51 protein-coding genes, 2 tRNA genes and 3 pseudogenes (2 of these 56 only partly in view) are annotated in these 56149 nt (G+C 63.2%); 21 read left to right on the top strand and 35 right to left on the bottom strand.

All coding sequences use genetic code 11. From position 1 onward, the window contains the following. The 3 genes from DNJ95_RS07040 to DNJ95_RS07030 form a co-directional block, all read left to right on the top strand. Positions 1-1068: the 3' portion of an efflux transporter outer membrane subunit gene (locus DNJ95_RS07040; protein ID WP_131184010.1), read on the top strand. 315 nt of this gene lie to the left of the window's left edge; only the last 1068 of its 1383 coding nucleotides appear in the window; the start codon falls outside the window, past its left edge; the stop codon is at positions 1066-1068. Positions 1069-1780: 712 nt separating this feature from the next. Next, on the top strand, positions 1781-2458 hold the full coding sequence (locus DNJ95_RS07035) for a heavy metal response regulator transcription factor (RefSeq protein WP_131184009.1): 678 nt from the start codon (positions 1781-1783) through the stop codon (positions 2456-2458). A 1-nt stretch (position 2459) separates the two neighbouring features. Beyond that, a complete protein-coding gene (locus tag DNJ95_RS07030; protein WP_131184008.1) occupies positions 2460-3830 on the top strand; it encodes a heavy metal sensor histidine kinase in 1371 nt (456 codons plus the stop codon). Between the two features lie 87 nt (positions 3831-3917). Here the strand turns inward: DNJ95_RS07030 and DNJ95_RS07025 are convergent, their stop codons facing one another. The 5 genes and pseudogenes from DNJ95_RS07025 to DNJ95_RS07005 all read right to left on the bottom strand — a co-directional run. Continuing rightward, on the bottom strand, positions 3918-4520 hold the full coding sequence (locus DNJ95_RS07025; RefSeq protein WP_131184007.1) for an SPOR domain-containing protein: 603 nt from the start codon (positions 4518-4520) through the stop codon (positions 3918-3920). A 22-nt stretch (positions 4521-4542) separates the two neighbouring features. Further along, positions 4543-5823 (bottom strand): bifunctional tetrahydrofolate synthase/dihydrofolate synthase, encoded by a 1281-nt coding sequence (gene folC, locus DNJ95_RS07020; protein ID WP_131184006.1) that lies wholly within the window; start codon positions 5821-5823, stop codon positions 4543-4545. Beyond that, entirely contained in the window at positions 5820-6689 is an 870-nt protein-coding gene (accD, locus tag DNJ95_RS07015) for an acetyl-CoA carboxylase, carboxyltransferase subunit beta (RefSeq protein ID WP_131184005.1), read from the bottom strand. Before accD ends, folC begins: the two co-directional genes overlap by 4 nt. A gap of 175 nt (positions 6690-6864) precedes the next feature. Continuing rightward, entirely contained in the window at positions 6865-7488 is a 624-nt protein-coding gene (locus tag DNJ95_RS07010; RefSeq protein WP_131184004.1) for a phosphoribosylanthranilate isomerase, read from the bottom strand. A 66-nt stretch (positions 7489-7554) separates the two neighbouring features. Then, positions 7555-8001: pseudogene (locus DNJ95_RS07005) on the bottom strand (ATP-binding protein); the annotation flags it as partial. Between the two features lie 46 nt (positions 8002-8047). On the opposite strand from DNJ95_RS07005, the pseudogene DNJ95_RS07000 reads away from it, so the two are divergent. Together DNJ95_RS07000 and DNJ95_RS06995 are read left to right on the top strand one after the other, a co-directional pair. Continuing rightward, positions 8048-8356: pseudogene (locus DNJ95_RS07000) on the top strand (tripartite tricarboxylate transporter permease); the annotation flags it as partial. Positions 8357-8744: 388 nt separating this feature from the next. Further along, positions 8745-9304: pseudogene (locus tag DNJ95_RS06995) on the top strand (IS5 family transposase); the annotation flags it as partial. 252 nt (positions 9305-9556) lie between these two features. Here the strand turns inward: DNJ95_RS06995 and truA are convergent. The 7 genes from truA to leuC form a co-directional block, all read right to left on the bottom strand. After that, complete coding sequence (truA, locus tag DNJ95_RS06990) at positions 9557-10438, bottom strand: tRNA pseudouridine(38-40) synthase TruA (RefSeq protein WP_131184003.1); 882 nt, start codon at positions 10436-10438, stop codon at positions 9557-9559. A 2-nt stretch (positions 10439-10440) separates the two neighbouring features. Then, the gene (locus DNJ95_RS06985) at positions 10441-12762 is read right to left on the bottom strand and encodes a motility hub landmark protein FimV (protein ID WP_131184002.1); all 2322 of its coding nucleotides are present in this window, start codon (positions 12760-12762) and stop codon (positions 10441-10443) included. Between the two features lie 97 nt (positions 12763-12859). Continuing rightward, complete coding sequence (locus tag DNJ95_RS06980; RefSeq protein ID WP_131184001.1) at positions 12860-13819, bottom strand: aspartate-semialdehyde dehydrogenase; 960 nt, start codon at positions 13817-13819, stop codon at positions 12860-12862. Between the two features lie 127 nt (positions 13820-13946). Continuing rightward, entirely contained in the window at positions 13947-15059 is a 1113-nt protein-coding gene (gene asd / locus DNJ95_RS06975; RefSeq protein ID WP_131184000.1) for an aspartate-semialdehyde dehydrogenase, read from the bottom strand. Between the two features lie 54 nt (positions 15060-15113). Continuing rightward, positions 15114-16196, bottom strand: a complete 1083-nt coding sequence (gene leuB, locus DNJ95_RS06970) for a 3-isopropylmalate dehydrogenase (protein WP_131183999.1) — start codon at positions 16194-16196, stop codon at positions 15114-15116. 96 nt (positions 16197-16292) lie between these two features. Further along, positions 16293-16940: a 3-isopropylmalate dehydratase small subunit gene (leuD, locus tag DNJ95_RS06965; RefSeq protein ID WP_131183998.1), complete on the bottom strand. Its 648-nt coding sequence runs from the start codon at positions 16938-16940 to the stop codon at positions 16293-16295. A 10-nt stretch (positions 16941-16950) separates the two neighbouring features. Further along, entirely contained in the window at positions 16951-18378 is a 1428-nt protein-coding gene (gene leuC / locus DNJ95_RS06960; RefSeq protein WP_131183997.1) for a 3-isopropylmalate dehydratase large subunit, read from the bottom strand. Positions 18379-18855: 477 nt separating this feature from the next. Between leuC and DNJ95_RS06955 the strand changes: the two genes are divergently transcribed. From DNJ95_RS06955 to DNJ95_RS06935, 5 genes are read left to right on the top strand one after another with little or no spacing between them, the layout of a single operon-like run. Next, positions 18856-19803 carry a metal ABC transporter substrate-binding protein gene (locus tag DNJ95_RS06955; RefSeq protein WP_276330880.1) on the top strand — a complete coding sequence of 316 codons (948 nt, stop codon included), beginning with the start codon at positions 18856-18858 and terminating at the stop codon, positions 19801-19803. Then, positions 19800-20717, top strand: a complete 918-nt coding sequence (locus DNJ95_RS06950; protein WP_276330879.1) for a manganese/iron ABC transporter ATP-binding protein — start codon at positions 19800-19802, stop codon at positions 20715-20717. Before DNJ95_RS06955 ends, DNJ95_RS06950 begins: the two co-directional genes overlap by 4 nt. Beyond that, positions 20714-21577, top strand: a complete 864-nt coding sequence (locus DNJ95_RS06945) for a metal ABC transporter permease (protein ID WP_131183996.1) — start codon at positions 20714-20716, stop codon at positions 21575-21577. Before DNJ95_RS06950 ends, DNJ95_RS06945 begins: the two co-directional genes overlap by 4 nt. A 41-nt stretch (positions 21578-21618) precedes the next feature. Next, positions 21619-22428, top strand: a complete 810-nt coding sequence (locus tag DNJ95_RS06940) for a metal ABC transporter permease (protein ID WP_131183995.1) — start codon at positions 21619-21621, stop codon at positions 22426-22428. A 55-nt stretch (positions 22429-22483) separates the two neighbouring features. Next, positions 22484-23371, top strand: coding sequence for a LysR family transcriptional regulator (locus DNJ95_RS06935; protein ID WP_131183994.1), 888 nt, complete (start codon positions 22484-22486; stop codon positions 23369-23371). A gap of 71 nt (positions 23372-23442) precedes the next feature. Here DNJ95_RS06935 and DNJ95_RS06930 read toward each other — a convergent pair whose 3' ends face one another. Next, positions 23443-24387, bottom strand: a complete 945-nt coding sequence (locus DNJ95_RS06930; protein ID WP_131183993.1) for a tRNA dihydrouridine synthase — start codon at positions 24385-24387, stop codon at positions 23443-23445. A 146-nt stretch (positions 24388-24533) separates the two neighbouring features. Between DNJ95_RS06930 and DNJ95_RS06925 the strand changes: the two genes are divergently transcribed. Beyond that, a tRNA-Met gene (locus DNJ95_RS06925) sits at positions 24534-24610 on the top strand. 156 nt (positions 24611-24766) lie between these two features. On the opposite strand, the gene DNJ95_RS06920 is transcribed toward DNJ95_RS06925, so the two are convergent. The 15 genes from DNJ95_RS06920 to DNJ95_RS06850 form a co-directional block, all read right to left on the bottom strand. Further along, the gene (locus tag DNJ95_RS06920) at positions 24767-25657 is read right to left on the bottom strand and encodes a transporter substrate-binding domain-containing protein (RefSeq protein ID WP_131183992.1); all 891 of its coding nucleotides are present in this window, start codon (positions 25655-25657) and stop codon (positions 24767-24769) included. Beyond that, positions 25654-26415 (bottom strand): amino acid ABC transporter ATP-binding protein, encoded by a 762-nt coding sequence (locus tag DNJ95_RS06915; RefSeq protein ID WP_131183991.1) that lies wholly within the window; start codon positions 26413-26415, stop codon positions 25654-25656. The genes DNJ95_RS06920 and DNJ95_RS06915 overlap by 4 nt, the downstream gene beginning before the upstream one ends. Next, positions 26412-27083 carry an amino acid ABC transporter permease gene (locus tag DNJ95_RS06910; RefSeq protein ID WP_131183990.1) on the bottom strand — a complete coding sequence of 224 codons (672 nt, stop codon included), beginning with the start codon at positions 27081-27083 and terminating at the stop codon, positions 26412-26414. Before DNJ95_RS06910 ends, DNJ95_RS06915 begins: the two co-directional genes overlap by 4 nt. Then, the gene (locus DNJ95_RS06905) at positions 27064-27729 is read right to left on the bottom strand and encodes an amino acid ABC transporter permease (protein ID WP_131183989.1); all 666 of its coding nucleotides are present in this window, start codon (positions 27727-27729) and stop codon (positions 27064-27066) included. The genes DNJ95_RS06910 and DNJ95_RS06905 overlap by 20 nt, the downstream gene beginning before the upstream one ends. Beyond that, positions 27726-28943 (bottom strand): threonine synthase, encoded by a 1218-nt coding sequence (locus tag DNJ95_RS06900; RefSeq protein ID WP_131183988.1) that lies wholly within the window; start codon positions 28941-28943, stop codon positions 27726-27728. The genes DNJ95_RS06905 and DNJ95_RS06900 overlap by 4 nt, the downstream gene beginning before the upstream one ends. A gap of 146 nt (positions 28944-29089) precedes the next feature. Further along, the gene (locus DNJ95_RS06895) at positions 29090-29956 is read right to left on the bottom strand and encodes an ABC transporter permease (protein ID WP_131183987.1); all 867 of its coding nucleotides are present in this window, start codon (positions 29954-29956) and stop codon (positions 29090-29092) included. A gap of 13 nt (positions 29957-29969) precedes the next feature. Continuing rightward, positions 29970-30839: an ABC transporter ATP-binding protein gene (locus tag DNJ95_RS06890; RefSeq protein WP_131183986.1), complete on the bottom strand. Its 870-nt coding sequence runs from the start codon at positions 30837-30839 to the stop codon at positions 29970-29972. A 4-nt stretch (positions 30840-30843) separates the two neighbouring features. Continuing rightward, positions 30844-31887, bottom strand: coding sequence for an ABC transporter substrate-binding protein (locus DNJ95_RS06885; RefSeq protein ID WP_131183985.1), 1044 nt, complete (start codon positions 31885-31887; stop codon positions 30844-30846). 68 nt (positions 31888-31955) lie between these two features. Beyond that, positions 31956-32849 (bottom strand): TauD/TfdA dioxygenase family protein, encoded by an 894-nt coding sequence (locus DNJ95_RS06880; RefSeq protein ID WP_131183984.1) that lies wholly within the window; start codon positions 32847-32849, stop codon positions 31956-31958. A gap of 273 nt (positions 32850-33122) precedes the next feature. Then, positions 33123-33884 (bottom strand): hypothetical protein, encoded by a 762-nt coding sequence (locus DNJ95_RS06875; RefSeq protein WP_131183983.1) that lies wholly within the window; start codon positions 33882-33884, stop codon positions 33123-33125. Between the two features lie 137 nt (positions 33885-34021). After that, a complete protein-coding gene (locus tag DNJ95_RS06870) occupies positions 34022-34225 on the bottom strand; it encodes a hypothetical protein (RefSeq protein WP_131183982.1) in 204 nt (67 codons plus the stop codon). 230 nt (positions 34226-34455) lie between these two features. Next, positions 34456-34532: transfer RNA gene (locus DNJ95_RS06865), tRNA-Asp, on the bottom strand. Between the two features lie 130 nt (positions 34533-34662). After that, the gene (locus tag DNJ95_RS06860; protein WP_131183981.1) at positions 34663-35874 is read right to left on the bottom strand and encodes an O-succinylhomoserine sulfhydrylase; all 1212 of its coding nucleotides are present in this window, start codon (positions 35872-35874) and stop codon (positions 34663-34665) included. 27 nt (positions 35875-35901) lie between these two features. Beyond that, on the bottom strand, positions 35902-37416 hold the full coding sequence (gene purF, locus DNJ95_RS06855; protein ID WP_131183980.1) for an amidophosphoribosyltransferase: 1515 nt from the start codon (positions 37414-37416) through the stop codon (positions 35902-35904). A gap of 68 nt (positions 37417-37484) precedes the next feature. Beyond that, on the bottom strand, positions 37485-37997 hold the full coding sequence (locus tag DNJ95_RS06850) for a CvpA family protein (RefSeq protein WP_131183979.1): 513 nt from the start codon (positions 37995-37997) through the stop codon (positions 37485-37487). A 705-nt stretch (positions 37998-38702) separates the two neighbouring features. On the opposite strand from DNJ95_RS06850, the gene dusA reads away from it, so the two are divergent. From dusA to tal, 3 genes are all read left to right on the top strand, one after another. Next, positions 38703-39713 carry a tRNA dihydrouridine(20/20a) synthase DusA gene (dusA, locus tag DNJ95_RS06845; protein WP_276330878.1) on the top strand — a complete coding sequence of 337 codons (1011 nt, stop codon included), beginning with the start codon at positions 38703-38705 and terminating at the stop codon, positions 39711-39713. Between the two features lie 432 nt (positions 39714-40145). Further along, complete coding sequence (locus DNJ95_RS19655) at positions 40146-40268, top strand: hypothetical protein (protein ID WP_276330877.1); 123 nt, start codon at positions 40146-40148, stop codon at positions 40266-40268. Between the two features lie 53 nt (positions 40269-40321). Further along, a complete protein-coding gene (tal, locus tag DNJ95_RS06840; protein WP_131183977.1) occupies positions 40322-41242 on the top strand; it encodes a transaldolase in 921 nt (306 codons plus the stop codon). A gap of 74 nt (positions 41243-41316) precedes the next feature. On the opposite strand, the gene rssC is transcribed toward tal, so the two are convergent. After that, complete coding sequence (rssC, locus tag DNJ95_RS06835; protein ID WP_131183976.1) at positions 41317-41799, bottom strand: anti-sigma factor antagonist RssC; 483 nt, start codon at positions 41797-41799, stop codon at positions 41317-41319. Then, a complete protein-coding gene (gene rssB / locus DNJ95_RS06830; protein ID WP_131183975.1) occupies positions 41796-42980 on the bottom strand; it encodes a two-component system response regulator RssB in 1185 nt (394 codons plus the stop codon). The genes rssC and rssB overlap by 4 nt, the downstream gene beginning before the upstream one ends. Before the next feature lie 376 nt (positions 42981-43356). Here rssB and DNJ95_RS06825 point away from each other — a divergent pair, with 376 nt between their 5' ends. Both DNJ95_RS06825 and ppnP read left to right on the top strand, forming a co-directional pair. Beyond that, entirely contained in the window at positions 43357-43656 is a 300-nt protein-coding gene (locus tag DNJ95_RS06825; RefSeq protein WP_131183974.1) for a PilZ domain-containing protein, read from the top strand. 125 nt (positions 43657-43781) lie between these two features. After that, positions 43782-44063 carry a pyrimidine/purine nucleoside phosphorylase gene (gene ppnP, locus DNJ95_RS06820; protein ID WP_131183973.1) on the top strand — a complete coding sequence of 94 codons (282 nt, stop codon included), beginning with the start codon at positions 43782-43784 and terminating at the stop codon, positions 44061-44063. Positions 44064-44087: 24 nt separating this feature from the next. Here the strand turns inward: ppnP and fliS are convergent, their stop codons facing one another. The 3 genes from fliS to DNJ95_RS06805 are packed head-to-tail and all read right to left on the bottom strand — an operon-like array spanning position 44088 to position 45506. Continuing rightward, entirely contained in the window at positions 44088-44468 is a 381-nt protein-coding gene (gene fliS, locus DNJ95_RS06815) for a flagellar export chaperone FliS (protein ID WP_131183972.1), read from the bottom strand. Positions 44469-44527: 59 nt separating this feature from the next. Further along, the gene (locus tag DNJ95_RS06810) at positions 44528-45091 is read right to left on the bottom strand and encodes a nitroreductase family protein (protein ID WP_131183971.1); all 564 of its coding nucleotides are present in this window, start codon (positions 45089-45091) and stop codon (positions 44528-44530) included. Between the two features lie 43 nt (positions 45092-45134). Beyond that, the gene (locus DNJ95_RS06805; RefSeq protein ID WP_131183970.1) at positions 45135-45506 is read right to left on the bottom strand and encodes a YkgJ family cysteine cluster protein; all 372 of its coding nucleotides are present in this window, start codon (positions 45504-45506) and stop codon (positions 45135-45137) included. A 167-nt stretch (positions 45507-45673) separates the two neighbouring features. On the opposite strand from DNJ95_RS06805, the gene DNJ95_RS06800 reads away from it, so the two are divergent. The 3 genes from DNJ95_RS06800 to DNJ95_RS06790 all read left to right on the top strand — a co-directional run bounded on the left by DNJ95_RS06800 (position 45674) and on the right by DNJ95_RS06790 (position 50066). Beyond that, the gene (locus DNJ95_RS06800; RefSeq protein ID WP_131183969.1) at positions 45674-46711 is read left to right on the top strand and encodes an asparaginase; all 1038 of its coding nucleotides are present in this window, start codon (positions 45674-45676) and stop codon (positions 46709-46711) included. Between the two features lie 253 nt (positions 46712-46964). Continuing rightward, positions 46965-48416, top strand: a complete 1452-nt coding sequence (locus tag DNJ95_RS06795) for a TrkH family potassium uptake protein (RefSeq protein ID WP_131183968.1) — start codon at positions 46965-46967, stop codon at positions 48414-48416. Between the two features lie 273 nt (positions 48417-48689). Further along, positions 48690-50066 carry an adenylate/guanylate cyclase domain-containing protein gene (locus DNJ95_RS06790; protein WP_131183967.1) on the top strand — a complete coding sequence of 459 codons (1377 nt, stop codon included), beginning with the start codon at positions 48690-48692 and terminating at the stop codon, positions 50064-50066. 8 nt (positions 50067-50074) lie between these two features. Here the strand turns inward: DNJ95_RS06790 and DNJ95_RS06785 are convergent, their stop codons facing one another. After that, positions 50075-51988, bottom strand: a complete 1914-nt coding sequence (locus tag DNJ95_RS06785; RefSeq protein WP_131183966.1) for an ATP-binding cassette domain-containing protein — start codon at positions 51986-51988, stop codon at positions 50075-50077. Positions 51989-52287: 299 nt separating this feature from the next. On the opposite strand from DNJ95_RS06785, the gene rimO reads away from it, so the two are divergent. Together rimO and DNJ95_RS06775 are read left to right on the top strand one after the other, a co-directional pair. Beyond that, positions 52288-53625, top strand: coding sequence for a 30S ribosomal protein S12 methylthiotransferase RimO (rimO, locus tag DNJ95_RS06780; protein WP_131183965.1), 1338 nt, complete (start codon positions 52288-52290; stop codon positions 53623-53625). A gap of 194 nt (positions 53626-53819) precedes the next feature. After that, the gene (locus tag DNJ95_RS06775) at positions 53820-55109 is read left to right on the top strand and encodes an OprD family porin (RefSeq protein WP_131183964.1); all 1290 of its coding nucleotides are present in this window, start codon (positions 53820-53822) and stop codon (positions 55107-55109) included. A 232-nt stretch (positions 55110-55341) separates the two neighbouring features. Here the strand turns inward: DNJ95_RS06775 and DNJ95_RS06770 are convergent, their stop codons facing one another. Beyond that, a protein-coding gene (locus DNJ95_RS06770) for a SurA N-terminal domain-containing protein (protein WP_131184026.1) crosses the window boundary here: on the bottom strand, positions 55342-56149 show its end. The gene runs 1040 nt beyond the window's last position; only the last 808 of its 1848 coding nucleotides appear in the window; its start codon lies beyond the right edge, outside the window; the stop codon is at positions 55342-55344.

Genomic DNA, 56149 nt, shown 5'->3' with positions numbered 1-56149 from the left:
GGCAAGGGCCGGCAACCACCGGCCAGCGAACAGCGTATCCGCCAGGAACGCTATGACCTCGGCCTGGATACGGCCTGGGAGCTGGACCTGTTCGGCCGTATCCAGCGCCGGTTGGAGGCCAGCGAAGCCCGTATGGACGTGGCCGAAGCCGACTACTACCAGTTGCAGGTCAGTCTGATCGCCGAACTGGTCGACGCCTATGGCACCCTGCGCGGTGCGCAACTGCGCGAACGCATTGCCCGCGACAACCTGCAGAACCAGCAGGCCTCGCGCGACATCACCGAACAGTTACGCGACGCCGGCGTCGGCAGCGAACTGGACGTACTGCGCGCCGATGCCCGCCTGGCCGCCACCGAAGCCAGCCTGCCACAGTTGCAGGCGCAGCAGGTGCGTGCACGCAACCGTATCGCCACCCTGCTCGGCCAGCGCCCCGAGCGTCTGGACCTGGACCTGTCCGCCAGGCCGCTGCCGGCCATCGCCAAGGCCCTGCCGATTGGCGATCCCAGCGAATTGCTGCGTCGCCGTCCCGATATACAGGCCGCCGAACGACACCTGGCCGCAGCCACGGCGGAGATCGGTGTGGCCACGGCGGAGCTGTTCCCACGGGTCAGCCTGTCCGGCTTCCTCGGTTTCACCGCCGGGCGCGGTTCGCAACTGGGCGCATCGGCTGCCCGCGCCTGGAGTGTGACGCCGGGCATCAGTTGGGCGGCCTTCGACCTCGGCAGCGTACGAGCCCGCCTGCGTGGCGCGGAAGCCGACGCCGACGGTGCCCTGGCGCAGTACGAGCAACAGGTGCTGCTGGCCCTGGAGGAAGCGGCGAACACCTTCAGCGACTACGCCAAGCGCCAGCAGCGCCTGCTCTCGCTGGTGCGCCAGGCCGAGGCCAGCCGGGCCGCCGCGAGCCAGGCGACGATCCGTTACCGCGAAGGCACGGTGGACTTCCTGGTGCTGCTGGATGCCGAGCGCGAACGCCTGGCAGCCGAGGACGCCCAGGCCTCGGCCGAGGTCGAGCAGTACAGCGCCATCGTCGCCCTCTACAAGGCCCTCGGTGGCGGCTGGCAACCTTAGAAATACGCGAGCGGGCTCGCCTGCGTCCGCTCCCGGACAGGTCTATATCCTTCAGGGGACAAGACAGCGCGACCGGGTTGGCGGTCAAGTCCGCGATTAGCCGTAGACCGCTGCCGGTGTTCGCCTGTCCGTGGTGTCGCGAACCCGGCCAACCCCGCGACGAAACACGCATGAACCCGTCGCTCATGGAGAAGGGGGCGCTCTTTATCGGCGTCCCTGCCGACGAAGGTTTCGTAATGGAGCTGGCAGGGCTCGCGGTAAATACCGAGGTGGCTATGGAAAGAGCCGCCAGTGCAGTGCCGAGTCATTCGTAGGGTTTGCGGTTTCGTCGGCTCTTTCCCACAGGCAGCGCCGAGAGTGGCTGTGCGGATGCCTGGTGGTGGGACGGGGCCTTCGCCGCCAGGGATGGCGGCGAAGAGCTACAGGGAGGTATTCACGCGTGCCCCGTCCCACCACCCGGCATTCGCACAGGGACGATGTCCTTCAGGTAACGCAGTACATAGCCAGCCAGACACACGATTGCCAATCCGCTGCCACGAGGCCGCGCACGATTATCCGGCCTCGACGCAGAAGACGCTCCTGTGGGATGAGCATGCTCCTGATCGCGCAAGCGTGCCGCAGACGGCGTTGGAAATCACCGACAGGACTCGAACGGCGAGCCCACTTCTCGTACTCTTGGCGGTCTGATTCCCCCGCCTGGACGAGCCGCCCGATGAAATTGCTGGTAGCCGAAGACGAACCCAAGACCGGGGCCTACCTGCAACAGGGGTTGAGCGAGGCCGGCTTCACGGTTGAGCGGGTCATGAACGGCAGCGAAGCGCTGCAACGGGCACTGGATGAAGCCTACGACCTGCTGATCCTCGATGTGATGATGCCGGGCCTGGACGGCTGGTCGGTGCTGCGCGCAGTGCGCGCCGCCGGGCGGCAGGTGCCGGTATTGTTCCTGACGGCGCGCGACGGTATCGAGGAGCGGGTCAAGGGGCTGGAGCTGGGAGCGGACGATTACCTGGTCAAGCCCTTCGCATTCGCCGAACTGCTGGCAAGGGTGCGGACGTTACTGCGGCGCGGCAACACTGTGGCGCTGCAAACCACGTTGCAGGTGGCCGACCTCCAGGTGGACTTGCTCAAGCGCCGCGCCTCGCGGGCGGGCCGGCGCATCGAACTGACCGCCAAGGAGTTCGCCCTGCTCGAACTGCTGATGCGCCGACGCGGCGAAGTCCTGCCCAAATCCCTGATCGCCTCCCAGGTCTGGGACATGAACTTCGACAGCGATACCAATGTGATCGAGGTGGCGATCCGCCGCCTGCGCGCGAAAATCGACGACGACTTCCAGCCCAAGCTGATCCATACCGCCCGCGGCATGGGCTACACCCTGGAGCGCCGGGACTGACATGGCCCGCCTCTCGCTGACCACCCGCATGAGCCTGATGTTCATGCTGGCGGTGACTGTCGTGCTGGCCCTGGCCGGGCTGAGCTTCAATGCGCTCAGCCAGCACCACTTCCGCGCGCTCGACCAGCAGGTGCTGGAGGAAAAGCTCGCCTCCATCGGAAACGTCATCAGGCTCTCCGACAGCCTCGCGGAGCCGGAGCGCATACGCCTGCAACTGCAAGCGCTGCTGCAGTCGCACCAGGACCTTTCCGCCCTGCTGCTGGCGGCGGACGGCACGCTGTTCTTCGGCAACCCGCAAGATACCCTAGCCCCCCGCCATCTGCGCCCGCTCGCGGCGTGGCGGATGTGGGAATGGCAGGCCGGCGGCCACCTGTACCGGGGGATGCGTGCGGATATCGCGCTGCCAGGGCAGGATGCACCGCTCCAGGCGCTGTTGGCGCTGGACATCACCAACCACACGCACTTCTTCGAAATACTGCAGCGCTGGTTCTGGCTCGGCCTGATCGCCAGCGCCGGCCTCAGCGCCCTCCTCGGCTGGATCGTCGCCCGCCGCGGGCTTGCGCCGCTGCGCCAGGTCACCAGGGTGACGGCCTCGATCTCGGCGAAATCCCTGCAGGAGCGCATCCCCCTGGAAGCGGTGCCGGCGGAGCTGAAACAGTTGGTGGAGTCCTTCAACGCCATGCTGGCACGCCTGGAGGATGCCTTCGCCAGGCTGTCCAATTTCTCGGCGGATATCGCCCATGAACTGCGCACGCCGCTGAGCAACCTGACCACCCATACCGAGGTGGTGCTTTCCAGGGCGCGCAGCCTCGACGACTATCGGGAAAACCTCTATTCGAACCTGGAGGAACTGACGCGCATGTCACGCATCATCGACGACATGCTGTTCCTGGCCAAGGCGGACAACGGCTTGATCGTTCCACAGCGCGAACGCACGCAACTGGCCGAGGTGCTCGACAAGCTGTTCGACTACTACCAGCTACTGGCGGATGAACGGGGCATACGGCTGTGTCAGCGAGGCGCGGGCGAGGTTGCCGGTGATCGGCTGATGCTGGAGCGGGCCTTGTCGAACCTGCTGGACAACGCCCTGCGGCATACACCGGCCAATAGGGAAATCAGTGTCGATATCCGCCAATCCGCCGGGCAGGTGAGCCTTTGCGTGGAGAATCCGGGAGCGGCGATCCCGGCGGGGCACCTGGAGAGGCTGTTCGACCGCTTCTACCGCATCGACCCCGCGCGCCGCGAAGGCAGCCCCGGCAATGCCGGCCTGGGGCTGGCCATCACCCGCTCGATCATCGAGGCCCATGGCGGCAGGATTCGCTGCACGTCCACGGACAGGGCTACGGCTTTCCATATCGAACTGCCCCGATAGCATCGTTTCAGCGAATGGACGACAAAGCGCTGGCGGCCGGACGAGAACAGGTCGTCCAGCCCGCCAGCGCTCTTTGCAGCATCTGCGTCAGCGCTTTTCCGGCTCGAAACGCACGACGAAACCATCCAGCTTGTGTTGCCGTTGCAATTGGTCACGCAGGCGATTGGCTTCGGCACGCTCGATCAGCGGGCCAACGAAGACCCGGTTCATATTGCCCGAGGTGCGGATATAGGCGTTGTAGCCCTGTGCCCGCAAGGTCTTCTGCAGGTTCTCCGCACTGGCGCGGTTCGACAGGCTGGCCAGTTGCACCGACCAGCTCACCGGCAGGTTGCTGGCGTCCAGGCGCGGCTCGGCGGGTTTTTCCGGGGCGGCAGCGGCTTTCGGCTGCTCGCTCGGCGCCACCACTGGCTCGGTAACCGTCGCCGGCGTTTCGGTGCTCTCCTGCACTGGAGCGCTCGCCGGTGCTTCGTCGATGATTTCGTAGCTTTCGGCGACCGGCTCGGGCACCTCGACCGCCTGCATCTCGATCTCGGGTGCGGTCGATGCCGTCGGCATCGGCGGTGCCTCGACCGGGATAGGCCGTGACTCATCCTCACGGTTGAACAGCATCGGCACGAAAATCACCGCCAGTGCCACCAACACCAGGGCACCGACGATTCGCTGTATCAAGCCTCTATCCAGCAATGCCATAACCCTCTCCTTCTTGGATGGATCAGTTCAACCACTCCAGTGCCTCGGATACACAATAGAAGGATCCGAACAGCACGATCTCGTCCCCGGCCTGCAACCCATCGCACACCGCATCCAGTGCCTCGGCGATACTGCCATGGACGCTGACCGGCGCGCCATGGACCAGCAGCGCCTCACGCAACTGCTCGGCCGGGCGCGAACGCGGCGTCGGCAGAGGCGCCACCGACCAACTGGCGAACAACGGCAGCAACGGCCCGATGACACCCTCCAGGTCCTTGTCGGCCAGCAGGCCGAACACCGCATGGCGGCGCCCACTGCATGGGCACTGGGCCAGTCGCGCGGCCAGGTAGGCAGCCGCATGGGGATTGTGCCCGACATCCATGACCAGTGAAACGGGACGACCGCCAGCGGTTATTTCACGTCGATCGAAACGCCCCACTACCCGGGTGTCGGCCAGTGCTGCGGCCAGTGCCGCGGCCTCCCAGGGCAACCCCAGCAATGCGTAGGCCTGCAGCGCCAGCGCCGCATTCTCCAGCGGCAGGTTCAGCATTGGCAGCGCCTCCAGCAGCAACGGCTGGCCCTGGTTATCGACACCGCGCCACTGCCAGTGGTTCGCTGCAGCGTTCGGGGAAATGCTCAGGGAGTAATCGCGGCCACGCAAAAACAGCGGGCTGGCCAGTTGCCGAGCCTGCTCCAGCAGCGGTTGCGGTGGATCGGTATCGCCGCAGAGCGCGGGTTTGCCCGGGCGAAAAATACCGGCCTTTTCATAAGCGACGCTTTCCCGACTGTCGCCCAGCCAGTCGGCATGGTCCAGGCCGACATTGGTCACCAGCGCCAGGTCGCTGTCCACCAGGTTGACCGCGTCCAGGCGCCCGCCCAGGCCGACCTCGAGCACCGCGAGGTCCAGTTGGCTGCGCTCGAACAGCCAGAGCGCGGCCAGGGTGCCGACTTCGAAATAGGTCAGGGAAATCTCGCCACGCGCCTGCTCGACCACGGCGAAGGCGGCACAGAGCTCGCTGTCGTCGGCCTCACGGCCATCCAGCAGCACCCGTTCGTTGTAACGCAGCAGGTGCGGCGAGCTGTAGACACCGACCCGCAGGCCCTGGGTGCGAGCCATGGTGGCGATGAAGGCGCAGGTGGAACCCTTGCCATTGGTACCGGTGACGGTCACCACCTGCCTGGCCGGGCGCGCCAGCCCCATGCGCTGCGCAACCTCGCGTACACGCTCCAATCCGAGGTCGATCGCATTCGGATGCAGCCCCTCGAGATAGCTCAGCCACTCGGCCAGGCTGCGTTCACTCATGCCGAGATAGCCGGCAGGCCTTGCAGTTGCGCCAACAGGCGCGACAGGCGCGGGCGCAGTTCCTCGCGCGGGATGATCAGGTCGATGGCGCCATGTTCGAGCAGGAATTCGCTGCGCTGGAAGCCTTCCGGCAGTTTCTCGCGCACGGTCTGCTCGATCACACGCGGGCCGGCAAAGCCGATCAGCGCCTTCGGCTCGGCGACGATCACATCGCCCAGGGTGGCCAGGCTCGCGGAAACGCCGCCATATACCGGATCGGTCAGCACCGAAATGAACGGCAGGCCTTCTTCGCGCATACGCGCCAGCACCGCGGAAGTCTTGGCCATCTGCATCAGGGAAATCAGCGCTTCCTGCATGCGTGCGCCCCCCGAGGCCGAGAAGCACACCAGCGGGCTGCGCTGTTCCAGGGCCACATTGGCCGCGCGCACGAAGCGCTCGCCGACGACAGCGCCCATGGAGCCGCCCATGAAGGCGAACTCGAAGGCACAGGCCACCACCGGCACCTTGTACAGGGTGCCACGCATGGCGATCAGCGCATCCTTTTCGCCGGTCTGCTTCTGCGCGGCGGACAGGCGATCCTTGTACTTCTTGCTGTCGCGGAATTTCAGGCGGTCGACCGGCTCGAGATCGGCGCCGATTTCCTCACGACCTTCGGCGTCGAGGAAGATATCCAGGCGGGTGCGAGCGTTGATGCGCATGTGGTGCTGGCACTTGGGGCAGACATCCAGGGTCTTTTCCAGCTCCGGCTTGTACAGGACGGCATCGCATGAGGGGCATTTGTGCCACAACCCCTCGGGAACCGTGCTCTTCTGGGCTTCGGAACGCATTATCGAGGGAATCAGCTTGTCGACCAACCAGTTGCTCATGCTCTTGTTCTCCACAATATGTCATCCCCGGATATGCCCTGCCCGGGGATATTCATTATTCATGGCGCAGGCCGTTCGGCCCCCGCTCACCTGAGCGACGCGCAACGCGGCGCATCGCGAAATTCCAGCAGTTTCTGCCGCACCAGCCTACTGGACGGCAGGCACCACGCTTGCGTCACATGCAGGCGCGCACGCGGGCGATGAAATCGCGGACCTTGCCCGCGTCCTTGATGCCCTTTTCCCGTTCCACGCCACCACTGACATCCACCGCGTAGGGCCTGACCCGGGCGATGGCTTCCTGCACGTTGAGGGCATCGAGCCCTCCAGCGAGGATCAGTGGCTTGGACAGATCCCGGGGTATCAGGCTCCAGTCGAACACCGCTCCGGTACCCCCGGGGATGCCCGGCACATAGGTGTCGAGCAGGATGGCGCTGGCCCGCTGGTAGTGCTGTATCTCTTCGTGCAGCCCCCCGCCGTCGCGCACGCGCAAGGCCTTGTACCAGGGACGCTGGAAGCCATCGCAGTATTGCGGTGATTCATCGCCATGGAACTGCAACCTGTCGAGGGCGACCGCATCGAGGATTTCCTCGACTTCGCCACGGCTGGCATCGACGAACAGGCCGACCGTCGTGACGAACGGCGGCAACGCGGCAACGATACGCCGGGCCTGCTGCACATCGACCGCCCGCGGGCTCGCCGGGTAGAACACCAGCCCGATGGCATCGGCGCCGGCTTCGGCGGCGATCAGGGCATCTTCCACACGGGTGATGCCACAGATTTTGCTTCGAACGACTGGCAAGGAGCGCTACCTGTTGCAAGGGACAGGGGATGTTAACAAAAGGCCGCGGGAAATGAGGTGTTTTCTTCACGCCCGGGCGAACTCCACCCTGACCCGCAACCCATTCGGCAGCGCCTGGTGCAAGCTGACCCGGGCCTGGTGTGCGCGGCAGATTTCGCCGACGATGGCCAGCCCCAGGCCGCTACCGCCAGCCTGCGGGTTGCGCTGGTAGAAACGCTCGAACACCCGCTCGTAGTCTTCCGGCGGTATGCCGGGGCCGTCATCCTCCACCTCGAGGATGGCCGGAGCCATGGTCCTCAGCACCTGGTTGCCGCCCCGTGGCGTATGGGCCAGGGCATTGTCCAGCAGGTTGCTGAGCAGTTCGTTGAGCAATCTCGGATCGCCATCGACCCACACCGGCTGTGCGGCTTCCAGGGCCAGGGCCACGCCCCGCGCATGCGCCAGCGGCGCCATGGCCATGCCCAGCTCGCGGGCCAGCAGGGAAAGCTCGATGCGCTGCGCGCCCCCCCTCGACGTACCCCTGCCGCTTGGCATCCTTTCGACCCTGGAGAACTGAACCATGGACACTCTCGGCTATCTCGGCCAGGGCTTCGGTATCGCCCTGACGCCTTACAACCCGGGCACGGCACTGTGTGGCACGCTAATCGGCACCATCATCGGGCTGCTGCCGGGGCTTGGCCCGATCAATGGCGTGGCCCTGCTGATCCCGGTGGCCTTCGCCCTCGGCCTGCCTCCGGAAAGCGCGCTGATCCTGCTGGCAGCCGTCTATCTCGGTTGCGAATACGGTGGCCGCATCTCTTCGATCCTGCTGAACATCCCCGGCGAAGCCTCGGCGGTCATGACTACCCTCGATGGCTACCCGCTCTCGGCCATCCTGCTCGGCTTTATCCTCGGCGGCCTGATGGAACAGAACCTGCGCCGGGCGCTGTCGATTTCCAATGGCGACATCGGCATCCTGTTCGCCAGCCCCGTCACCTGGCCCGCCTGGGCGCTGATCCTGGTGATGATCGCACTGCCGTTCTGGCGCGCCTGGAGGAAGCGGTAACCGCAGCGTTTGCACAAAATCGCGATAGGAGCCACCCACAGGTTTTCGCCGCGACACTGCCTCGCGGCAAGAACGCCGGGAGCGTTTTTGCGCGCAGTCGCCCAAAGAGGTGAAACGCATGGATGCGCCGAACAGACTTCGCATCTCGCGTTTCGCCTCGGGTAAACATTGGCTCCTGCGCGGTCGCGACGAAACGTCAACAGACCACCACAATGCCTGGTCTGCTTGCGGTAAGTGGCTCAGGATCTTCAAGGCGCTTGTGGTTGAACCCGACCTGGAGTGGGCTTTCATTGATGGCAGCTATGCCAAAGCCCACCAGCACAGTGCCGGCGCTGCCAGCGGGGATGATGAGGGCATAGGAAAAAGTCGGGCCGGCAACACCAGCAAGATTCACTTAGCCGTGAATGCACATGGCCTGCCCATCGAGTTTGAAATCACGGGAGGCCAGATCAACGATTGCACACAGGCAACCTCCTTGATTGCCAAGCTTCCCACGGCGCAAGCCATCGTCGCCGATAAGGGCTATGACAGCGAGGCGATACGCGAGCAGATAGAGGAACAAGGTGCCAAGGCTGTAATTCCAAGAAAGCGCACCTCTGTGAAAGGCAACGCTGATCTGGACAGAGGGCTTTACCGCAACCGGCACTTGGTGGAAACGCCTTCGCCCGGTTGAAACATTACCGGGCAGTGGCGTCGCGCTTCGACAAGCTCAAACGAAATTACGAGAGCGTGGTGGCCATGGCATGTGCCTTCCTTTGGCTACCCATGTGAAACGTCAACAGACCCTAGGGGCTGTTGACGTTTCGGCATGGATGGCCGGATCGAGGCACAAACGGACAGCCGAAAAGCGCTCGAGGCTGAACGACCGGCACACGGCGCCAGCTTTTCGTCCAGCGTTCAGCCATCAGCGCTTTTAATCGAAAGCCGAAGGCCGCTTGGGCCTCGAAAAAGCCCGTTCGGAGGGCTGGACTGGAAATATATTTCCATCCGAATCAATGAGTTAAAGCGTCATGTCAACAGCCCCTAAGCAGGGGGATTCGCCCGGGTTTCCCGGCAGTCCGGCAACGCGGAAAGGAAATGCGGCCCGAGGTAGCGCTTCGGCAGCTCGAATTCCTCGGGGTAGTCGACTTCGACCAGGTACAGGCCATAGGGATGGGCGGTCACGCCACCGGTGCGGCGCACGCGGGTTTCCAGCACTTCCCTGGCCCATTCCGTTGGGCGCTCGCCGGCGCCGATGGTCATCAGCACACCGGCGATGTTGCGCACCATATGGTGCAGGAAGGCGTTGGCGCGCACGTCGAGGACGATCAGGCGGCCATGCTCGACGAGTTCGAGATGGTGGATGGTCTTGATCGGTGACTTGGCCTGGCACTGCCGGGCGCGGAAGGCACTGAAGTCATGGGTGCCGAGAAAACAGCGGGCGGCTTCGCGCATGCGCTGGATATCCAGCGGGCGATGATTCCAGGTGACCTCCTCGGCCATATGCGCCGGGCGGATCGGATCGTTGTAGATCACATAGCGGTAACGGCGGGCCATGGCACTGAAGCGCGCATCGAAATGACGCGGCATTTCCCTGGCCCAGGTGACGCTGATATCGCCCGGCAGGTTCATGTTCGCGCCCATCACCCAGGAATGCATGCTGCGCACCACCGGCGTATCGAAATGCACCACCTGCCCGCAAGCATGCACCAGGGCATCGGTACGGCCAGCGCAACTGAGCGTGACACGCTGGCCGCCCGCGACTTTGCCCAACGCCTTCTCGAGGCATTCCTGTATGGACGGCACGCCGGCGCGCTGGCGCTGGAAGCCGCGATAGCGGGAGCCCTTGTACTCGACACCGAGGGCGATTCTGAAGGTCGTCGCCGCGGATTCGTCGATCGCTGCCTGGGTAAGCGTTTCAAGCATGCTCAGGACAGACCGCCGAGCATGTCCCGCGCTTCCTGCTGCTGGGCGGGATTACCCTCGGCGATCACCTCCTCGAGGATATCGCGGGCGCCATCGGCGTCGTCCATGTCGATATAGGCGCGGGCCAGATCGAGCTTGGTGGTGATTTCATCGGTATCCGCAAGGAAATCGAACTCTTCCGACAAGTCATCGGCTGCCGGTGCCGCCGTGTCGGCAATCAGCTCCTGCAGGTCGGCATCGACCTCGCCCAGGCTGGCGGTCAGGCTGCTCGGATCGATATCGCCCGGGGCGCCATCGGTATCGCTTTCCAACGACAGGTCGAAGGCCTCAGGCAAGTCGGCGCTATCCACCTCTTCCAGGTTGAACGCATCCTCATCGTTCTCCGGCTCATCCACTGGCTCCTCGGCCGGGGCCGGCGTGGAGGCGGAGTCGGCGCTTGGGCCTGCCGCTTGCGCAACACTGTCAGCGGACAGGGCATCGTCCAGGTCGAAGTCGGCATCGGCAGGCGCGTCATCGAGCGCGAGATCGTCTTCCTCCCCTGCTTCCTCTGCCTCGGGCAGCGGCTCGGACGACGCGTTGTCGTCGGGCTGCAACTCATCGTCAAGCTGCAATTCATCCATGCTCAGGTCGAATGCATCATCGAGCGAATCGATATCGAGATCATCCTCCGCTCCGGACTCCCGCGTCTCCGCCACGGCGCCATAGGCCGCCGTCGCCGCTGCGCTCGCCGCGGCGAAGGAGCTCATGGACGGGTAGCGTTCTTTCAGCCGCTCGACCTGCTCGGCGGTGCCGGGGGCCTTGTCCAGTTCCGCCTCTTCCTGGGCGAAACCCTCGCGATCCTCCAGCTCCGCATGCACTTCCATCAGTTTGAGGCGCAGGTCCGTGCGTTGTGGTTCGTCCTTCAGCGCGCTCTGCAACAGCTCGGCAGCCTGGTTGAAACGACCGTAGGCGATATAGATATCCGCCTGCGCCAGCGCATCGGAGGCCATTACCGCGCCCTTGAGCGGGTCTTCCGTGGTGCCATCCTGCGGCCTGCTCGGGGTCACCTCGACCACTTCGGCAGGTTCGAGGCGGATCACTTCCTTGCTCGCGCGGCTGCGCCGGGCCCAGGCGAACAGGACCAGCAACAGCAGCAACAGAGCGCTGCCGCCCAGTCCGATCAACCACCAGGCATTGGACAGGATATTACCCAGCGGACCAGCACCAGCCTTGCTGGAGGCAACCGCCCCGGACTCCAGTTGCGCCTGCAGGGCAGCCAACTGTTCGTCCTTGAGTTGCATCAGGCGCTGCAGCTTGTCCAGTTGCCCCTGCAGGTCGTCCAGGCGCTCGCCCAGTTCCGTATTCTCGCGCTGGGTGGAGTCGAGGCGTTCCTGGGTGGTTGCCAGGCGATCACGCAGCCCCTGCAGGCTATCGTCGGCGCCCGACTCTCCGGCACCGGCGGCCTTGCCGGCATCGGCCGCGACCAGTCGCAGGTTATCCCCGGTGGCGACCCGCGCGGGCGCCTCCGAGGCTTTGCTGCGGGCGGTCGCATCGAGTTGCCGGGCACCGCGGCCCTGCTTCCAGCTGGCATTCTGTTCGGCGACACGGGCTATCGCCTGCGGCTGCGGCAAGCTGGTGATCTGCTCGGCGCTGGGCAGGCGCAATACCTCACCGGCCTTGAGCAGGTTGATATTGCCGTTGATGAAGGCGCCCGGGTTGAGCGCCTGGATAGCCAGCATGGCCTGCTGCACACTACCGCCCTGGCGATTGCGCGCGGCGATCTGCCACAGGGTATCCCTGGGTACGGTACGGTATTGCCCCTGGCTGGCGGCGGGCTCGGGCTCGGGCCGCTCCGGTTCGACAGCGCGGGCGCTCGGCGCGCTGCCCAGCGGCGTGCTCGCAACCGGCAACTGCGGTGCGAGCGTCGCCGCGGCCTGTTGCTGGTACAGCGGCGGGTCGAGCAACAGGGTGTATTCGCGCAACAGGCGGCCGCTGGGCCAGAGCACTTCAACCAGGAAGCTCACATAAGGCTCGCGGACTGGTCTGCTCGAAGACACCTGGATGACACTCTTGCCATCCTCGCGCAGCACCGGCGTGAAGCTCAACCCGGCAAGGAAGCCCTGGCGCTCGACGCCGGCTTTCTGGAAATCCTCGACCGAGGCCAGCTTAGACACCACCTGCTCCGCGGAAAGCCCCTGCACATCCAGTAGTTCGATTTCGGCAGCCAATGGCTGGTTGAGGGCCGACTTCAACTCGACATTCCCCAACCCGAGGGCGAAGGTCGTTTGCGAAGTCAATGCAGTCGCCGCTGCAATTGCCAGCACCAGATTGCGAACCCTAGCCATCGTTTGACTCCTTGTTTTTCCCGCCGGAGCCACGGCACAGGCGACACCTTTGCCGAAACCCGCTAGAACGGTTCTTCGAATAGTCCGCAAGTATCTTTTACAGATAGTGTTTTATCAACAACTCAGCCGAATCCAGGGCATTGGAAACCGTACCTTTCTTCAGGTCATCGGCAACCAGCCACAAATCGAGCGAACAGGGGTCGTGCTCGACCGCCCTTGGCCGGCCCATGCAGATACGCTCCTGGCCGACCGCATCATCAACCACCCCGGGGCTGTTCGCCGCGCTGGCCAGGTCGATATGCCCGGCAGCGTCGAGACTGGCTTCTATCGCCCCCATATCGAGGGGCCGCGCGCCGACCAGCGACAGGCTCAGGCTCTCGCCGAAGAACACCGGTACCTGGATGCAGGTCACGGAAACCGGCAGATCGGGCTGCCCGAACAGTACCGTCAACTCCGACAGGATGCGCCGCTCAATCGCGCGGTCATCGCTGGCGAATATGTTGAAGGCGACCTGGCGTGCGAACAGGCGCGGCTCCAGCGGGCGTCCGTTCAACAGCTCGGCGGTCTGCCGCGCCAGTTCCCGGACACCGGCATTGCCATGGGCCGACGCTGGCAGGCATACCGAAACGACGATACGTTGCAATTCGATCAGATGGCGTATCGGCGCCAAGCCGCCGAGCAGTGCCACCACCGCCGAAGCCGGGCTGGCGACCTGCCTGGCCGGCACTGCGGAAGGATTCCAACCAGGCACCAGCGCGGGCAGCCGCTGCTGCCCGGACAGATCGATCAACAGGCAATCCGAATCCCGCAGGCGCTGGAACAGCGCTTGCGGCCCTTGCAGGAAAAAGACCAGCGTGACCTGCTCGAAGTCGAAACGCTCGAGTTCGCGGACGCGGATATTGTGCCCGCGGAATGCCAGCGAATGTCCGAGCGCCTCGTCGCTGCCCAGCAGGAACAGCTCCCGCACCGGCAATTCACGTTCGCCCAACTGTTCCACCAGCGCTTCCCCGAGCAGTCCGGAAGCTCCCACGATGGCAATATCAACGGGCTGTGACATGTTTTCTTCCTCGGTGCTGGAAATGGAAAAAGCGCCACGACAGAGCGGGCGCTTGAAAGTGCGGCGTTAGCTTGTGATGCGCACCGTGGATGGCGCCGAGACACGGCACCCTCCGCGGCGGCTGGCCTCAGCGTTCGAGCAGGATACGCAGCATGCGCCGCAACGGCTCGGCGGCGCCCCAGAGCAACTGGTCGCCTACCGTGAACGCGCCAAGGAAGTGCGAGCCCATATTGAGCTTGCGCAAGCGCCCGACCGGAACGCTCAGGGTGCCGGTGACCGCCGCCGGGCTGAGATCGCGCATGCTGTCCTCGCGGTGGTTGGGCACCATTTTGACCCAGGGATTGTGCTGGCTGATCAGCCCTTCGATCTCGGCGATCGGCACGTCCTTGTTCAGCTTGATGGTCAGCGCCTGGCTGTGGCAGCGCATGGCGCCGACCCGTACGCAGATGCCATCGACCGGGATCGGGCTCTTGAAGCGACCGAGGATCTTGTTGGTCTCGGCTTGGGCCTTCCATTCCTCGCGGCTCTGGCCGTTGGGCAGCTCCTTGTCGATATAGGGGATCAGGCTGCCGGCCAGCGGCACGCCGAAGTTGTCGACCGGGAACGACTCGTCGCGCTGGGTCTGGGCGACCTTGCGGTCGATATCCAGGATGGCGCTGGCCGGATTGGCCAGGTCGTCGGCGACCGACTGGTGGATGCTGCCCATCTGGCGGATCAGCTCGCGCATGTTCTGCGCCCCGGCGCCCGAGGCGGCCTGGTAGGTCATGGCGCTCATCCAGTCCACCAGCCCGGCCTCGAACAACCCGCCAAGGCCCATCAGCATCAGGCTGACGGTGCAGTTGCCGCCGATATAGTTGCGGGTGCCGGCATCCAGTTGCTGGTCGATGACCTTGCGGTTCACCGGGTCGAGCACGATCACCGCATCGTCTTCCATGCGCAGGCTGGAGGCGGCGTCGATCCAGTAGCCGGTCCAGCCGGCCTCGCGCAGCTTGGGGAAGACCTCGTTGGTGTAGTCGCCGCCCTGGCAGGTCAGGATCACATCCAGGCCTTTCAGCTCGTCGATGCTGTAGGCGTCTTTCAGAGCGGCCGTTTCCTTGCCAATGTCCGGGCCTTGACCGCCTACGTTGGAAGTGGTGAAAAACACCGGCTCGATCAGGTCGAAGTCCCGCTCTTCCAGCATCCGCTGCATGAGCACCGAACCGACCATGCCGCGCCAACCGATCAGACCTACACGTTTCATCGCAACTACACCTATATGCAAGTGACCCGCCGAGTGAAATGACGGGCCAAGAGATTACAACTTCGCGAGCGCTTCGACCACCGCGTCGCCCATCTGCGTGGTGCCGACCCGCGTCTGGCCCTCGGACCAGATATCGCCGGTGCGCAGGCCCTGGTCCAGCACATCGCTGACGGCGCGCTCGATGGCATCCGCCGCGGCGACCTGGGCGAAGCTGTAGCGCAGCATCATCGACACCGAGAGGATGGTCGCCAGCGGGTTGGCGATGCCCTGCCCGGCAATATCCGGTGCGGACCCGTGGCAGGGCTCGTACATACCCTTGTTGTCACTGTCCAGCGAGGCCGACGGCAGCATGCCGATGGAGCCGGTCAGCATGGAGGCCTCATCCGACAGTATGTCGCCGAACATGTTGTCGGTGACGATCACGTCGAACTGCTTGGGCGCACGCACCAGTTGCATGGCCGCGTTATCCACGTACATGTGCGACAGCTCGACATCCGGGTAGTCCTTGCCGACCTCTTCCACCACCGCGCGCCACAACTGGCTGGAAGCCAGCACGTTGGCCTTGTCCACCGAGCACAGTTTGCTGCCGCGCACCCGCGCCATGTCGAAACCGACCTTGGCGATACGGCGGATTTCTCTCTCGCTGTACGGCAGCGTGTCATAGGCCATGCGCTCGCCGTTCTCCAGCCGCTTGCTCTCGCGCGGCTGGCCGAAGTAGATGCCGCCGGTCAGCTCGCGCACGATCAGGATGTCCAGGCCGGCGACCACTTCCGGTTTGAGGCTGGAGGCGCTGGCCAGTTGCGGGTAGAGAATGGCCGGACGCAGGTTGCCGAACAGCCCCAGTTGCGAACGGATCTTCAGCAGGCCACGCTCCGGACGGATAGCCGGGTCGATACCATCCCACTTCGGCCCGCCGACCGCGCCCAGCAACACGGCATCGGCGGCGCGGGCACGGTCCAGGGTTTCGTCGGCCAGCGGCACGCCATAGCGGTCGATGGCGGCTCCACCCAGGTCATCGAAGCTCAATTCGAAATCCAGCTCGAACTTGTCGTTGGCCAGCTTCAATACCTTGACCGCCTCGGCGACGATTTCCGGGCCGATACCGTCGCCGGGGAGAATCAGAATCTGTTTGGACATGGGAGTTTCCTTCGGAAATAGCTGCCAGCTTCAAGCGGCAAGCTACAAGTAAAAGCTGCTCTTATGCAGCTTGAAGCTTGTGGCTTGCCGCTGCAGTCATTTGATTGCGCCGAACAGCCAGGGCTGGTTGCGGCGATGGGTTTCTTCGAATGCCTTGATCTGTTCGCCGACCTGCAGGGTCAGGCCGATGTCGTCGAGGCCGTTGAGCAGGCAGTGCTTGCGGAACTCGTCCACCTCGAAGGCGTATTGCTTGCCGTCCGGGCGCGTGACCGTCTGTGCCTGCAGGTCGACAGTCAACTGGTAGCCCTCTTCGGCCTCTGCCTGCTGGAACAGTTCGTCGACTTCCTCATCCTTGAGGGTGATCGGCAACAGGCCGTTCTTGAAGCTGTTGTTGAAGAATATATCGGCGAAACTCGGCGCGATGACGGTACGGAAGCCGTACTCGTCCAGTGCCCAGGGCGCATGCTCGCGGCTGGAGCCGCAGCCGAAGTTCTCGCGCGCCAGCAACACGCTGGCGCCTTTGTAGCGTGGGAAGTTCAGTACGAAGTCGGGGTTGATCGGGCGCTTCGAGTTGTCCTGGTTCGGCTGGCCGACATCCAGGTAGCGCCACTCGTCGAACAGGTTGGGGCCGAAGCCGCTGCGCTTGATCGACTTGAGGAATTGCTTGGGAATGATCTGGTCGGTATCGACATTGGCACGGTCGAGGGGGCAGACCAGGCCGGTGTGTTGGGTAAAGGCTTTCATGCTGTATTCCTCAGGCCTGGGTCAGTTCGCGCACGTCGATGAAATGGCCGGTCACCGCCGCCGCCGCCGCCATCGCCGGGCTGACCAGGTGGGTGCGCCCGCCGGCACCCTGGCGCCCTTCGAAGTTGCGGTTCGAGGTGGAGGCGCAGTGTTCGCCGTTGCCCAGTTTGTCCGGGTTCATCGCCAGGCACATGGAGCAGCCCGGCTCACGCCATTCGAAACCGGCCTCGATGAAGATCTTGTCCAGCCCCTCGCTTTCCGCCTGGGCCTTGACCAGGCCGGAGCCCGGTACCACCAGCGCCTGCTTGACAGTCGGCGCGACCTTGCGGCCCTTGGCCACTTCGGCTGCCGCACGCAGGTCTTCGATACGCGAGTTGGTGCAGGAACCGATGAACACACGATCCAGGCGAATATCGGTGATCGGCTGGTTGGCCGTCAGGCCCATGTATTTCAAGGCACGGACGATGGAGTCGCGCTTGACCGGATCGGCCTCGCGCGCGGGATCGGGCACGGTCTGGTCGACCGCCAGCACCATTTCCGGCGAAGTGCCCCAACTGACCTGGGGCTTGATGTCCTCGGCGCGCAGCTCGACCACGGTATCGAAGACCGCGTCTTCATCGGACACCAGGCCCTGCCAGAGCGCCACGGCCTGCTCCCAGTCGGCGCCTTTCGGCGCATAGGGGCGGTCCTTGACATAGGCGATGGTCTTGTCGTCCACCGCCACCAGGCCGACCCGCGCCCCGGCCTCGATGGACATGTTGCAGATGGTCATGCGCCCTTCCAGCGACAGGTCGCGGATCGCGCTGCCGGCGAACTCCAGCGCATGGCCGTTGCCGCCAGCGGTACCGATCTCGCCGATCACCGCCAGCACGATGTCCTTGGCGGTGACACCGAGGGGCAGCTTGCCTTCGACGCGCACCACCATGTTCTTCATCTTCTTCGCCACCAGGCACTGGGTCGCCAGCACATGCTCCACTTCGGAGGTGCCGATACCGTGGGCCAGCGCGCCGAAGGCACCATGGGTGGAGGTATGCGAATCGCCGCAGACCACCGTCATACCCGGCAGTGTGGCGCCCTGCTCCGGGCCGACCACATGCACGATGCCCTGGCGGCGATCGTTCATCTTGAATTCGAGAATGCCGAAATCGTCGCAGTTCTCGTCCAGGGTCTTCACCTGGATACGGGAAACCTCGTCGGCGATCGCATCCAGGCCGCCCAGCCGCTCGACACGAGTGGTCGGCACGTTGTGGTCGGGCGTGGCGATATTGGCGTCGATGCGCCAGGGCTTGCGCCCGGCCAGGCGCAGGCCTTCGAAGGCCTGGGGCGAAGTCACTTCATGCAGGATATGGCGGTCGATGTAGATCAGTGACGAGCCATCATCGCGGCGCGTGACTTCATGCATCTCCCAGAGCTTGTCATAGAGTGTTTTGCCAGCCATCTATCGGTCCTCATCAGGCGTTTCTATGCACGGGGCACATGGCCCCTCTGCTTATGAGGACAATGCTAGGGGCTTATATCGAATTACTCAAATTCATATTTTTTATCCGAAGGATTCCTTTGGGGAATTCCAGGGGAATGTTCTTCCAGCAAGTCTCGACATGGTGGTATCCCCTGCTAGGTTTGCAGAAATGGCATTGTTCGATGAAAACTGGCCAAGGGGGTGCCGTCGAAGGGGAAGACTTCAGTATGATGGGAGCGTCTCGCAAATATAAATGCGAACCAATATTCAGCCAGGGTGATCGTGCCATGCCCTATTCACGGGCGAGGTGCTTCGATAAAGCCGCTGGAGGCCGCAACGCTGGGCGAAAAACACGGTCTTTCGTTCAGCCTCCAGTTTTCCAGCGCTCTTTTCGGCTTTTGCAGTGCAGAGCGCGATCTACCCCGAGTATTCACAATGCTTTGCGGAGTTTCCCCCATGCCGATGACAACAAGCAGTGTTTCCCACCAGGGCAAGAATCGCTTGCCGCGCTGGCTGGCGGCGGCCCTGGCGGCATTCGGCCTCGCCCTGGCCTGTGCCCAGGCCGCTGCCGGGGAGACTCCGGCAGCGAAATTCAAGGTCGTCACCACCTTCACCGTAATTGCCGATATCGCCCGCAACGTCGCCGGGGACGCCGCCATCGTCGAGTCGATCACCAAGCCGGGGGCGGAAATCCACGAGTACCAACCCACGCCGGGCGACCTGGTCAAGGGCCAGGGCGCACAACTGATACTGTGGAACGGCATGGGCCTGGAGTTATGGTTCGAGAAATTCTTCCAGCGCATGAAGAACGTGCCCAGCGCAGTGGTCAGCGCAGGCATCGACCCCATCGGCATCGCCGAAGGCCCCTACAGCGGCAAACCCAACCCCCATGCCTGGATGTCGCCGACCTCGGCGCTGATCTACGTGGACAATATCCGCGATGCGCTGGCCAGGCACGACCCGGGCAATGCCGCCACCTACGAAGCCAATGCGCAAGCCTACAAGGCGCGCATCAGCGCCAGCATCGAACCCATCAGGACAGCGCTCTCGCAACTGCCGGAAGAAAAGCGCTGGCTGCTCACCAGCGAAGGCGCCTTCAGCTACCTGGCCCGCGACTTCGGCCTGAAGGAGCTCTACCTGTGGCCGATCAATGCCGACCAGCAGGGCAGCCCGCAGCAGGTACGCAGGGTCATCGACGCGGTACGCGCCAATGGCATCCCGGCCATCTTCAGTGAAAGCACCATATCCCCCGCGGCGGCCATGCAGGTTGCCCGCGAGGCGGGCATCCACTACGCGGGGGTGCTCTACGTGGATTCCCTGAGCGAGCCATCCGGCCCCGTCCCCAGCTACCTGGAGCTGCTCACCGTGACCTCGCGCACCATTGTCGAGGGGCTGTCCCGGTGAACGACAGCATCCATTCCGAACCCGAACAGGCGGCGCCGGACTCAGGCAGCGGCCTGAGCGTCGAGCATGTCAGCGTGACCTACCGCAATGGACTGACGGCGCTGCATGACGCCAGCTTCGCCATCCCGACCGGTACCATCACCGCACTGGTCGGTGTCAATGGCAGCGGCAAGTCCACGCTGTTCAAGGCCGTCATGGGCTTTCTGCGCCTGGCGCAGGGGCGCATCAGCGTACTCGGGCAACCGGTGCGCACGGCGATGCGGCAGAACCTGATCGCCTATGTCCCGCAAAGCGAGGAAGTGGACTGGAACTTTCCCGTACTGGTACGCGACGTGGTGATGATGGGCCGTTATGGCCACATGGGCTTCCTGCGCCGCCCACGTGCCAGCGACCACCAGGCCGTAGCCGCCGCCCTGAGCCGCGTGGGCATGCAGGGCTACGAAAAGCGCCAGATCGGCGAACTGTCCGGCGGCCAGAAGAAACGTGTGTTCCTCGCCCGCGCCCTGGCCCAGGATGCCCAGGTGATCCTGCTCGACGAACCGTTCACCGGGGTCGACGTCACCACCGAGGAAGCCATCATCGCGCTGCTCAAGGAACTGCGCGACGAAGACCGGGTGATGCTGGTGTCCACCCACAACCTGGGCAGCGTGCCGGAATTCTGCGACCGCACCGTGCTGATCAGGAATACCGTGCTGGCCCACGGCGCCACCCAGCGCATATTCACCCGCGAGAACCTGGAAAGGACCTTCGGCGGCGTGCTGCGGCACTTCGACCTGCCACGCCAACCCAACGACAACGCCAACTCGGTGGTCGGCATCATGAGCGACGACGAACGCCCCCTGGTGTTGCTGGACGGGCTGGCGTCGGTGCGTGGTGTCGCCACGCCCGATGGCAAGGAAGATCCGGCGCCATGATGCAAAGCCTGCTGGCGCCCTTCGCCTATGAATACATGGTCAATGCCATGTGGGTCGCGGCGCTGATCGGCGCCGTCTGTGCCTTTCTCTCGTGCTTCCTGATGCTCAAGGGCTGGTCGCTGATCGGCGATGCGCTCTCGCACTCCATCGTCCCCGGAGTCGCCGGCGCCTATATGCTCGGCCTGTCGTTCTCGGCCGGGGCCTTCTTCGCCGGTTTGCTCGCGGCGGGCTCGATGGCGCTGCTCAACCGGCATACGCGGCTCAAGGAAGACACCATCATCGGGCTGATCTTCACCTCGTTCTTCGGCCTCGGGCTGTTCATGATCTCGCTCTCACCCAGCAGCGTGAACGTGCAGACCATCATCCTCGGCAACATCCTCGCCATCACCCCGGGCGACACCCTGCAACTGCTGATCATCGGCCTGGGCAGCCTGCTGGTCCTGAGCGCCAAGTGGAAGGACCTGATGCTGGTGTTCTTCGATGAAAACCACGCGCGCAGCGTCGGCCTGAACCCGCTGCTGTTGAAGGTCCTGTTCTTCACCCTGCTCTCGGTCTGCGCGGTGGCGGCGATGCAGACCGTCGGCGCGTTCCTGGTCATCGCCCTGATCGTCACCCCCGGCGCCACCGCCTACCTGCTCAGCGACCGCTTCGGAAGGATCATCTGCATCGCCGTTGCCATCGGCACCCTCAGCAGCTTCGTCGGAGCCTATTGCAGTTTTTTCATCGATGGCGCCACCGGTGCGATCATCGTTCTTCTACAGACGCTGGTCTTTCTCGCCGCCTTCCTGCTGGCGCCCAAGCACGGCCTGCTGGCGGCGCGGCGGCGTAGCCGTATCGCGTTGCAAAGGAGTGCGCCCTGAACATCATCGCCCTACTGCTGCAACCGCTGCAGTTCGACTTCATGCAGTTCGCCCTGGCGATCGCCGTCATCATCGCGATCCCCACCGCGCTGCTGTCCTGTTTCCTGGTACTCAAGGGCTGGGCGCTGCTGGGGGACGCCATTTCCCACGCGGTGTTCCCCGGCGTGGTGATCGCCTACATCCTCGGCCTGCCATTGGCCCTGGGCGCCTTCTGCGCCGGCATGAGCTGCGCGCTGGTCACCGGCTACCTGCACCAGAACAGCCGCATCAAGCAGGACACCGTGATGGGCGTGGTGTTTTCCGGCATGTTCGCCCTGGGCCTGCTGCTCTATACCTGGGCCCGCAGCGACATCCACCTGGACCATATCCTCTTCGGCGACGTGCTCGGCAGCCACTGGCCGGACTTGCTGGAAAGCGCTGTCATCGCCCTGCCGATCAGCCTGTGGGTTCTGCTGAAATGGCGCGACCTGCTGTTGCACGCATTCGACCCGGTACAGGCACGCACCATCGGGCTGAAGGTCAACCTGTTGCACTACGGCCTGCTGGCCGCCGTTTCGCTGGCCGTGGTCGGCTCGTTGCAGGCGGTCGGCATCGTGCTTTCCATCGCGCTGCTGATCGCCCCCGGGGCCATCGCCTTCCTGCTCACACGCACCTTCGGCACCATGCTGCTGGTGGCGACTTCGATCTCCGTCGCCTGCGCCGCCGGCGGGGTCTACCTGAGCTTCTTCCTCGACAGCGCCCCCGCCCCCACCATCGTGCTGTTGCTGAGCCTGGTATTCATCGCGGTGCTGCTTTTCAATGGCGCCAGAGTCTCCAGGGTCAAAGGCCAGGCCAAGGGCGCGGCAGAATAAATTTGCAGGCCCGCTCCATGCCTTGTAGCTTGCTGCCTGCAGCTTGGAGCTTTGTATGGACCTGGCCAACCTCAACGCCTTTATCGCCATCGCCGAAACCGGCAGCTTTTCCGAAGCCGCGGAACGCCTGCACCTGACCCAGCCGGCGGTGAGCAAACGCATCGCCGGCCTCGAACAACAGCTCGAGGTACGCCTGTTCGACCGTCCGGGCCGCGAAGTCAGCCTGACCGAGGCTGGCCGCGCACTATTGCCGCGCGCCTACCGGATACTCAATGTACTGGACGACACACGGCGGGCCCTGAGCAACCTGTCCGGAGAAGTGTCCGGCCGCCTGGCCCTGGCCACCAGCCATCATATCGGCCTGCACCGCCTGCCGCCGTTGCTGCGTGCCTTCACCCGCGACTATCCCGGGGTGGCGCTGGATATCCAGTTCCTCGACTCCGAGGTCGCTTATGAGCGGGTACTGCATGGCCGTGCCGAACTGGCGGTGATCACCCTCGCCCCGGAAACCCGCGAGCCGGTGCGGGCAGTGCCGGTATGGGACGACCCACTGGATTTCGTGGTCGCCCCGGAACACCCGCTGGCACGCAAGCGGCACATCGAGCTGGCCGATATCGCCGGCTACCCGGCGGTCTTCCCCGGTGGTAATACCTTCACCCACCATATCGCCCGGCAACTGTTCGAAAGCGAGGGGCTGACGCCCAATATCGCCATGAGCACCAACTACATGGAGACGATCAAGATGATGGTTTCCATCGGCATCGCCTGGAGCCTGTTGCCACGCACCATGGTCGACGAGCAGGTAGTGCGCCTGGAACTGCCCGGCCTGCAACTGACCCGGAGCCTGGGCTATATCCTGCACACGGAACGCACCCTGTCGAATGCCGCGCGCACCTTCATGGCGCTGCTGGATGCCAGCGCGGACCCCGCGCCCCATGAATGAAAACGGCTGCGGCGAGCACTTCCCGCAGCCGTTCCGTCATCCCGCATTCACTAGGGTCGTACGGGAGAATTTCAAGCCCGCGCCAAGAGTATGTCTATTCGCTCGCAATCGTTTTCCCGGCGCAGTTCGTCGAACAACCGCTTCGCCTCGGGATAGTTGCGCGTCAGCAGCGCCAGCCACTGCTTCAGGCGGCCTGGCGCGTAACGCGGCGCCACCTTGTAGCGCGCCTGCCGCCAGAAATCCTCGAGCAGCGGCTTGAGTTCTTTCCAACCCATGGGAGAGAACTCAAGCCCCTCGCGCCAGGCGGCGATCTGCCGCGCCAGGTCCGGGCGGGACACCAGCCCGCGCCCCAGCATGACGTTATCCACGCCGCTGACGCTGCGGCAGCGCTGCCAGTCCTCCAGGCTCCAGACTTCGCCGTTGGCGTAGACCGGAACCGTTACCACCTCCTGCACCCGCGCCACCCATTCCCAGTGCGCCGGCGGCTTGTAGCCATCGACCTTGGTACGGGCATGCACCACCAGTTGCTGCGCCCCACCATCCACCAGCGCCCGTGCGCACTCCAGGGTGCCATCGGTGCTGCTGAAGCCCAGGCGCATCTTGGCCGTGACCGGGATCGCCGCCGGTACGGCGCCGCGCACCTCACGCAGGATGCGCCATAAAAGCTCGGGCTCGTTGAGCAGGATCGCCCCGCCGCGGGACTTGTTGACGGTTTTCGCCGGGCAGCCGAAGTTCAGGTCGATGGCTGTCGCACCAATACTGCAGGCATAGGCGGCGTTATCCGCCAGGCAGGCGGGATCGGAACCGAGCAGTTGCAGGCGCAGCGGTACACCGGCAGCGGTCAGCGAACCCCGGCGCAACTCGGGGGCGAGTTTGTGGAAACTGGAAGCCGGCAGCAGCCGGTCGCAGACCCGCACGAATTCCGTCACGCACCAGTCGATCCCGCCGCAGCGGGTCAACAGATCGCGCAGGATTTCGTCGACCAAACCCTCCATCGGCGCCAGGGCAATTTGCATCCGCAGCTCATCCACGCAAAAGCGCGCATTGTACGCAGCCACCCGCGAGCGGACAGCCTGGATTTGCAGGGCACACACAAGTATCGAAATTTATTGGATTTTTTCCGTGACAAGAGAGGAAAAGCCTGTAGAATGCGCCCCACAGACGCGGGATGGAGCAGTCTGGTAGCTCGTCGGGCTCATAACCCGAAGGTCGTCGGTTCAAATCCGGCTCCCGCAACCAAATACACGAAAAGCCCCGTATCACTCAGGTGATACGGGGCTTTTCGTTTCATCGCTCCCCGGGAGCGGCCTTGGCCGCGAGGGTTTTGCTCCATTCGCAGGCCAGCCCGCTCCCACGCTCAGGACGCCCCGTGCAAGACGGGACGCCGCCAGGCGATCACTCCTGCCATTTGCCGCCTTCGACGATCACCGAGTCCGGATCGGTATCGTCGGCCAGTTCGGGACGCACGTACTGGTCGTAGAGCTTGAGCAGGAACTGTTCCTCGCCCAGTTTGGCCAGATCTTCGTCGACCCAGTTGCGCAGCTCGATATTGCCCTTTTTCACCGCCGGTGCGATCGGCGCCTCGTCGCCGAGCTTGTCTTCCAGCACGCGGTAGCCGGGATTCTGCTTGGCCCAGCTGAACAGCACCAGGTTGTCCTGCGCATAGGCGTCGCCACGGCCGTTGGCCAGGGCCTGCAGCGACTCGGAGTTCTTCTCGAACTTGAGCAGCTTCCAGTCCGGACGGTTCTGCGTCAGCCAGATATCGGCGGTGGTGCCGGTGGTGACGATGGTGGTCTTGTCGGCCAGGTCATCGAGCCGGCGTACCGCGCTGTCCTCGGCGACGATGGCCTGTACCGCGACGCGCAGGTTGGGGTTGGTGAAGTCCACCGCCTCGGCGCGCTCCGGGGTGACAGTCATGTTGGCGAGGATCAGGTCGACCTTGTCGCTCTGCAGGAAAGGAATGCGGCTGGCCGGTTCGACCACCACAAACTCGACCTTCTTCTCGTCGCCGAGCAGGTCCTTGGCGAAGCGCTTGGCGATGTCGGTGTCGAAGCCGACGTACTCGCCCTTTTCGTTGACGAAGCCGAACGGCGGCTTGTCGCTGAACACGCCGACGATCAGCCGGTCGCGCTCCCTGATCTTGTCCAGGTAGCCCTGGGGCGCCGCGGCTTCGGCGGCCGGCTGGGGCTCGCTGGCGGCCTGTTTGGGCGCCTCGTTATTGTTGCCACAGCCGACCAGCAGGCCGGCGGCCAGCAACGGGAACATCAATGCGGATCCGAGTTTCATCGCGTTTTCCTTCTAGGCAGGTTTTCCACATAAGAGAACTTCTCCAGGAACTGCTGCGCGCGCGCGGTCCGCGGGTTGCTGAAAAAGCTTTCGGGATCGTTCTGTTCGGCGATCACGCCGCCGTCCATGAACAGGATTCGGTCGGCCACCGCGCGGGCGAAGGCCATTTCATGGGTGACGATCAACAGGGTCATGCCGCTTTCGGCCAGGCCGAGGATCACTTCCAGCACTTCCTTGACCATTTCCGGGTCGAGGGCGGCGGTGACTTCGTCGAACAGCATCACTTCGGGGTTCATGCACAGCGCGCGGACGATGGCGATGCGCTGCTGCTGCCCGCCGGACAGCTCGCGCGGCCAGGCGTCGCGCTTGTCCAGCAGACCGACCCGCGCCAGCAGCGCCTCGGCCTGCGCCACGGCCTCGGCGAGAGGGCGCTTCTGCACCTTGAGCGGGCCGAGCAGGATGTTCTGCAACACCGTCTTGTGCGGGAACAACTGGTAGCTCTGGAACACCATGCCGATGCGCTGGCGTACCTCGCGCCAGTCCGCGTCGGCGCCCAGCTCGCGCCCGGCGAAGCGCAGGCTGCCGCCCTGCCCCAGTTCCAGGCCGTTCAGGCAGCGCAGCAGGGTGCTCTTGCCGCAGCCGCTGGGGCCGAGGATCACCACCACTTCGCCACGCTCGACGCGCAGGTCGATACCATCGAGCACCTGGCTGTCACCGAAGCGCTTGCTGAATGAGGACAGTTCGATCAAGGCGCTCATGCATGACTCCAGCGCCGCTCCAGCACACGGGAAGCGGCCGACAGCGGGTAGCACAACAGGAAGAAGAAAACGAACAGGAAGCCGTAGATCAGCAGCGATTCGTAGGTGCGCTCGATGATCTGCTGGCCGACCTTGATCACCTCGACCACGCCGATCAGCACCGCCAGCGAGCTGGTCTTGATGATCCGCGTGTAGACGTTGATGGTCGGCGGCATGATGCGCTTGAGCGCCTGCGGCAGCAGCACTTCGGCGTACAACTGCGGCGTGCTCAGGCCGATCGCCAGCCCCGCTTCGCGCTGGCCGCGCGGCAACGATTGCAATCCGCCCCGCACCACCTCGCCGACCTCGCTGGCGCCCCATAGCGACAACACCAGCACCGCGCACCAGAAACTCGGCACGCTGACACCGAGGAAGATCGGCAGGCCGAAGAACAACAGGTACAGCCAGACCAGTACCGGGATGGCGCGGAAGGCTTCCAGGTAGATACGCAACGTCAGGTCCAGCCAGCGCTTGCTCCAGAGCCCGGCAAGGTTGCGCAGCACGCCGTAGAGCACGCCGCCGAGGCTGGCGAAGAAGATCGAGGCGGCCGAGATACTCAGGGTTTCCCAGGCGCCTTTCGCCAGTTGCGGCGCGGATACCCAGAGCAGTTCAAGACCCGAACTGGCCATGTTGCAGCCTCCGTTCCAGGTAGCCGAGCAGCAGCGACAGTGGCAGGAACAGCAGCACGCACAGCGCCGCCATCACCGCCAGCATCTCGTAGGTCTTGTAGTAGAGGGCGATATAGCTCTTGGTGGTGTAGAGGATCTCCGGCACCGCCACCGCCGAGACCACGGTGGTCTCCTTGAGCAGGAAGATGAAGTTGGCGAACAGCGCCGGCAGGCTGAGCAGCCCGGCCTGCGGCAGGATCACATGGCACAGCAGTTGCCAGCGCGACAGGCCGATGGCCAGCCCCGACTCGATCTGCGCCCTGGGCACCGCCTCCACCCCGGCGCGCAGCACTTCAGTGAGGTAGGCGCCGCCAAGGAAGGTCATGGCGATCACCGCCGAGGCGAAGCCGGAAATACGGATGCCGACACTCGGCAGGGCGAAGTAGATGAAGAACAACTGGATCAGCAACGGCGTGTTGCGCGCCACCTCGACGTAAACCTTGACCAGCACCTGCAACAGCGGCACGCGGCAGGCCAGCAGCGCGGCGTTGCACAGCGCCACCAGCAGCGAGGTGCCGATGGCGATGGCGCCGACCTGCAGGGTCACGCCCACGGCCTTGAGGAAGGCCGGCAGGGTGGACAGCACGAAATTCCAGTCGAAGCTCATCGCGGCAACCGGTCCCCGGGTTGCAGCAGCGGCACGTCCACCTGCACGGTATCCGGGTACTTGATACCGGCGCCGGTGTTGAGGATCACCACCCGCTCGCCCGCCGCGATCCAGCCGCCCTCGCGCAGCTTGCGCGCCGCCGCGTACAACGCCGCGCCCTCGGGGCAGACGAAGGCGCCTTCGAGTTCGGCCACCTTGCGCTGCTCGGCGAGCAGTTCGGCGTCGTCCACGGCGATGGCATAGCCCTGGCTTTCGTACAGTGCTTCGAGCACCAGGAAGTCACCGAGGGCCTTGGGCACGTTGATGCCGAAGGCCAGCGTCTGCGAGTTTTCCCAGAATTCGGACACCTGCGCTCGCGCCTCCCAGGCCCTGACGATGGGCGCGCAGCCGCTGGCCTGCACCGCCACCAGGCGCGGCAGCGGCTGGTCGGCGGCGATCCAGCCCAGCTCGCGCAGTTCCTTGAAGGCCTTGTGCAGGCCGATCAGCCCCACCCCGCCACCGGTGGGATAGAAGATCACATCGGGCAGCCGCCAGCCGAACTGCTCGGCAATCTCCAGGCCCATGGTCTTCTTGCCCTCGATGCGGTACGGCTCCTTGAGCGTCGAGGCATCGTACAGCCCGCCTTCGGCCACCGCCTGGGCCACCTGCTTGCCGGCATCGGAAATCAGCCCGTCGACCAGGTACAGCCTGGCGCCGGAGATGGCCGTCTCGTTGCGGGTAATCAGCGGCGCGTCCTGCGGCATCACCACCGTGGCCTCGATACCAGCGCGCGCGGCGTACAGCGACCAGGCCGCGCCGGCGTTGCCGTTGGTCGGCATGGCCAGGGCCTTGACGCCCAGTTCCAGGGCCTTGGACACGCCGACCGCCGCGCCACGCGCCTTGAACGAGCCGGTGGGAATGATGCCCTCGTCCTTCAACCAGAGATCGTCCAGGCCAAGGTCGCGGCCGATGCGCGGCGTACGCAGCAAAGGCGTGAAGCCCTCGCCGAGGCTGACCACGTTGGCCGGGTCGAGCACCGGCAACAACTCATGGTAGCGCCACAGGCTGGCCTCGCGGCCGAGCAGGTCGGCGGGCTTCCAGCGCTCCTTGAGCGCCTGCAGGTCATAGGCGGCCAGCAGCGGCGCACCAACGCTGCTGAGTTGCTGGATGCGGCTGGCGTCGTGGCGTTCGCCGGTTTTCGGGCAATATAGGTGGGAGAGGTAGCTGTAGGGCATGTAAAACACTCGCCAATCAGGTCGATATCCGGGTAGTCACGCTATTCATTGCAAAAAAGCCGAAAAGAGCGCTGGAAAGCTGGAAGCTGCACGAGAACCGGCCTGCGGTGCCTTTATCGAAGCCCCTTGCCAGCGGCCAAGGGTTATCAACGCTGCATCCCCCAGCGCTTGACGGTGATCCGTTCGACGCTGGCGAAGATCAGGTTCTCCACCAGCAGGCCGATCAGGATCACCGCCGCCAGGCCGGCGAACACCTTGTCGGTGTACAGCTCGTTGCGGTTCTGGAAGATGTACCAACCCAGCCCGCCCTTGCCGCTGGAAGCGCCGAACACCAGCTCGGCGGCGATCAGCGTGCGCCAGGCAAAGGCCCAGCCGATCTTCAGCCCGGCGAGGATCGACGGCAGCGCCGCCGGGATCAGGATGAACAGCACGAAGCGCAGCCCCTTCAGGCCATAGTTGCGCCCGGCCATGCGCTGGGTCTCGGACACGCCGAGAAAACCCGCGTAGGTATTCAGCGCCAGCGCCCAGAGCACCGAATGCACCAGCACGAAGATCAGGCTGTTCTCGCCCAGGCCGAACCACAGCAGCGACAACGGCAGCAGGGCGATGGCCGGCAGCGGGTTGAACATCGCGGTCAGCGTCGACAGCAGGTCGCGGCCGAGCTGCGTCGACACCGCCAGGGTGGTGAGCAGGAAGGCCAGGACGATGCCGAGCAGGTAGCCCTTGACCAGCACCGATAGCGAGATCGCCACCTTCTCCAGCAGTTCGCCGCTGCCGATGCCCTCGACGAAGGCCCTGGCGGTCTGCACGAAGCTCGGCAGCAACAGGTCGTTGCCCTGGTAACGCGCCGCCAGTTCCCAGAGCAGTGCCAGTACCAGCAGGATCAGCGACTTGCGCAGCCAGCCCTGCTGCCACAGGCGCTGCCACGCTGGCAGCTCGCGCTCCAGCTTGAAGTCCGGCAGCGGCTGCGGGGGGATTTCGTATTCCTCGCGCCGCGTGGGGGAAAGACTCATGATTTCACGCTCCTCAGTAGGCGATGCGGATGTCGTGGAAGCCCAGCTCGGCGCCACTGCCGCCCTCGCCGTCCTCATCGAACAACAGCCGGTGGATACGCTGCGCGGTCTGCTGGAAGGCCACACCACCGAGGCTGTGCAGATCGAACTGGTGGCTGTTGATTTCCGCCCGTACCCGCCCGGGGTGCGGCGACAGCAGCAGGATGCGGTTGCCGACGATCAGCGCCTCCTCGATGGAGTGGGTGACGAACAGCAGGGTGAAGCGCACCTCCTCCCAGAGTCGCAGCAGCTCTTCCTGCATCTTGCGCCGGGTCAGGGCGTCGAGCGCGGCGAACGGCTCGTCCATCAACAGGATCTTCGGCTGCATGGCCAGGGCGCGGGCGATGGCCACGCGCGCCTTCATGCCGCCGGACAAGGTATGCGGGTAGGCATCGGCGAAGGCCGCCAGGCCAACCTTGTCCAGGTAATGCAGGGCTCGCTCCTCGGCTTCGCGACGGCCCAGGGTGCGCGAAGCCAGCAGCGGGAACATGACGTTCTGCCTGACCGTCTTCCACGGCGGCAACTGGTCGAACTCCTGGAACACCACGATGCGGTCAGGCCCCGGCTCGCGCACCTGCGTCCCATCCAGGCGGATGCTGCCGGCGACCGGCTCGATAAAACCGGCAACGGCCTTGAGCAGGGTCGACTTGCCGCAGCCGGAAGGGCCGAGCACGACGAAACGATCGGCGCGGTCCACCTCGAAGCTGACTTCGTGAGTGGCGCGCACCACGCGCTGCGGGGTGCGGTATTCCAGGCTGACCTGCTCCACCTGCAGTAGGGTGTCGAAGGCGTTGGCGGCATGGCGCGGATTGCTGGCCGTGTGGCCTTGCAAGGGGGCGTTCATGGCATCAGCTTCCCTGGCCGATGGCGGCGTCTTCGAAGAAGTAGTCCTGCCAGGAGGCCGGCTTGTTCTTGATCGCACCGACGCGATGGAGGAAGTCGGCCAGCGGGTAGGTGTTGGTCGGCGTCACGCTGAACTGGATCTGTTCGTTGTCGATGATCTTCAGCAGGTCCTCGCGGCTGATCTTCGCCCCGGTGACGCGGATGTAGGTGTCGGCCGCCGCGCCCTTGTCGTTCTGGGCGAACTCGGCCGCCTCGGCCAACGCGGCGACGAAGGCCTTGTAGGTCCTGGGGTTGTCCGCACGGAACTTCTCGGTGGCGTAGAGCACGGTCGGCGAGTTCGGCCCGAGCAGTTCGTAGGTGTCCAGCACCACGTGCACGTCGGGGTTCTCCAGCGCCTGGTTCTGGAACGGCGGGTTGGAGAAATGCGCGGTCAGCTCGGTGCCGCCGGACAGCAGCGAAGCGGTGGCGTCCGGATGCGGCAGCGCCAAGCTGTATTTGTCCAGGCGGTTGAATTCCTTGTCGCCCCACTGCTTGGCGGCGGCGTACTGGAGGAAGCGCGACTGCACCGACACGCCCACCGCCGGCACGGCGATACGGTCCTTCTCGGTGAAATCTGCGATGCTCTTGACCTTGGGGTTGTTGCTCAGCAGGTAGTAGGGAAAGTTGCCCAGCGAGGCCACGCCCTTGACGTTCTGCCGGCCATGGGTGCGGTCCCACACGGTCAGCAGCGGGCCGATACCCGCCCCGGCGATGTCGATGGCGCCGGACAGCAGCGCATCGTTGATCGCCGCGCCGCCGGACAGTTGCCGCCAGTCGACCTTGATCTCCAGGCCGTCGGCCTTGCCGTGCTTCTCGATCAATTGCTGGTCACGCACCACGTTGAGCAGCAGGTAGACGATGCCGAACTGCTCGGCGATGCGAATCTGCCCCTCGGCCTGGGCCGCCTGCGGCGCGGCCAGGGTGCCGGCCAGCAGGCTGAAGGAAAGGCCGATGCCGGCGACCAGCCGGCCGAAACGGGGAATGAAGGGAAAGCGCTTGCCTGACGACATGTCGTGACTCCATGGAAAAGGGATGGCGGATGTATGGAAAAGCGATGGCGGACGAACCAGGGGCAAACTCAGAACGGAACGTCGCCCTGGATGGTCGTGCGGTGCATGCGTCGGCGCAGATGGCCAGGGCAGCCGGTGGCCAGGTGGATCAGCGCGCGGTTGTCCCAGAACAGCATGTCGTGCGGCTGCCACTGATGGCGGTAGATAAACTCCGGACGGGCGCTGTGGGCGAACAGCTCGGCGAGTATCTGCCGGCTTTCGTCTTCGGGCAGGTCGAGGATGTGGGTAGTGAAATTCTCGTTGACGAACAGCCCCTTGCGCCCGGTTTCCGGGTGGCTGCGCACTACCGGGTGGACCACCGCCTTGACCTCGGCCAGTTGTGCCTCGGTCAGGGTCGGCCGGCGGATGCCGGAAAACACTTCGTCGGCGTAGCGCGCGGTGTAGGAATGCGCCGCGCGCTTGCCCTCGATGGCCTGGCGCAGCTCGCCCGACAGGCTCTCGTAGGCCAGTTGCTGGCTGGCGAACAGCGTGTCACCGCCCTCCTCCGGCAGTTCCTGGGCCAGCAGCATGGAGCCCAGGCTGGGAAACTCCTTGTAGGACAGGTCGGAATGCCAGAACTTGCCGGCATCGCCCAGGCCGATCGGCTGGCCGTTCTCGACGATATTGGAAATGATGAAGACTTCCGGGTGCCCGGACAGCAGGAACTGCTTGAGCACGTGGATTTGCAGCGTACCGAAGCGGCGGCTGAAGGCGATCTGCTGCTCGGGGTCGATGCGCTGCTCGCGGAACACCAGCAGGCCGTGATCGAGATGAGCGCGGTGGACACGGGCGAAATCGTCGGCGCCCAGTGGCCGGCCAAGGTCCAGGCCGATGATCTCGGCCCCCAGAGGCGCATCGAGAGGAATGACCTCGAAGTGTTGTGCCGACACCTCGTTGGTATGGGTAGTGGCAACAGCCGACATAGAAAGCTCCATGCAAAAGCGCCAGCGGCGCATCGCTTTGACAGGCCACTGCTCGGGCCTTGTCCCTGGTGCGGCAGGCCGATTGTTCGGCTGCCAGGCATGGAGCGACTATATAGATATAAAAAAATCAATATAAATACATTTTAGGAATATATTTATGATCCACGCTCAGCCCGGTCGATAGCCAACGCGCGACATGGACCACGGATTGGCCGGCGCAGATACACGAAAGCCCCGGCAGTCGCCTGCCGGGGCTTTTCGATCACAGCGGAATCAGAATGCCAGGCCCAGCTTCAGGCCGACCTGCTCCTGCTTGAGCTTGGTGCGCTGGGCGACGACATTGCCGCTATCCAGTTGATAGCGCGTCTGGGTGTAGTACAGACCCGCGCTCACGGGCAGGTTGTTGATGCCCTTGTTCCACAGGAAGCTCAACTCACCATAGGGGTTGACCTTGTCCTTGAGATCCACCGACTCGCTTTCGTCCCCGACCTTGAGCTTGCTGCGGCCTTCGATGGAATAACGGGCACCCAGTTCCAGGCGTACCGTATAGCCGGGCGTCAGGTAGTTGTAACCGACACCGGCCTTGGCGAATGGCTGCTTAGTGGTCAGCTTGACATCCTCTTCGGTAAAGCCGATGCGCACGTCATCCTGCTGCACACGCCCCCAGTCATAGCCACCACCGACGATGAAGTCCAGGTAGTTGTTGATGCTCAGGGGCGCGCGCAGGCCCACATCGAACTCGGCCTTGGCCGCTTTGAACTTGGTATCGCCCTCTTTGCCGTACTGGCCTTCCGCACCGATCTGATAGACGACGCCTTCCTGGCCGGTCAGCTTGTTGCCGAAGTTATAGTACAGGCCGCCCTGATTGACCCTGTCCTTGTCACTCTCGCCGTCCACGGTCAGCTTGTACTGGTTATGCGAACCGATCAGGCCAATGTTGGAAACAGGGCCGGTCACCGAATCCGCATAGACATGCGAGGTACCGGCCAGACAAACGCCAAGAGCCGTTGTTGCCGCAAGTCCACTCATACGCATGGATGTCACTCCTTAATCAGATCTTCCAGATAGTGCTGTATTGCACGGTCCATGATCTTGACTCGGGCTTTATCCAAGCGGTTCGCGCAGGGCTGACGAACGGTATCCGCCCTGCGCCCGGGCCGACGGCCCCGCTCTCACTGACGCTCTATGTCGCAGGAATTGCAGGCGACCAGGCCGCTCGGCTCCCCCTCCAACAGCACCAGCGCACGCTGCAGGTCGATGCGCAGGGGTTCTATTTCCACCACGGTGCCATGCCGGACCTGACGCGGCAGGCCGGGTGGCAGATGATGCTCGGGGACACGCACACGCTGGCCGACATGGAGTCTGTTTATTGTCATTGTCCACCCTCCACGGGATATCGCTGGAATAGAGGGTATAGGCCAGAGACCCACGGACAGCCAGGCGCCCTTGTTGCCAAATACGACCGCATGGCGGCGGCGCTGTCAGGCCCCGAGGAAACGGGATGAAAGCGATGAGGGCGGTACCGGAGGGTAGAAACGAAAAAGCGACCGTGAAGGTCGCTTTTTCGTCGATCGCTTGCGCAGAAACCTGCGAACCGATCATTGTATGGCGCAGCGGACGGGACTCGAACCCGCGACCCCCGGCGTGACAGGCCGGTATTCTAACCGACTGAACTACCGCTGCGCGTCGGCTGGGCTTTCGCCCATTCCACAGGTCCAGCGAGCGGCTTATCGGGCCGTTCATCCTGTGAGGCGCGCAATTTACTCATCCACCATGAGCAAGTCAACACTTTGCCGGTGTTTTCCCAGGGCGATCACAGCGCCGCCAGCCCACGGGCCAGGTCGGCCTTCAGGTCGGCGATATCCTCCAGCCCCACCGCTACCCGTATCAGGCTGTCCTTGATACCGGCACTGGCCCGCTCCTCGGCGGAAAGGCGGCCATGGGAGGTGCTGGCCGGATGGGCGATGGTGGTCTTGGTATCGCCCAGGTTGGTGGTGATGGAGATCACCCGGGTGGCGTCGATGAAGCGCCAGGCGGCTTGCTTGCCGCCCTTGACCTCGAAACTGACCACGGCACCGAAGTCCTTCTGTTGGCGCTTGGCCAGTTCATGCTGGGGATGGCTGGCCAGGCCGCTGTAGTAGACATGCTCGATGCCAGGCTGGATTTCCAGCCACTGCGCCAGTTGCAGGGCGCTGGCACAGTGGGCCTGCATACGGATACGCAGGGTTTCCAGGCCCTTGAGGAAGATCCAGGCGTTGAACGGGCTGAGCGTCGGCCCGGCGGTGCGCAGGAAGCCGACGACGCTCTCCATCAGCTTGGCGCTACCGGCCACCACGCCACCCAGCGCCCTGCCCTGGCCATCGATGTACTTGGTCGCCGAGTGCATGACGATATCGGCGCCAAGCTGCAAGGGTTGTTGCAGCGCCGGCGTGCAGAAGCAGTTATCCACCGCCAGCAGGGCACCATGGGCATGGGCGATCTTGCCCAGGGCGGCGATATCCACCAGTTCGGCCAGCGGGTTGGAGGGCGATTCGACGAACAGCAGGCGGGTATTGGGCTTGAATGCGCCCTCCCAGGCGGCCAGGTCGGAGAGCGGCACGTAGTCGACCTGCACGCCGAAGCGCTTGAGGTATTTCTCGAACAGGCTGATGGTCGAGCCGAACACGCTGCGCGAAACCAGCACATGGTCACCGGCGCTGCACAGGCTCATGGCGATGGAGAGGATCGCCGACATGCCGGAAGCGGTCGCCACGGCCTGCTCGGCGCCTTCCAGGGCAGCGATGCGTTCCTCGAAGGCGCGCACGGTCGGGTTGGTGTAGCGCGAGTAGACGTTCCCCGGCTGCTCGCCGGCAAAACGCGCCGCGGCATCGGCCGCGCTCCTGAACACATAGCTGGAGGTAGGGAACAGCGCCTCGCTGTGCTCGCCTTCCGCGGTGCGATGCTGGCCGGCACGCACGGCCAGGGTGTCGAAGGCCGCCTGGTCCAGGTCGCTGTCCAACCGCCCGGCATTCCATTCTGTGGTCATGATTCTTTCACCTCGTCACGGCGGCCATCAGGCCTGGGTGTTGTACAGCCCGATGGTTTCATCGCTGATAAGCGCGACACGGGATTTGTTCAGGTCGTTGCGGCTCTCTTCGATGCGGTTCAGATAGGCTTCATCGACATCGCCGGTCACATACTGGCCGTCGAACACCGCACAATCGAAGTGCTCGATCTTGATCTTGCCGCCACCCACCGCCTCGATCAGGTCCGACAGGTCCTGGTAGACCAGCCAGTCACTGCCGATCAGCTCCGACACTTCCTCGGTGCTGCGGCCATGGGCGATCAGTTCATGGGCGCTGGGCATATCGATGCCATACACGTTCGGGTAACGCACGGCCGGCGCCGCCGAGCAGAAATAGACCTTCTTCGCCCCGGCTTCGCGCGCCATCTGGATGATCTGCTTGCAGGTGGTGCCGCGCACGATGGAGTCGTCCACCAGCATCACGTTCTTGCCACGGAACTCCAGGTCGATGGCATTGAGCTTCTGCCGTACCGATTTCTTGCGTGCGGCCTGGCCGGGCATGATGAAGGTGCGGCCGATATAGCGATTCTTCACGAAACCCTCGCGAAAGCGCACCCCGAGCCGGTTCGCCAGCTCCAGCGCGGCACAGCGGCTGGTGTCGGGGATAGGGATGATCACGTCGATATCGTGGTCCGGGCGCTCGCGCAGGATCTTCTCCGCCAGCCGCTCGCCCATGCGCAGGCGCGCCTTGTAGACCGAGACGCCATCCATCATGGAGTCCGGCCGCGCCAGGTAGACATGTTCGAAAATGCACGGCGCATAACGCGGATCACGGGCGCACTGGCGGGTATAGAGCTCGCCCTGCTCGGTGATGTAGACCGCCTCGCCCGGCGCCAGGTCGCGGATCAGGGTAAAGCCGAGCACATCCAGCGCGACGCTTTCCGAAGCGATCATGTACTCGACGCCGTCATCGGTCTGGCGCTGGCCGAACACGATCGGGCGGATGGCATAGGGGTCGCGGAAACCGACGATGCCATAGCCCGTCACCATGGCCACCGCGGCATAACCGCCACGGCAGCGCTCGTGCACCTTGCTCACCGCGGCGAAGATATCCTCCTCGGTCGGTTGCAGCTTGCCGCGCTGGGCCAGCTCATGGGCGAAGACATTGAGCAGCACCTCCGAATCGGAGTTGGTGTTCACATGGCGCAGGTCTGCTTCGTAGAGCTCCTTGGTCAGTTGCTCGACGTTGGTCAGGTTGCCGTTGTGCGCCAGGGTGATGCCATACGGCGAATTGACATAGAACGGCTGCGCCTCCGCCGAGGTCGAGCTGCCCGCCGTCGGATAGCGCACATGGGCGATACCGATGTTACCGACCAGGCGCTGCATGTGGCGCTGCTGGAATACATCGCGCACCAGGCCGTTGTCCTTGCGCAGGAACAGCCGCTCACCATCGCTGGTCACGATACCCGCCGCATCCTGCCCGCGGTGTTGCAGAACGGTAAGCGCGTCATACAGCGCCTGATTGACGTTCGACTTACCGACAATGCCGACAATGCCACACATGCAAGGAACCCCTCAGTTATTTCAGGCTATCCGGGCATCGGCCTGGGCCGGCCCCGTGGTCAAACAGCTCAATCCGATACGTTGAGCGAACTGGAAATCCACTGGCCGCCAAAACCCAGGATAAGGTTCTTCGACCAGTCGGCAATCAATAGAAAATGCGGTATCAGCGTGGACTCGCGCCACCATGGGTCTTCCGCGACCGGAGCCAGGCTCAGTAGCCCGACCAACGCCACGATCAGCAGGCCGCCACGGGCGGCGCCGAATACCATGCCGAGAAAACGGTCGGTGCCGGACATGCCGGTGACGCGGACCAGCTCGCCGATCAGGAAATTGACCAGGGCCCCCAGCAGCAGGGTCAGCACGAACAGAATGACGCAGGCACCGATGACCCGGGCCGAAGGCGTGCTGACGAAAGGCTCCAGATGGTGGGACAGCGATCCGCCGAACATCCAGGCCACCACACCCGCGACGATCCAGGTCAGCAGCGACAGGGCTTCCTTGACGAAGCCCCGCCTGAGGCTGATCAGGCTGGAAATTGCGATGATGGCGATGATGGCCCAATCGACCCAGGTAAAAGCCACGGTAATCTCAGGCAGAGAAGAAGGCGGCGCATTTTACCAGAGCCTCCGGCATCGGGTAAGCGAAAAACCGATCCCACGGGGTAATCGAATGAGCGCTCACCTGCGCTCCCGGGCGGGCGGCAGTGCGAGCGGATTGGCAATAGTGTGACTGGCTTGAGGATCGAAGAAGCGCGACCTCGGGGTCATCGTCCCTGAGCGAATGCCTGGTGACGGGACGGGGCACGCGTGAATACATCCCTGTAGCGCTTCGCCGAGCCCATCGCCAGGCATCCGCACAGCCACTAGCTGTGTGGTGCCTGAAAGAAAAAGCCAGTGAGACCGAATCCCTATGAATGAGGCGACCCGGCACTGAGGGCTCTTTCCATAGTCACCGCCGTATTTGCCGCGAGCCCGGCCAACCCTGTTACGAAACCTTCGTCGGCCGGGACGCCGACGAAGATCGCCCCCTTATCCATATGGGCGACGGGTTCATGCGAGTTTCGTAGCGGCACCGGCCAGGGACAACGGAGCACCGACAGCAGTGTACCGCCAATCGCAGACTTTATTGGCAACCCGGTCGCGACGCATCGCCCTACAGCCTGGCTCGACTCATCGTGCGCAGTCGCTCATGCGCTAGAATGCGGTCTTACCTCTCCCTGATGCATGGGCGCTTGCGCGCGATACGCCGCTCTTGCACAGGCAAATAACCGTGAACGAGCAACCCTCTTGAAGTCCGTAGAACCCCAAGAATCCTCAGCAACCCCAGCCGGCCCGTCCAGGAAGTTCTCCGTCGCACCGATGATGGACTGGACGGACAGGCACTGCCGATATTTCATGCGCCGGCTGTCGCGGCATGCGCTGCTCTATAGCGAGATGGTGACGACCGGGGCGCTGCTGCATGGCGATGCCGAGCGCTTCCTGCGCCATGACGACAGCGAACAGCCCCTGGCATTGCAGTTGGGCGGCAGCGACCCGCGGGCACTGGCCGCCTGCGCCGGCATGGCCGAGCGAACGGGATACCGGGAAGTCAATCTGAATGCCGGCTGCCCCAGCGACCGGGTACAGAACAATATGATCGGCGCCTGCCTGATGGCGCATCCGCAACTGGTGGCCGAATGCGTCAAGGCCATGCGGGATGCGGTCGGCATCGACGTGACGGTCAAGCATCGCATCGGCATCAATGGCCGCGAGAGCTATGGCGAGTTATGCGACTTCGTCGGCCAGGTCCACGAGGCGGGTTGCCGGACCTTTATCGTGCATGCGCGCATCGCCATCCTCGAAGGGCTTTCGCCGAAGGAAAACCGCGAGATACCACCGTTGCGCCACGAGGTCGCCGCTCGTCTCAAGCAGGACTTTCCCGAGCTGGAGATCATCCTCAATGGCGGTATCAAGACACTGGATGAATGCGCGGCGCATCTACAGTGCTTCGATGGCGTAATGTTGGGCCGCGAGGCCTATCACAACCCCTACCTGCTGGCCGAAGTGGATCGGCGCTTCTTCGCCTGCGCCACCCCGCCCATCAGCCGGGCGCAGGCGCTGGCAGAGATGCGGCCCTATGTGCAGCGGCATCTGGCGGAGGGTGGCGCCATGCACCATGTGACTCGTCATGTGCTCGGGCTGGCTCAGGCTTTCCGAGGGGCCAGGCGTTTTCGGCAACTGCTGTCGGTGGACATCCACAAATGCAGCGATCCGCTGGCGCTGCTGGACCAGGCCATCGCCCTGCTGGAGGGGCATTGAGGCCGGGCCTTGGCATAACGCGGTGCTTAAGGCGCGCTTGACACGCGCAGCAAAAGTGGCATTGTGCCTCGCCTTGTGCTAGGGTGCGTTCCGCCGCTGGGTGATAGGTGCATGGGAATCATCGACTCTCGCGCCTCAAGCGGCAAGCAGCACTAAAGACACGCAGGCTGGATTGGGCCGAAAATACCCATTGCGTGCAAACCGCCTCTCTTGAGATCGAGAGCCGGCAACGACTTTACTCTCCCTTTGCTTTCATGGCGCAACCCTTTGCACATGGATGCCTCTTGCAGATGTTCTGCTAGATCTCAACCGTCCTCACTGGCATCACCTCCCGTCGAGACAAACCGTTACTGGCCAGCACATCGCTGGCCGGCATCCATTACGCAATGGCCGTGGATTTTTCACCCGGCCTGCTCGACACGAGAGTTCATCATGACAGTACCCATCATTTGCCGTACCTATCGCAAACCCGCCAATCAATGCGACTGCTTCCGCTGCCGCCCCCTGATCACCTATTCCAGCCTCAAAAACAACGACCTGCGCCTTCGCGATTGAGCGCCAGCGGTCGCTCGGGTAATGTCGTCCCACTCCCCGGATAGAGATTCCCCATGACTTCCAAGCTGGAACAACTCAAGCGGTTCACCACGATCGTCGCCGATACCGGCGATGTCGACGCCATCGCCAGTCTGCAGCCGATCGACGCCACCACCAATCCTTCCCTGCTGCTCAAGGCCGCCGCATTGCCCCGTTATACCGGGCAACTGGCCAGCGCCAGGGCCGGCAGCCAGGGCGACCCGGCCAAGGCCTGCGACCTGTTCGCCGTAGCCGTAGGCAAGGAAATACTCGAACTGATCCCCGGAAGAATTTCCACGGAAGTGGACGCCAGGCTGTCGTTCGATGGCCAGGCCACTTTCGAGCGAGCGCTACGCCTGATCGACCTTTACCAAAGCCAGGGAGTGGGAAAGGAACGGGTCCTGATCAAGATCGCCGCGACATGGGAAGGCATCGGTGCGGCCCAGCGGCTGGAGCGGGAAGGCATCCAGACCAACCTGACCCTGCTGTTTTCCTTCACCCAGGCCGTGGCCTGCGCGCAGGCCGGGGTCTTTCTGATCTCCCCCTTCGTCGGGCGTATCTATGACTGGTACAAGCAGCACGAAGGAAAGGAATACGCCCCCGAGGAAGACCCTGGGGTACGCTCGGTCAAGCGTATCTACGACTATTACAAGGCCCACGCCTACGGCACCGTGGTCATGGGTGCCAGCTTCCGCAACAGCGGGCAGATCGAAGCCCTCGCCGGTTGCGACAGGCTGACCATCAGCCCGCAATTGCTGGCCAGCCTGGAAAGCGAAAACGGTACACTGGAACGCAGGCTACGTCCCGGCGCGGGGTCCGAACCGCTTATCGACCTGGACGAAAAAAACTTCCGCTGGGGCCTGAACGAAGACGCCATGGCCACGGAGAAACTGGCCGAAGGCATTCGCCAGTTCGCCAGGGATCAGGAAAAACTGGAAGCCCTGCTCGGCGCCTGAACGCGCGGTACTTTCGCAGGATGCGCCAGCCGATGCGCATGGCGCACCCCGCCTCTACCTCTAATAGGCAGTCGTCAGGAGCGCTCCAGGGCGTTGACCAGATCCTGGAAGGCTTCCCGATTGGACTCGTTGAGCCCCATCAGGATGCGGTGCGCTTCCAGCACCGTGGCCCGGACCACCTCTTCGGACTGATCCTGGCTGGGCAGGTCGGACAGGCAATCGAGGCACGGCAATGGGCTATCGACGATATTGAATACCTGGTCGAAGCCCATCGAATGCAGCAATCGTGTGATGTCCGGGTGCACGGTGACCAGGGTGGGCAGCAAGCCGACCTTCTGCCGCGACAGGATCGAGAGCTTGGCCAGCATGCCGAGGGTGGTGCTGTCGACGCTGCGACTTTCCGTCAGGTCGATGACGATGGAGGAAAAGTTGCTGGAGGAGAAGATCCTGTCGATGGTGTCATCCAGCGCAGAGCAGAGCGTCAGGCGGATTTCACCGATGAACTTGAGGATGAAAGTGCCGTCCAGTTCGGCAAACTGGATCTTACCAGTACTCATGCAAGGTTCCTGCTCAATACCAGCAAGGCAATATCATCGGGCATTCCCTCCAGGCCGGCCAGGCCAAGGGCCTGGCTAAGGCCCTCGAGGGTTCCAGCCGAGCGGGCGACCAGCTCGGGCAGTAGCTGTTCCTTGTCCTTGAGCGTGTCGCCCGGCAGCAGATCGAACACACCATCGGACAGCAAGGTCAGGCTGAAGGCATCGGGCAGTGCCAGCTCGAAGTTCTCGTAGCTGGCATCGGCGAACAGCCCGACGGGCAGGCCACGCCCTTCCAGATAGCGCGCTTCGCCCGCGCTGAAGAGCACCGGCATGGGCAAATGGCCGCCGATACTGTAATGCAGGGTATTGCTGTGCTGGTCGATGATCCCACCCAGCATCGTCACATGCTTGCCGAGCTTGCAGTTGATCAGGCCACGGTTGATATGCTCCAGCACCTCGGAAGGCTTGAACTCGGGCAACACAGGATGACGCCGGAATTCGTAGAGCAGCCGCGTGGTCATGAACTTGAGCAGCACGGTGACGAAGGCCGAAGAAGCGCCATGCCCCGACACATCGGCAAGATAGAAGGCGATGCGGTGCTCATCGACCCGGAGGTAATCGACGAAATCCCCCGAGAGATAGAGCGAGGGAATGATCGTGTGGGCAAAGCTGAAGTCATCCACCACCCATGGGCTTTCAGGCAGCATGTTCATCTGCACCTGACGCCCCGCGTCCTGGTCCTCCTGCAGCAGGTGCAGGCTCGCCTGCAGCTCGCGATTGGCCGTTTCCAGCTGTTCGCGGTAGAGGCGGTTCTCCATTCGCAGGTGAGAGCGTTCCAGAGCGCGACGCACCGAATGCTCGAGCACGGCGAGGTCTTCAAGGGGCTTGATCAGATAGTCGACCGCACCCAGGCGCAGGGCCTCGACCGCATCGTTCATGACACCGGCACCGGAAACCACGATGACCGGCAGCTCGGGCTGGCTCTCGCTGACACGACGAATCAACTCCAGTCCGTCCATCTGCGGCATACGCAGATCACAGAGGATCAGATCGGGGGATGCCGACTCGAACAGTGCCATGCCCCGGGGGCCACTGGCCGCTTGCAGGACATGGAAACCACTGTCTTCCAGATAGGCGGCCAGACTGGCTCTCACCACATCGTCATCATCGATGATCAGCAACGTTGCGCTTGGGTTCTGCATGTCTCTACCAGGCGGAATCCGCCAGGATGATTGGCGAAAACAAAAGGCCGGCGCACAGCGCTGGGCATGGAGCTTTTCAAGGCGCAGACGGTACTCCCATATGTGCGGCGTTTCAACCCATGCCCCCTGACATCAGGACGATCGCGCCATGCTGTTATGCCACCGGCAAGGCGCTTCGATAAAAGCGCTAGAGGCTGGAAAGCTGGACGAAAAAAACCGGTTGCCACGCTCTTTCGTCCAGCCTCGAGCCTTCCAGCGCTCTTTTCGGCTGTTTGCCGTGCATAGCGCGATCGCCCTGCCCCTGACATTCGGCGGCTTTACAGAGCGATTTGACGGAAGTTATAAGGCCTTCTGACTCTCGAAAAAGGAATTGAACATGTCCGGAATAGACCGTCATTACACAGAGAAACGCAACTTCATCAGGATGAACGTGGACTCCCGCGCCACTCTCATCGCGCACGGGCAGCAGTTCGAGGCACACTGCCTGGACCTCTCCAGCACCGGCCTGCAACTGCTGGCCCGCACCGAACTGGACAGCGGAGATGAGGTAGATGTCCTCATTCCCTCGAGCCACCCCGGCCTCAAGGGCCTACAAGTCAAGGCCAGGGTCGTGCGTACGGCACGCCATGACGACGACCGGCAGAGTCTGGGACTGGAGATAATCGCCATGAGCTGAATACCGTCCTCATTGCGAGGCGCTGTCGTCAGTCATTCGTCGTCAATGTCGGCCGCATGGCGCTGATGACGCAACGGAGCCGCTTGGGCATACTAGCCACCCTTTTTCCAACCCAGGGTATGCTCATGTTCAAGGTCAACGAGTATTTTGCCGGTTCCGTCAAATCCATCGCCTTCGAGAGGCCGGAAGGTCAGGCAACCATCGGCGTCATGGCGGCAGGCGATTACGAATTCGGCACCAGCGCACAGGAAATCATGCATGTGATCTCCGGCGAACTGGTCGTAAGGCTGCCCGGCAGCGATACCTGGGAAACCTTCGCTGGCGGCAGCCAGTTCACCGTCCCCGCCAACAGCAAGTTCCAGTTGAAAGTGGCTTCCGACACCGCCTACCTGTGCGAATACCGCTGATCGACCACCCGCCGCTGGCATTGCTTACTGGGCAATGCCATCCCAGCCGCTCTTCACCTTGCGCAGCAGCTCGCTGACTTCATCGAGAATCGAGGGATCGTTCTTCACGTTGGCCTCGGTCAAGCGCTCGGTCATATAGACGTACAGCCGGTCCAGATTGGTCGCCAGCTCGCCACCGGCCTCGAGATCCAGCCCCTGGCGCAGCCCGCCGATGATTCCCAGTGCCTTGCCGATCAGCGTGCCCTTGAGCGGGATATCACCACGCGCCATGGCACCGCGCGCCTGTGCCAGACGTGTCAGCCCACCCTCCATCAGCATCTGGATCAGGCGATGCGGCGTGGCATCGGAAACCTGGGCCTGGACGTTCACCGATTGGTACTGCTTCATGGCGGCCATTGCATACATGGAAATTTCGCTCCATTGAGTCTCGAATACTTCCTCTATCGGCGCCTGTCGCCATAGCTTTAGTCATCTGGCCAGTTTTTGACGAAATCGCCCGGCTCCAGGTGTGGCGCGTTACGTGGCTGCCCCAGTGGCGTTCCGACATAGATGAAGCCGAGAATGCATTCCCCCGCACTCAAACCCAAGCCCTCCTCGACCACCCGCTCGAAAGCCATCTCCCCCGTTCGCCATATCGCCCCCAGCCCCTGGGCATGGGCGGACAATAACAACCCATGGGCGGCGCAGCCCGCCGCCAGCAGTTGTTCCAGTCGCGGAACCTTGGGATGCTCCTGAGGACGGGCAATGACCACTATCACCAGAGGAGCCCTGAGCGGCATATTGCGCGCCTTCTCGAGCGCTTCCGGCGCGGCGCCGGGGCTTTTCGCCAGCACTGCCTCCGCGTAAAGCTCGCCCAGGCGCCGGCGCTCACCAGCGCTGACGGTCAGAAAGCGCCATGGCCGCAACTGCCCATGATCCGGCGCCCGCAAGGCGGCCCGGAACATGCCGTCGAGCTGCTCATCGGTCGGCCCTGGTTCTCCGAGCCGGGCAACGGAAACACGCTCCAGCAACAGTTCATCGGCCTTCATTGATCATTCCTTTCATGGATGGATTCACTATCGAGTACTCGCCTCACGCCACACGGTCCGGGGACAACTGCGGCTGCAGGGGCGGGTCCAGCGGTGGCAGGCCATGGGCCGCTCGTGCCATGTCGCAGTGCGGATTAGGCTGGCCATGCTCCCAGGATGCCTCGAACTCCCGGCAGGTGCTGGAGCGCTGTTCGTATGCCGTACAACGCACGCCACACCCTACATCGCCCATCAGGCTGGTACAACGTGCCGGCTTGCTTTGCGTGCCAAGCATCGCCACATGGAAAGGGGAAACCTGGACAGTCAGATGATCGGGAACGCTGCCACCGGCTGAAATGCACTCCCCCCAGAAAAATGACACACGAAAATACGCGCAGCAGGCGCCGCAGGTAAGACAAGGGTTATTGGTCGACATGGATCGTGAACACTCAGATACCGGAAAGGGTCCGGCGCCGGAACGTCTATTTTATTCATCACGCAAGGCTTGAGAAGATATGCCTCGGACAACCCGATGGCGCCCCTATCCGCCATGCCCCATTCGCCTCGCGGCAACCCGGCCGCACGCCGTAGACAGGAAACCCCATGCAACAGCCTTCATACGTCACAGTGCTTTACACTGGCGGCACCATCGGTATGCAGCAAGGCCCGCAAGGCCTGGCACCGGCCAGCGGCTTCGAACGGCGCATCCGCCAGGCGCAGGCCGGCATGGCTGATCGGACCGGGCTTCCAGAATGGCGCTTCATCGAGCTCTCGCCCCCTATCGATAGCGCCAATATGCAACAGGCCAACTGGCTGGCCATGCGCGACAGCATCGTCGATGAAGCCAGCCGCGGGGAATGCATGGGCATCCTGCTGCTACATGGCACCGATACACTGGCCTATACGGCGGCGGCGCTGTCTTTCCTGTTGATCGGCCTGCCGATTCCGGTGTTGCTCAGCGGCTCCATGCTGCCCGCCGGGGTCGAGGGCAGCGATGCCTGGGACAACCTGTTCGGCGCCCTGCGCGTGTTGCAACGCGGCATCCCGGAAGAATGCCTGGCCGCCGAGACGGTACCCGGCGTGCACCTGTACTTCGCCGGAAAATTGCTGCCGGGAACGGGTGCCACCAAGTTCCACAGCGAGGCCCGCGAAGCCTTCCAGGTATTACCGCGCACGACGAAACGGCCAGTCCTCGACGCCTGGCCTGCACGGCTGGATTATCGCCAACGGCGGGCAACGGTCGGCCTTGCCGTCCTGCCGGTCTATCCGGGCCTGCAGGCGGCCCAGTTGCAGGCGGTACTCGGCGAAGGTGTGCGGGGCCTGGTGCTGGAGTGCTACGGCAGTGGCACCGGCCCGGGGGATGACGAAGCCTGGCTGCGCGTACTACGCGAGGCTCACGACCGGGGCGTGGTGCTGCTCGCCATCAGTCAGTGTCCTAGCGGCAGCGTGACCCTCGAAACCTACGCGGCAGGCAGCCGCCTGCAACAGGCCGGCCTGGTGTCCGGCTACGGCATGACCCGCGAGGCCGCGCTGGGCAAGCTGTTCGCCCTGCTGGGCTGCGGTTTGTCGCAGGCCGAAGTGGAATACTGGCTGCCTCGCAGCCTTTGCGGGGAGGCAGCCGGGCCCGCTCGGCAAGGATAGAGCGACGGCCACCAGAGCGATTGCGCGATACCGTTACTCATGCAAGTGTCTCGATAAAGGCGCTGGAGGCTGGAAAGCTGGACGAAAAACATCGGTTGCCACGCTCTTTCGTCCAGCCTCGAGCTTTCCAGCGCTGTTTTCGGCTGTTTGCCGTGCATAGCGCGATCGCCCTGCGCGAGTCCTGGCCACTGGCTCTCATCAGCGGACAAAACCGGTAGAATGTGCGCCCGTTCCAGCGCCAGGCACCAAGACAATGGCTTTGCCGACACTACGTATCATCGGCTTCATCCTTGGCATTTTCCTGATAACCCTGGCCATCAGCATGGTCATCCCCATGCTGACCCTGTGGAGCTTCGAGCGTAACGACGATATCCAGGCGTTCATCTGGGGCAGCCTCATCACCATGGGCTGTGGCATCGCACTGGTCGCACCGGGGCGCCCGGCGAACGCACAACTGCGCCCCCGTGACATGTACTTCCTGACCACGCTCAGTTGGCTGACCGTCTGCTGCTTCGCCGCCCTGCCGATGATGCTGATCCACCACATCAGCTACGCCGACGCCTTCTTCGAGACCATGTCCGGCATCACCACCACCGGCGCCACCATTCTGGTCGGCCTGGATCATGCCTCGCCCGGGCTGCTGATGTGGCGCTCACTGCTGCACTGGCTCGGCGGTATCGGTTTCATCGGCATGGCCGTGGCGATCCTGCCATTGCTGCGCGTCGGCGGCATGCGCCTGTTCCAGACGGAATCCTCCGACTGGTCGGAAAAAGTCATGCCCCGCTCGCATATGGCGGCGAAGTATTTCGTGGCCATCTACGTCTTCTTCACCCTGCTGGCCACCCTGGCATTCTGGCTGGCCGGCATGAGCCCGTTCGATGCGATCAACCACGCCATGTCGTCGGTCGCCACCGGCGGTTTTTCCACCTCGGACGCCTCGTTGGGCAAGTTCAGCCCGGCCTCGCACTGGATCGCCGTAATCTTCATGATCCTCGGTAGCCTGCCTTTCGCCCTTTACGTCGCCACCCTGCGCGGGCATACCAACGCCCTGGTCAAGGACCAACAGGTCAGGGGCTTTCTCAGGATCCTGCTGCTGACCAGCCTGTTGTTCACCCTGTGGTACTGGCTCAAGCACGATGACGACCTGCTCGATTCGTTGCGCGTGGTGACCTTCAGCGTCGTTTCGGTAGTGACCACCACGGGCTTCGCCGTGGTCGACTACAACCAGTGGGGCGGCTTTGCCGTGATGATCTTCTTCTACCTGATGTTCCTCGGCGGCTGCTCGGGCTCGACCACCGGGGGCCTGAAGATATTCCGCTTCCAGGTCGCCTATGCCCTGCTCTGGGCCAGCCTCAAGCAGATGGTGCACCCGCGCGCGGTCATCCGTCAGCAATACAACGGGCACAATCTGGACGAAGAGATCGTCCGCTCGATCCTGACCTTTTCCTTCTTCTTCACCACCACCATCGCACTCCTGGCCTTGTGCCTGGCCATGCTCGGCCTCGATTTCATCACCGCGCTGACCGCGGCCGCCTCGGCCGTCTGCAACCTCGGCCCGGGTCTGGGCCCGATCATCGGCCCGGTCGGCAACTACGCCTCACTGCCGGAAACGGCCAAATGGCTATTGTCGCTCGGCATGCTGCTGGGGCGCCTGGAGATCATCACCGTGCTGGTGGTACTGACTCCGGCATTCTGGCGGCATTAGGGGAGTTCCATTACGAACCCCGCCCTGCCGCATATGAAACGGGGGCAATTCCACCCCTTTGAGCGGCAAAAACGGAACTTCTTCTCAAAACCAAAGATTCCTCGGCGTCACGGATTGGCGCCCCCCCATGCCTTGGCTATGATCGAATAGCAATGTGCCACAAGCTATGGGAGAACAGCGACAGCCCGTAAACTGAGCCATCCCCCGAAGCCATCCCGGCATCAATGCCATAACCCATGGACAGGTTTTCGGAGCAGGGGGCTCGATCACTACATGACATCCGCCATCAGCGAACAGCGCCCCACTCCAGCATCGCGACCCTCCCACACCTACCACGCACGCACCCTGGCCTATGCCGGCATCGGAGCGATACTGGCAACAGGCGTCCATGGCCATGCATTCTCGCCGGACCTGCTGTGGATGCTGCCTTACCTGATGATCTACCCGCACTTCGCACAGGCACTGGACAGTTTTTTCAGACGCAGGTACCCCAGTGCAATCAAACGAACGCTCCTGCTCGTCGATGCCATGCACAATGGCGCCTTCATCGCACTATCCGGGCTCAGCCTGGCCCCCTACCTGATGCTCCTGCTGTCAGTGGGGGCCACCGCCTTCATCATCGACCGGCTTAACTATCTGCCCCTGACACTACCGCTCCTGAACGTGGCGGCGCTGCTCTACCTCGTGTTGCTGCCACTGGAGTCGACAGGCCCATATTCATTGGTGCTCGACCTGTCCGGCATCGTCGGCATGGCCCTGTATGCCTGCGTCAACGCCTGCCATATGCACCGGCAAGGCCTCCATCTGGCCCAGTCGCATGCCGAAATGGAGGCCATGCAGAGCAGGATCATATGCCTGGCCAGATACCTGTCACCCCAGATCAGTGAGTCGATATTCAGCGGTAAACACCACACCCGCGAGGAAACCCGCCGCAGCAAACTGACGGTGTTCTTTTCCGATATCAAGGGATTCAGCGAGTTGTCGGAAGAGCTGGAAGCGGAAGCATTGACCGATATGCTCAACCAGTATCTCGACGAAATGTCGAAGATAGCCCTTGAACACGGGGGCACCATCGACAAGTTCGTCGGCGACTGCATCATGGTCTTCTTCGGCGACCCGTCCAGCAACGGTACCAGGGCGGACGCCATCTCCGCGGTATCCATGGCCATTGCCATGCGCAAGCGCATGAGCGCGCTGCGCAGGCAGTGGCGTATCCGCGGCATGGACTGCCCGCTGGAAGTCCGCATGGGTATCCACACCGGCTATTGCAGTGTCGGCAACTTCGGTACGGAGGCCCGCATGGACTACACCATCATCGGCCGTGAAGTGAACCTGGCCAGCCGCCTGGAAAACGCGGCCGAAGCGGGAGAAATCCTGATATCCCACAAGACCTACGCACTGATCAGGAAGGTCATCATGTGCCACAGCAGGGGGCCCATCAGTGGCAAGGGGCTGTCCCGCCAGATCCAGGCCTATCAGGTCATCGACCTGTACCGCGAGCTGGGTGCCCACAACGGTTTCGTCGAGCACGACATGCCTGGCTTCTCCATGTACCTCGACACCAATGATGTACGGATTCGCGATCGCGAACGCATCATCACGGCTTTGCAACAGGCCGCCAGCAAGCTGCAGGGCCTGAAGCGAACGTAGGGTGTTACTCAGCCCTCCAGCTCGGTCCAGCGTTCCAGCAGCGCATCCAGCTCACCTTGCAGTCGCTCCAGGCGGGCCAGCACCTCGGCGGTGACAGCGGGTGCCTGCTGATAGAAGGTCGGTGCGGAAATTTCCCGCTGCAGCGCCGCCATGCTCTCTTCATGCGCTTCGATCTGCGCGGGCAAGGCTTCCAGCTCACGCTGCAACTTGTAGCTGAGCTTCTTCTTCGGCGCCTCCGCCGGCACTGCCACAGGCTCCGGCTGGCCGCTTGTTTCCAGCGCACCGGCATTGGCTTGCGCCTTCTCTTCGGCAGCCCCGAGCAGCTTGATCGTGCCACCCTGGCGCAGCCAGTCCTGGTAGCCGCCAACATATTCGCGGACCCGGCCATTGCCTTCGAATACCAGCGTGCTGGTCACCACGTTATCGAGGAATGCCCGGTCGTGGCTGACGATGAGTACCGTGCCCTGGAACTCCAGCAGTACCTCTTCCAGCAGTTCCAGGGTTTCCACATCCAGGTCGTTGGTCGGTTCGTCCAGCACCAGCAGATTGGCCGGCTTGCTGAACAGCTTGGCCAGCAACAGGCGGGCGCGCTCACCGCCCGAGAGCGCCTTGACCGGTGTACGCGCACGTTGCGGGCTAAAGAGAAAATCACCCAGATAGCTGAGCACATGCCTGCTCTGGCCATCGATGCTGATAAAGTCACGGCCCTCGGCCAGGTTGTCGACCACGGTCTTTTCCAGGTCCAGTTGGTGGCGCAACTGGTCGAAGTAGGCGACTTCCAGCTTGGTGCCCGTTTCCATGCTGCCGCTGTCGGGCTGCAATTCGCCCAGCAACAGCTTGAGCAAGGTGGTCTTGCCGGTGCCATTGGCGCCCAGCAGGCCGACCCGGTCGCCACGTTGCAGCACCATGGAAAAGTCCCGGATCAGCGGCGGCTTTCCTGCGCCATGGGCGAAGGAAACATGCTCGGCGACGATCACCTGCTTGCCCGACTTGCTCGCGGCATCCAACTGTATATTGACCTTGCCCTGGCGCTCCCGACGCTCGCTACGCTCGGCACGCAGTGCCTTCAGCGCACGCACCCGGCCCTCGTTGCGGGTGCGCCGCGCCTTGATACCCTGGCGTATCCAGACCTCTTCCTGGGCGAGCTTCTTGTCGAACAGCGCGTTGGCGGTTTCCTCCGCGGCCAGTTGCTGCTCCTTGTGCACGAGAAAACTGGCGTAATCGCCATTCCAGTCGATCAGGTGCCCGCGATCCAGTTCCAGGATGCGGGTGGCCAGGTTCTGCAGGAATGCCCGGTCGTGGGTGATGAACAGTACGGCGCCGTTGAAACCCAGCAAGGCTTCCTCGAGCCAGGCGATGGCACCGATATCCAGATGGTTGGTCGGCTCGTCCAGCAACAGCAGGTCGGGCTCGGAAACCAACGCCTGGGCCAACAGCACGCGCCGCCGCCAGCCACCGGACAATTCGGCAAGCGTCTTGTCGGCAGGCAACTGCAGACGGCTCAGGGTGCTTTCCACCAGTTGCTGCAGACGCCAGCCATCCTTCGCTTCCAGTGCCTGCTGCACATGCATGAGCTTGTTCAGGTCTTCATCGTCGCGGATGTTCTGGCTCAGATGATGATAGTCGGCCAGCAACTGGCCAACGCCATCCAGCCCCTCCGCCACCACGTCGAATACCGTACGCTCGTCGGCACGCGGCAATTCCTGCGGCAACTCACCGATCTTCAGGCCGGGGGCACGCCAGATTTCACCGTCATCCGCCGCCTGCTCACCCTTGACCAGACGCAGCATGCTGGATTTACCGGTGCCGTTGCGACCGATGATACAGACACGCTCGCCTCGCGCGATCTGCCAGGACACGCCGTCGAGCAGCGGCATGGCGCCATAGGCAAGGGATACATCGGTGAACTTGAGCAGCGTCATGACTACCTCCGTAAAACTGGTCGCGCAGTCTAGCAGCTAACGACACGACACAAGCAGCCTTGCTCTCGGCCGACAGGGCGATTGCGCCATACCGTTATTCACCGGAGAGGGGCTTCGACAAAGCTGCAGGCTGACAACACCAGTTACCACGCGCTTTCGTCCAGCCTCGAGCCTTCCAGCGCTGTTTTCGGCGCTTTGCCATGCATAGCGCGATCGCCCTGAAGCACCTTGCCCGTGGATCGCGACCATTCATAAACATCTGTATACTCGCGCGCGATTTTTCTACCCGTGATCCAGCCATGACTATTCAGAAAGAGAGCAAAGCTCCGAGCGTAGGGTTTATTTCCCTTGGTTGCCCCAAGGCCCTGGTCGACTCCGAACGCATCCTCACCCAGTTGCGCATGGAAGGCTACAGCGTCGTCCCGACCTACCAGGACGCCGATGTGGTGGTCGTCAATACCTGTGGCTTCATCGACAGCGCCAAGGCCGAATCCCTGGATGCCATCGGTGAAGCGATCGCCGAGAATGGCCGGGTGATCGTTACCGGCTGTATGGGCGTCGAGGAAGGCAGCATCCGCGAGACGCATCCCAACGTGCTGGCCGTGACCGGCCCCCAGCAGTACGAACAAGTGGTCAATGCCGTGCACGAGGTGGTGCCGCCGAAGCTCGACCACAACCCGCTGGTCGACCTGATTCCGCCTCAGGGTATAAAGCTGACGCCCCGCCATTACGCCTACCTGAAGATATCCGAGGGCTGCAACCACAGTTGCAGCTTCTGCATCATCCCCTCGATGCGCGGCAAACTGGCCAGCCGCCCGGTCAGCGATGTACTCAGTGAAGCCGAACGCCTGGTCAAGGCCGGCGTCAAGGAGCTGCTGGTGATTTCCCAGGACACCAGCGCCTACGGCGTCGACCTCAAGTACAAGACCGACTTCTGGAACGGCCAGCCGGTCAAGACCCGTATGCTCGAGCTGTGCCAGGCCCTGTCGAGCATGGGCGTATGGGTGCGCCTGCACTATGTCTACCCCTACCCCAACGTCGATGACGTGATCCCGCTGATGGCCGCCGGTAAGCTACTGCCGTATCTGGATATCCCATTTCAGCATGCCAGCCCGAAAGTCCTCAAGGCCATGAAGCGCCCCGCCTTCGAAGACAAGACCCTCGCCCGCATCAAGCACTGGCGCGAGCGTTGCCCCGAGCTGACCATCCGCTCCACCTTCATCGTCGGCTTCCCCGGCGAGACCGAGGAAGACTTCCAGTACCTGCTCGACTGGCTGAGCGAAGCCCGGCTCGACCGCGTCGGCTGCTTCCAGTACTCCCCGGTGGACGGTGCCCCGGCCAATGAACTGGGGCTTGAGGCTGTGCCGGACGACATCAAGCAGGAACGCTGGGAGCGCTTCATGGCCCACCAGCAGGCCATCAGCGCCGCCCGCCTGCAACAGCGGATCGGCCAGGAAATCGAAGTGCTGGTCGATGAAGTCGATGAGGAAGGCGCCATCGGCCGCTCATGGGCCGATGCGCCGGAAATCGACGGAAATGTCTATCTCGACAGCCAGCGGCCGCTGAAGCCCGGCGACAAGGTCCGTGCCCGCGTCACTCATGCGGATGAGTACGATCTATGGGCCGAGGCGCTGTGAATCATCGCGGATACGGTTTTCCTGCCGGCCTGGGAAGTTCCCGGAGAAAGCCCATAAGCCCTTTTACTTATAAGGATCAAAGACTAAAGTCTAAGGGCTGAAATCGCACTGTAATGTTTTAGTGCATAGGCCGTTTGTAAAGCACAAAAACAAAGCAGCAATCAGAGCATCACCCATACGAGGAGAAATAAGAAATGCTCAAGACTCCAATTGCACGGGGTGTGGCCCTGGCCTCCCTGGGAGCGACCCTGGCCATCCCTTCGCTGTCTCAGGCAGCCTTCATCGACGATAGCAAAGCCAGCCTGGAACTTCGTAACTTCTACTTCAACCGTGATTTCCGTGATGGCGGAACCCCTGGTAACCGCCAGTCCAAGCAAGACGAGTGGGCCCAAGGCTTCCTGCTGCGCTACGAATCCGGCTTCACCGAAGGCACCGTCGGTTTCGGCGTGGATGCCATCGGCCTGCTCGGCGTACAACTGAACTCGGGGGGCGGCACTGGTGGTACCGGCCTGCTGCCGGGTGGCTACCAAAATGATGCTCCGGACGAGTACTCCGAATTCGGCCTGACTGCCAAGGCCAAGCTGTCCAATACCGTACTGAAAATCGGTAGCCTGCAATTCAAGAACCCCGCACTGGGTACCAGCGACAGCCGCCTGCTGCCGCAACTGATGCAAGGCGCTCAACTGGTTTCCAAGGAAATCGATGGCCTGACCCTCGACCTGGGTTATGCGAACCGCACCAACCTGCGCAACTCCAGCAATCATGAAGTGATGACCGTGCAGACTGGTGGTCGCCGCGGTATCACGGTGAATGGCGGCGCTAACGAGTCCGACGACTTCCGCTACCTGGGTGGCAGCTACTCCATCACCAAGGACCTGACCGCGACTTACTACTACAGCAAGCTGGAAGATCTCTACAAACAGCACTCCACCAACCTGGTGCATGTCCTGCCCCTGGGTGAAGGACAGTCACTGAAGACCGACCTGCGTTACGCGCGCTCCAAGGATGATGGCCGCACCAATATCGACAACAAGGCATTGGGCGCCATGGTCACCTACTCCCTGAGCGGCCATAGCTTCGGCCTCGGCTACCAGAAGATGAGCGGTGATACCGGCTTTGCCTACGTGGGCGGCTCGACCGACCCCTTCCTGGTCAACTACGTACAGATCAACGACTTCGCCAACAAGGACGAGAAGTCCTGGCAGGCTCGTTATGACTTCAACTTCGCATCTGTCGGCATCCCTGGCCTGACCTTCATGACGCGCTACCTGAGCGGTGACAATATCGACCAGGGTGCCAACGCCCCCGAAGGCAAGGAATGGGAACGCAATACTGATATCGCCTATACCATTCAGGACGGCACCTTCAAGAACCTGAACATCCGCTGGCGCAACGCAACGGTGCGTAACAACAACTACTCCGCAACCAGCCGGGATATCGACGAGAACCGCTTGATCGTCAGCTACACCATCCCCCTGCTGTAAGTGCCCTGCCACCATCGCGGCTCTGCCGCGTAATAAAACACCCCGCTCATCCGGGGTGTTTTATTTTGTAAGCGCTATCGCGGCCTTCGCGTCCGGCGGCGCTCCATATCCGTCGGTATATGGGGCCGCTCAACCTGCATCGTAGGCACGGTGAGTTTCCCACGCTCCGGTCACGAAGCAATAAAAAGCCCGGCCCCATTCAGGGCCGGGCTTTTTATTGCGGCAGCGGAGCTTATAGCTTCTCTATCTTGGCCTTTCCTTGCTGGTAATCCCGATAGGCAGCGAAGTCCAACTGACCGGCCCTCGAAGCCAGGAAGCGCCGATAACTCAGTTTATCCTCATCGCTCAACGCTTCTTCGGGCTCACTGACACCATCAAGACGCAGTACCACATAATCGCCGTTCACCAGAGTGAGGCCGGTATAGCTTGGGACATCCGTCGGCTTTGGCATACGGAACACAGCCTGTAGTAGCGCCGGTGCCACGCTGTCTTGCGCGCGCGTCGCCGCCTCGACAACACTCCATTGGCCCTTGATCTCTCCAGACTTGGCTTGTGCCAGTAGCAGCTTGCCTTCACTGGACGCCTTTTCCGCAGCCTTTTCCTGGCGCAACTGAAGGGCGATGGTATCCCTGACCTTCTCCAGGGGCAGCGTCTCCGGTTGCAGGTGTTCTTTCGCGCGCAGGACGATGGAGGTATCCGGATCGAGCTCGATGATGCCGCTGTTGGCGCCATCCACCAGCACCTCTTCACTGAACGCGGCTTGCAGCACCTGCCGGTTGGAGGTAATCCCCTCGCCGCCTTCACGCCCGAACGCAGGTGTCGTATTGACGTTCAACCCCAGCTCCTGGCCCGGCTGTGCAAGGTCGGCAGCCTCGAAGGCGGAGTCTTCGAGCTGCTTGCCAGCCTCGACGAAACGCTGCTCGACCTGGCGTGCTTTCACTTCGCGCTCCAACTCTGGACGAAGGCTGTCGAAGTCCGGGACCACCGGGGACTGAACGCCCAGCAGCTTGATCAGGTGCCAGCCGAACTCGGACTCGACC

Source organism: Stutzerimonas kirkiae (assembly GCF_004327335.1).
In the GTDB taxonomy this organism is placed as follows: Bacteria; Pseudomonadota; Gammaproteobacteria; order Pseudomonadales; family Pseudomonadaceae; genus Stutzerimonas; species Stutzerimonas kirkiae.
This window is presented reverse-complemented; position numbering and strand designations above follow the sequence as displayed.

What these genes read in the sequence shown, in the direction of transcription:
- DNJ95_RS07035 (WP_131184009.1), top strand. Translation starts at nt 1,781, where the DNA reads ATGAAATTGCTGGTAGCCGAAGACGAACCCAAGACCGGGGCCTACCTG.
- DNJ95_RS07030 (WP_131184008.1), top strand. Translation starts at nt 2,460, where the DNA reads ATGGCCCGCCTCTCGCTGACCACCCGCATGAGCCTGATGTTCATGCTG.
- DNJ95_RS07025 (WP_131184007.1), bottom strand. Translation starts at nt 4,520, where the DNA reads ATGGCATTGCTGGATAGAGGCTTGATACAGCGAATCGTCGGTGCCCTG.
- folC (WP_131184006.1), bottom strand. Translation starts at nt 5,823, where the DNA reads ATGAGTGAACGCAGCCTGGCCGAGTGGCTGAGCTATCTCGAGGGGCTG.
- accD (WP_131184005.1), bottom strand. Translation starts at nt 6,689, where the DNA reads ATGAGCAACTGGTTGGTCGACAAGCTGATTCCCTCGATAATGCGTTCC.
- truA (WP_131184003.1), bottom strand. Translation starts at nt 10,438, where the DNA reads ATGCTTGAAACGCTTACCCAGGCAGCGATCGACGAATCCGCGGCGACG.
- DNJ95_RS06985 (WP_131184002.1), bottom strand. Translation starts at nt 12,762, where the DNA reads ATGGCTAGGGTTCGCAATCTGGTGCTGGCAATTGCAGCGGCGACTGCA.
- DNJ95_RS06980 (WP_131184001.1), bottom strand. Translation starts at nt 13,819, where the DNA reads ATGTCACAGCCCGTTGATATTGCCATCGTGGGAGCTTCCGGACTGCTC.
- asd (WP_131184000.1), bottom strand. Translation starts at nt 15,059, where the DNA reads ATGAAACGTGTAGGTCTGATCGGTTGGCGCGGCATGGTCGGTTCGGTG.
- leuB (WP_131183999.1), bottom strand. Translation starts at nt 16,196, where the DNA reads ATGTCCAAACAGATTCTGATTCTCCCCGGCGACGGTATCGGCCCGGAA.
- leuD (WP_131183998.1), bottom strand. Translation starts at nt 16,940, where the DNA reads ATGAAAGCCTTTACCCAACACACCGGCCTGGTCTGCCCCCTCGACCGT.
- leuC (WP_131183997.1), bottom strand. Translation starts at nt 18,378, where the DNA reads ATGGCTGGCAAAACACTCTATGACAAGCTCTGGGAGATGCATGAAGTC.
- DNJ95_RS06955 (WP_276330880.1), top strand. Translation starts at nt 18,856, where the DNA reads ATGCCGATGACAACAAGCAGTGTTTCCCACCAGGGCAAGAATCGCTTG.
- DNJ95_RS06945 (WP_131183996.1), top strand. Translation starts at nt 20,714, where the DNA reads ATGATGCAAAGCCTGCTGGCGCCCTTCGCCTATGAATACATGGTCAAT.
- DNJ95_RS06940 (WP_131183995.1), top strand. Translation starts at nt 21,619, where the DNA reads ATGCAGTTCGCCCTGGCGATCGCCGTCATCATCGCGATCCCCACCGCG.
- DNJ95_RS06935 (WP_131183994.1), top strand. Translation starts at nt 22,484, where the DNA reads ATGGACCTGGCCAACCTCAACGCCTTTATCGCCATCGCCGAAACCGGC.
- DNJ95_RS06930 (WP_131183993.1), bottom strand. Translation starts at nt 24,387, where the DNA reads ATGCAAATTGCCCTGGCGCCGATGGAGGGTTTGGTCGACGAAATCCTG.
- DNJ95_RS06920 (WP_131183992.1), bottom strand. Translation starts at nt 25,657, where the DNA reads ATGAAACTCGGATCCGCATTGATGTTCCCGTTGCTGGCCGCCGGCCTG.
- DNJ95_RS06915 (WP_131183991.1), bottom strand. Translation starts at nt 26,415, where the DNA reads ATGAGCGCCTTGATCGAACTGTCCTCATTCAGCAAGCGCTTCGGTGAC.
- DNJ95_RS06910 (WP_131183990.1), bottom strand. Translation starts at nt 27,083, where the DNA reads ATGGCCAGTTCGGGTCTTGAACTGCTCTGGGTATCCGCGCCGCAACTG.
- DNJ95_RS06905 (WP_131183989.1), bottom strand. Translation starts at nt 27,729, where the DNA reads ATGAGCTTCGACTGGAATTTCGTGCTGTCCACCCTGCCGGCCTTCCTC.
- DNJ95_RS06900 (WP_131183988.1), bottom strand. Translation starts at nt 28,943, where the DNA reads ATGCCCTACAGCTACCTCTCCCACCTATATTGCCCGAAAACCGGCGAA.
- DNJ95_RS06895 (WP_131183987.1), bottom strand. Translation starts at nt 29,956, where the DNA reads ATGAGTCTTTCCCCCACGCGGCGCGAGGAATACGAAATCCCCCCGCAG.
- DNJ95_RS06890 (WP_131183986.1), bottom strand. Translation starts at nt 30,839, where the DNA reads ATGAACGCCCCCTTGCAAGGCCACACGGCCAGCAATCCGCGCCATGCC.
- DNJ95_RS06885 (WP_131183985.1), bottom strand. Translation starts at nt 31,887, where the DNA reads ATGTCGTCAGGCAAGCGCTTTCCCTTCATTCCCCGTTTCGGCCGGCTG.
- DNJ95_RS06880 (WP_131183984.1), bottom strand. Translation starts at nt 32,849, where the DNA reads ATGTCGGCTGTTGCCACTACCCATACCAACGAGGTGTCGGCACAACAC.
- DNJ95_RS06875 (WP_131183983.1), bottom strand. Translation starts at nt 33,884, where the DNA reads ATGCGTATGAGTGGACTTGCGGCAACAACGGCTCTTGGCGTTTGTCTG.
- DNJ95_RS06870 (WP_131183982.1), bottom strand. Translation starts at nt 34,225, where the DNA reads ATGACAATAAACAGACTCCATGTCGGCCAGCGTGTGCGTGTCCCCGAG.
- DNJ95_RS06860 (WP_131183981.1), bottom strand. Translation starts at nt 35,874, where the DNA reads ATGACCACAGAATGGAATGCCGGGCGGTTGGACAGCGACCTGGACCAG.
- purF (WP_131183980.1), bottom strand. Translation starts at nt 37,416, where the DNA reads ATGTGTGGCATTGTCGGCATTGTCGGTAAGTCGAACGTCAATCAGGCG.
- DNJ95_RS19655 (WP_276330877.1), top strand. Translation starts at nt 40,146, where the DNA reads ATGACAGTACCCATCATTTGCCGTACCTATCGCAAACCCGCCAATCAA.
- tal (WP_131183977.1), top strand. Translation starts at nt 40,322, where the DNA reads ATGACTTCCAAGCTGGAACAACTCAAGCGGTTCACCACGATCGTCGCC.
- rssC (WP_131183976.1), bottom strand. Translation starts at nt 41,799, where the DNA reads ATGAGTACTGGTAAGATCCAGTTTGCCGAACTGGACGGCACTTTCATC.
- rssB (WP_131183975.1), bottom strand. Translation starts at nt 42,980, where the DNA reads ATGCAGAACCCAAGCGCAACGTTGCTGATCATCGATGATGACGATGTG.
- DNJ95_RS06825 (WP_131183974.1), top strand. Translation starts at nt 43,357, where the DNA reads ATGTCCGGAATAGACCGTCATTACACAGAGAAACGCAACTTCATCAGG.
- ppnP (WP_131183973.1), top strand. Translation starts at nt 43,782, where the DNA reads ATGTTCAAGGTCAACGAGTATTTTGCCGGTTCCGTCAAATCCATCGCC.
- fliS (WP_131183972.1), bottom strand. Translation starts at nt 44,468, where the DNA reads ATGTATGCAATGGCCGCCATGAAGCAGTACCAATCGGTGAACGTCCAG.
- DNJ95_RS06810 (WP_131183971.1), bottom strand. Translation starts at nt 45,091, where the DNA reads ATGAAGGCCGATGAACTGTTGCTGGAGCGTGTTTCCGTTGCCCGGCTC.
- DNJ95_RS06805 (WP_131183970.1), bottom strand. Translation starts at nt 45,506, where the DNA reads ATGTCGACCAATAACCCTTGTCTTACCTGCGGCGCCTGCTGCGCGTAT.
- DNJ95_RS06800 (WP_131183969.1), top strand. Translation starts at nt 45,674, where the DNA reads ATGCAACAGCCTTCATACGTCACAGTGCTTTACACTGGCGGCACCATC.
- DNJ95_RS06795 (WP_131183968.1), top strand. Translation starts at nt 46,965, where the DNA reads ATGGCTTTGCCGACACTACGTATCATCGGCTTCATCCTTGGCATTTTC.
- DNJ95_RS06790 (WP_131183967.1), top strand. Translation starts at nt 48,690, where the DNA reads ATGACATCCGCCATCAGCGAACAGCGCCCCACTCCAGCATCGCGACCC.
- DNJ95_RS06785 (WP_131183966.1), bottom strand. Translation starts at nt 51,988, where the DNA reads ATGACGCTGCTCAAGTTCACCGATGTATCCCTTGCCTATGGCGCCATG.
- rimO (WP_131183965.1), top strand. Translation starts at nt 52,288, where the DNA reads ATGACTATTCAGAAAGAGAGCAAAGCTCCGAGCGTAGGGTTTATTTCC.
- DNJ95_RS06775 (WP_131183964.1), top strand. Translation starts at nt 53,820, where the DNA reads ATGCTCAAGACTCCAATTGCACGGGGTGTGGCCCTGGCCTCCCTGGGA.